The organism is Corynebacterium silvaticum (genome assembly GCF_004382825.2).
GTDB lineage: Bacteria > Actinomycetota > Actinomycetes > Mycobacteriales > Mycobacteriaceae > Corynebacterium > Corynebacterium silvaticum.
Map to the genome: position 1 here is coordinate 229,186 of NZ_SDQO02000001.1, position 57,500 is coordinate 286,685.

Sequence of the window (57,500 nt, forward strand, 5' to 3'; positions counted from 1 at the left end):
GGCGTGAGCGTTTCGGAATTTTCTGCTGGCGAGTTGGCCGTGATCGAGGCGCGGGTTCAGCAAGGGCTGCTGCTTGTGGAAGCGGGGCGGGTGCGGGTGACGTCGAAAAGCAGGCTATTGGCGGACGGGATTATCGCCGACATCTTGGTTGCTGACTGATACCGCCGGGGCAACGGTTAAGCTGGTGTGCGGTAATGGCGAGTCGAGGCATCCACGAGGAGGGACACCACCATGGCGGGATCTACTGAAAAACGCAGACGTGAAGTACTTCGCGCGATAGTGGCAGGCTACATCCAGTCCCAGGAACCTGTGGGGTCAAAGGCTCTTCTAGAGCGGCATAACTTAAACGTCAGCTCGGCGACCATCCGCAACGATATGGCGGTTCTGGAGTCCGAGGGGTTTATCATGCAACAGCATGCAAGCTCCGGGCGGATCCCCACGGAAAAGGCATACCGTGCGTTCGTGGATTCTTTGAGCGACATCAAGCCCATGTCGGCGGCGGAGCGTCGTGCGATTTTGCAATTCCTTGAAGGCGGAGTGGATCTTGAGGATGTTTTGCGCCGCTCTGTGCAATTGCTGAGCCAGTTGACTCGCCAAGCGTCGGTGATTCAGCTGCCTAATCTTAAAGTTTCGCGGGTTAAACACTGTGAAGTTGTGTTGTTGAGCCCGGTGCGACTTTTGCTTGTGCTCATCACTGATAACGGGCGAGTAGAGCAGCGCAATGTGGAACTAGACCAGGTATGCGAGCAGGAGCACGTGCTAAAGCTTCGCGACGTCCTCAACCGGGCCTTAGACGGTAAAACCCTCAGCGATGCCTCTGTTTCTTTAGCAGAACTTGTAGACCCCACGAACACGGACATTTTAGTGTCACCGGAAATCCAACCGATGGTGCTCAGATGCGCGACCGTGCTCATTGAGACCCTGGTGGAACAACCGAATGATCGTCTCATCCTTGCTGGCGCATCCAACCTCACCCGGATCGCCCGCGACCTGCCCGTGGCGTTGCCGTCCATGCTGGAAGCGTTGGAAGAACAAGTAGTGGTGCTGAAGCTGCTCACCAATGTCCAAGACCTAGGCCACGTGAGCGTTTTGATCGGCCGGGAGAACGAAGACGAACAATTACGAGGCACATCGGTCGTGACGACCGGCTACGGTGCACAGGGAGAGACCCTAGGCGGCTTGGGGGTAGTGGGCCCCACGTTCATGGATTATTCCGGAACGATGTCCAAGGTCTACGCGGTGGCTCAATATGTGTCGAGGGTCTTGAGCGGGGAGTAAGGCCCCGTGGGGCGGTTTCCCTTTTCAGTACCGTTCGCCGCTAGCGAATTAGGGGCCCTAGTTTTCCCTCCTTAGCATGAGCATCGTTATCATTGTTGTTTCGGTCCTATCAGTTCATATCATGGTGTTTGTGCTATTGCTGTAGATAGCCAGATATGAATGCCAAGAAAAGATTGAGCTTGGCTGGGTTGGATATTTCTCAAAAGATAGCTGAAGGAAGAATTCTTTTACTGTGGCTCGTGACTATTACGCAATCCTTGGCGTCGAACGTGACGCCACTGATAACGAGATTAAGAAGGCATACCGCAAGCTTGCCCGTAAGTACCACCCGGACGTTAACGGGTCGGACGAGGCCGCGGAGAAATTCAGCGAGCTCTCAATCGCCCAAGAGGTGCTGCTAGACCCCGATAAGCGCCGCATCGTGGATATGGGCGGAGACCCCATGGAACAAGGCGGCGGCGGAGGCTATGGCGCCGGCGGCTTTGGCGGTGGTGGCCTGGGCGACATCTTTGAGGCATTCTTTGGCGGTGGCGGTGCCTCGCGTGGCCCTCGGTCGCGCGTTCAGCCCGGAAACGACGCTCTCCTACGCACCTCGCTGACGCTGGAAGAGGCATTTTCTGGGGTAAAAAAGCCCATCACTATCGATACTGCTGTTCTCTGCGATCTGTGCGAGGGAACGGGTTCAAAGACCAAGGCAAAACCCAACGTGTGTGGGCATTGCGGCGGAACGGGTGAAATTCAGCAGGTCCAGCGTTCCTTCTTGGGCAACGTGATGACGTCCACCCCCTGCCCGGTGTGCCAAGGAACCGGCGAAGTTATCCCTGATCCCTGTGATAAATGTGCAGGCGATGGTCGCGTGAAAGCACAGCGTGATCTGGTCGTCAATGTTCCGGCTGGCATCTCAGAAGGCATGCGTATCCGCATGGCGGGCCAAGGCGAGGTAGGCCACGGTGGCGGACCCGCCGGCGATCTCTACGTGGAGATCCACATCCGACCGCATGCGGTATTCCAGCGAGAAGGAAACGACCTGCACTTGAAGGTTCATGTGCCCATGGTCGATGCCGCATTGGGTGTTGAGGTCAACGTGGACTCCCTGGACGGGGAAACCGTTGCGTTCACGATCCCTGCAGGTACTCAGCCCGCCGAGCGTATTGTGGTGGAAGGCAAAGGCATGCCACAGCTACGCAATACCGGCAATGGCAATATGATCGCTCACGTTGACGTGATGGTTCCGACGGCGTTGGATGAGACGTCGAGAAGCCTGCTCACCCAGTTGCGTGAACACCGCGATGAGGCCGCAAAGGTTTCGCAGGCCGAGGACGGCGAGGAATCGCTGTTTGGGCGCATACGTAACAAGTTCCGTAGATAATGTGAGGACTCCATCTGATGTCGTTGCCTACCTTTGTGTACGACCTTGACGCTGTTCTCCACGGCCAGCGCCCTCACCTTCCCGAGGTGGGGGAGACCGCTCGTCTGGATGGGGCTGAGGGGCGCCATGCTGTGAGCGTGAAACGCATCGTGGTCGGGGAACGCAACGCATCAAGCTTATCGACGCCCACGGGGCTCACGTTGAAGCGCTCGTAACGGAAACTTCTGGGAAAGACAGGCTCGCAGCGCGCGTTGAATCTAGCGGAATGCAAGAGTCTGCGACCCCGTCCGTCACTGTTTTCCAGGCGATTCCTAAATCGGAGCGCTCGGAACTGGCTGTTGACCTGCTCACCCAAGGTGGGGTGGATGCGATAGTCCCGTGGGAAGCCCAGCGGTGCGTCGCCAAATGGACGGGAGCTAAACGCGAAAAGAGTGTGCACAAGTGGCGGGCGGCGGCGGTCGCGGCGTTCTGCTATACCGACGATTGACTCTCCTGTGACTACACCGGAGTTGGCGCGGCGGCTGGCAACAGAGGGCTTTGACCTGGTGTTAATGCTGCATGAGGATGCACAGCAGGCTTTTGCGACTCTTCCCCTGCGCGAGGCAACCTCGATTGCCTTGATTATTGGCCCTGAGGGCGGCATCGGACAAGAGGAAGCGGCCGAGTTGCAGGCCGCGGGGGCGCGATTGGCCAAGCTAGGACCTGAAGTTCTGCGAACCGCCTCGGCTGGAATCGTCGCGCTCGCGGCAATCGGCGCACTGACTTCACGCTGGTAGAATCCAGTACAGACAGACAACAACTAGAGATAGGTTGAATCAGCATAGTGGCTAGTGAGCAACAAACCGTGCGTGTCCGCAGAGGTGCTGGCATCATCACCAAAACTGTTGAACTAGATGAGCAGCACTCCCAGACGGTGCTCGGGGTCACCGACGAGAACCTGAAAATACTAGAGAATCAACTCGAATGCTCTATCTTTGTTCGTGGTACTCAAGTCACGCTCACAGGTCCTGATTATGAGGTCGCTCGTGCAGTCAAAGTGCTCAAGGAGCTGCAATCTATCGCTAGGAGGGGGCACGTGATTAGCCCGGCCTCCGTGAAACATGCCATAGGAATTGTGACGGTCGAGGCGCCGCAGTCCGTGTCACAGGTACTTGCAAGCGACATCATCGCGCGCCGCGGAAAAGTGATTCGGGCAAAGACACTAGGCCAGAAGCACTACGTCGACGCTATAGATGAGAACACTATTGTGTTTGGCCTGGGTCCTGCGGGTTCTGGAAAGACCTACCTCGCCATGGCCAAAGCGGTCCAAGCGCTGCAAACCAAACAGGTCAGCCGCATCATCCTCACGCGTCCGGCAGTGGAAGCGGGGGAGAAACTTGGATTCCTTCCCGGAACCCTCAACGAGAAGATCGACCCTTATCTGCGCCCGCTCCATGACGCGCTAAGGGACATGGTTGATCCAGAGATCATTCCCAAGCTCATGGAGGCCGGTATCGTCGAAGTCGCCCCGCTTGCGTACATGCGAGGTCGCACCCTCAACGATGCCTTTGTGATTCTCGACGAGGCGCAGAATACGACTGCGGCTCAGATGAAGATGTTCCTGACTCGTCTGGGTTTTGGGTCAAAGATGGTGGTCACTGGAGACATTACTCAGGTGGACCTGCTGGGAGGCCAAAAATCTGGTCTTAGACTGGTGCGCGATATCCTTCGCGGCGTGGAAGACGTGGATTTCTGCGAGCTTACGTCAGCGGATGTGGTCAGGCATCAGCTCGTGGGGCGCATCGTGGAAGCCTACGACGTCTATGAAGAAAACCTGGAGCGCGCGGCGCGGGCGCGTCGACAAGCAGAAAGCGAGAGCTAAGTTGAGCATCGAAGTCGTTAATGAATCAGGTTTTGACGGGGTGAACGAGGAAGCTCTTATCGACGTAGCCACGTTTGTTCTGGGCGAGATGGATGTGCACCCGGATGCGGAGGCCACCATCTCAGTCGTCGATATTCCCACCATGAGCGATCTTCACGTGCGGTGGATGGACATTGAAGGCCCCACGGACGTGATGAGTTTTCCCATGGACGAGCTCACCCCCGGGATGGGACGCCCCGACGCCGGCGCCCCAGGACCTGCCCTGCTCGGAGACATTATTCTCTGCCCGGATTTTGCGATGAAGCAAGCAGAGAAAGCCGGGCATGACCTCGGGCATGAGCTTGCACTGCTCACCACCCACGGATGCTTGCATCTTCTGGGCTATGACCACATTGAACCGGCGGATGAGCAGACGATGTTTTCGCTGCAAAATGAGTTGCTATCCGACTGGTATGCGTTCTGCGAAAAGCGCGGTGTGGAGTTTCAGCCAAAGCCTTCCAACGCTGGGGCGTTTCCCACGGCCGCAGAACGGGCGGAGCTCGATAAACACGTGCCCGGTGGCGGAATCCCCGATATCGGGGAGCCACGATGACCCCTCTCATATGCGGGATCGCGACGCTAGGCGCGCTTCTTCTCTCTGGTTTTTTGGGGGCAGTGGAAGCCGCCGTCAGCTCGATTTCCGTGGCACGGGTCGAGCAGATCAACAAAGACACGGAGTCACGTGCTTCGCGCACATTACTGCACGTGCTGGAAAACCGTGCCGAACACATCAACCTCTTGGTTTTATTGCGCACGCTTCTCGATGTCACCGCGGCTGCCTTTGCAGCACTGCTAGCGATTGACCTTATTGAATCCAGTGCTTGGGCACTGACCGCAGCGATTGTTGGGGTATCGCTCATCACGTTTACTGTCATCGGGGTGTTCTCCCGGACCGTAGGCCGAAAGAACCCCTATACCGTCTCTTTATCCTCCGCATGGTTGCTCAGAACGCTATCCGCAGTCCTGGGCCCGATCCCACGGTTGCTCATCAAGATCGGCAATATCATTGCGCCCGGCCCGGGGTTTCAAGACGGGCCGTATTCCACCGAGGTGGAGTTGCGCGAAATGGTCGACATAGCTCAGGAACACGGGGTTGTGGAGGTTGAAGAGCGGCGGATGATCCAATCCGTTTTCGACCTTGCTTCTACCACAGCCCGCTCAGTGATGGTTCCGCGCACGGACATGGTGTGGATTGAGTCCGGAAAGACCGCAGGACAAGCGACGAGCCTGTGCGTGAGATCGGGGTTCTCCCGAATCCCAGTGATCGGCGATACCGTCGATGACATCATTGGCGTGGTCTTTCTCAAAGACCTCGTGCAGCGAACGTACTATTCCACCGACGGCGGGCGCAGCGTTACCGTCGACGAGGTCATGCGTCCCGCGACCTTTGTCCCAGACTCTAAAAATCTTGACACGTTGCTACACGAGATGCAGCGCGATCGTAACCACATCGCCATGCTTGTCGACGAATTCGGCGGGATCGCTGGACTCGTATCCATTGAAGACATTCTGGAAGAAATCGTCGGTGAAATTGCGGATGAATACGACGATCGAGAAATCGCCCCCATTGAGCGCCTTGATAACGAGTCCCTTCCTACTTATCGCGTCGTCTCACGTCTTTCCCTCGAAGACCTGACAGAAACCATCGAGGAAGACCTTGACCGGGAGATCGAGTTCTCCGAAGACATCCGGGACCAGGTGGACACAGTAGGTGGTCTCATAGCTTATGAAATGGGTCGTGTGCCCCTTCCTGGGTCTGTGGTCAGTACTAGCGAAATACAGCTGCGAGCCGAGGGCGGTCGGGATCGCCGCGGACGGATTCAAGTAAGGTCCGTGGTCGTCTCAGTCTTGCCGGAAGAACCAGACGCGGAATAACGCGCCACGCGGGGTACAACAAGTTTGTAATCTGTTGCGTAACGCGCATGATTAAACACATGAATATCCTCTCCATCCAGTCGCATGTCTCGTACGGTCACGTGGGAAATTCCGCCGCCGTTTTCCCGCTGCAGCGCATCGGCCACGAAGTCTGGCCTGTCCACACGGTGAACTTTTCCAATCACACCGGTTACGGCGAATGGGGAGGCGAACTGATCCCCGCGTCCCGGGCGAAAAGCGTGATCGACGGTGTTGCCGCCCGTGGGGCGTTTCCCCACATCGATGCAGTGCTCTCTGGGTACCAAGGCGGCTCAGATATCGCAGACGTGATTATTGACACCGTTGCGCAGATCAAAGCCGCAAACCCCAACGCTCTCTACGCGTGTGATCCAGTGATGGGAAACGCTAAATCGGGTTGCTTTGTTTCAGAGCTCATCCCCCCACTCCTACGCGACCGCGTCGTGCCCGTCGCCGACATCATTACCCCCAACCAATTCGAGTTGGAGTACCTGACCAAGGTTCCCGCACATGACCTGGATTCCACGCTGGAGGCCGTGGCCGCCGCTCGCGCTATGGGGCCAAACACCGTCTTGGTCACTTCGGTGCGCAGGCCAGAGACTCCCGCCGACGCCATCGAAATGCTCGCCGTCGACGATAAAGGCGCATGGCTCGTCCAGACCCCATTCCTGGACTTTAAACGCAACGGTTCAGGCGACGTCACCGCCGCCCTGTTCACGGGGCACTACATCCGAGACCATGATGCCGCATCAGCATTAGCCCGCACTGCCTCGTCTGTCTTCGACCTTATTCAGACCACCTATCACTCAGGCTCGCGCGAGCTGCAATTGATTGAGGCTCAAGAGGCTTATGCGAACCCTCGGATGCAGTTCACCGTGGAGCAAGTCGGATAACCCGTGGGGAATTACGCCACGTAGTGTAAGAAGGCGTGCCCCATGGCTTACTATGGGAAGAGATTAACTTTGGATTTCCCCACGTAGAAGGAGACAGGTGAGTTTCACCGAGACCCCCGAAGGATTCCGTTCGGGATTCATCAGCTTTGTTGGCCGACCTAACACAGGCAAGTCGACGTTGACCAACGCTCTGGTCGGCGAGAAAATCGCGATTACGGCTAACCAGCCAGAGACCACCCGCCATCCTATCCGCGGCATTGTGCATCGACCCGACGCACAGATCATCGTGGTGGATACTCCCGGTCTGCACCGCCCCAGGACTCTCCTTGGTGAGCGCCTTAATGAGGTGGTCAAGGACACCTATGCCGATATGGACCTCATTGGCCTGACCATTCCGGCCGATGAGAAGATCGGCCCGGGTGATTGTTGGATCCTTGATGCCGTAAAGAAGGTCGCCCCCAAGACTCCGATTTTGGGCATTGTTACAAAAGCAGACAAAGTGTCTCGTGATCAGGTCGCGGTGCAGCTGATGGCGCTTCACGAGCTGCTGGGAGGGGAGAGCGAGGTCGTCCCAGTCTCGGCCGTCACAGGCGAGCAACGCGATGTGCTTCTCGACGTCATCACCGGGCTGCTCCCTGAGGGTCCAAAGTTCTATCCAGATAATCACGTGACTGATGACGACACGGAGACCCGCATTGCGGAGCTTATCCGCGAAGCGGCTCTTGCAGGCCTCAAAGACGAGCTTCCGCACTCTGTTGCCGTTCAGATAGATGAAATTCTGCCCAATGAGGAACGCGAGGATGTCTTGGATGTCCACGCAGTGATCTATGTGGAAAGGCCAGGGCAAAAATCGATCATCATCGGCAAAGATGGACGACGGCTTGGACGCATTATCCACAACGCTCGACCGGAAGTCATCAAGATTCTGGGCCAGAACGTCTTCCTTGATCTGCGCATCAAGGTCTTGAAGAATTGGCAGCAAGATCCTAAGCAGTTGGGACGACTAGGCTTCTAGTGCGCCGAGACAGCTACCGAGAACGGGCCTTGGTGGTTCGTACTTACGATTTTGGGGAGGCCGACCGCATCGTCGTCCTCCTCACCCGTGGTCGAGGCATTGTCCGCACTGTAGCCAAAGGCGTGCGACGGGCGAAAAGCCGTTTCGGTTCGCGCTTACAACCTTTTGTCGAGCTTGACGTTCAACTCTATGTCGGAAGAACCCTCGACTCGATTACCTCAGCGGATACAGTGGCATATTTTGGCTCGCAGCTTATCGACGACCCCACCCGCTACGCCGCCGCCTGCGTCGTCTTAGAATCCGTGGAAAAGATGTCCATCGGGGCAGAACCCCAACTCTTTGACCTTGCTGTGGAAGCGTTGCGGGGTCTGCAAACCACAGAACAACCCCTGTATGACCTAGATGCCTTCTTGCTGCAGGCCATGAACTTTGCCGGATGGGCACCGAGCCTTTTCGACTGCGCCCAGTGCGGTGCCTCCGGTCCCCATCATGCTTTTCACCCCGTCGCCGGGGGAGCGGTATGCGTGCACTGTAGGCCGCCGGGGGCTGTGGAAGTTGATCCTGAGACGCTGCATATGATGTGGCTGATGGCTGGGGGATTCCGGGAAGCAGCTCTCTCCGTGGGGAATCAGGACAGATTTCTCCAGGCGCATCGGCTTGTGCGTTCGTATCTCTATTTTCACCTTGAGAGAGGGCTGGCAAGTCTCAATGTTTTGGATCAGGTGTGATGATGGCAGAATATAGGCCGTGAATCAGCTACCTGCGCCGCCAAATATTCCTGCGGAATTTCTTCCTCGTCACATTGCCCTTGTCATGGATGGCAATGGGCGCTGGGCCACTGAGCGGGGTTTGAAACGAACTGAGGGGCATAAGCGGGGTGAGGCCGTCTTGCTGGAGATGGTTGAGGCCTGCCTTACCATGGGGGTGCCCTACTTATCGGCGTACGCATTTTCTACAGAGAATTGGCGTCGATCCACAGATGAAGTTCGCTTCCTCATGGGATTTAACCGGGATGTGCTGCAGCGACAAAAAGAACGGTTGCATGAGCTTGGGGTGCGGATCCGATGGGCGGGGCGTCGTCCGCGTCTGTGGCGCAGCGTGATCAAAGAGCTGGAATCGGCAGAAGAGCTGACCAAGAACAACACAAATATGACACTCGTGATGTGCGTTAATTATGGTGGTCGTGCGGAAATCGTGGATGCAGCTAGGGAGATTGCGCGGCTCGCTGCCCACGGGGAGTTGCGTCCGCAAGACATCACGGAAGCGTCGTTTTCGCAGTTTCTCGACGAGCCAGATATGCCCGACGTCGATCTTTTCTTGCGACCCTCCGGAGAAAAACGCACCTCGAATTTCCTGCTTTGGCAGTCGGCTTATGCCGAGATGATTTATCAAAATAAGTTATTCCCGGACTACACGGCGCATGACCTGTATTGTGCTGTGGAGGAATATGCCCGCAGGGACCGTCGGTTTGGAGGAACCAAGTGACAATCGACTCCACGCAGCCTACGGCTAAGCAGCTGAGAAAATGGCGCCAATATTTGGCCAATGAGCGCGCCGAAGCAGCCGTGTATCGGGAACTCGCCAAGCGAAAAGACGGCGAGGAACGAGAGATTCTTCTTTCTATCGCTGAAGCAGAGGCACGCCATGAGCAGCATTGGCGTGATTTGTTGGGCGATGACGTCGGCATGCCGCAGCGTCCAGATCGCTCGACACGGACTTTGGCCTTTCTTGCGGAGCATTTTGGTTCGGTATTCACGCTTGCGTTGATGCAATCTGCAGAGCAGCGGAGCCCCTACGCTGACGACGAGGACGCCACGGCGCAGATGAAAGCCGATGAGGCTATTCACGCTGAGATTGTGCGTGGTTTGGCAGCACGTGGCCGGGAGCAGATGAGCGGAAATTTCCGCGCCGCAATTTTTGGTGCCAACGACGGCCTTGTCTCTAACCTGGCGCTCGTTCTCGGTGTGATGGCTTCAGGGGTGAGCTCACATATCGTGCTGCTTACTGGAATATCTGGTCTCTTGTCTGGTGCTTTGTCGATGGGCGCCGGCGAATACATTTCAGTAAAGAGCCAAAACGAGCTTCTCGACGCCTCCTCGCCGCATCCCAGCACCAAATCCGTTATCCCGCAGCTCGACGTGGACGCCAACGAATTAGCTCTCGTTTATAGAGCGCGTGGCATGAACCATGAAGAAGCGGAAAATAAGGCTGCCGAAGTATTCCGGGTGCTCGAATCCCAAGGGAACGCAGGAAGCGTGCCAGAAAAATATTTTGGTGAGCTGCATGACTCGAAAGACCTCTCCAACAATGGGGCATGGTCTGCAGCGGTATCGAGTTTCCTGTGCTTTGGGGCAGGCGCCTTGGTGCCGATTGTCCCATTTTTCTTTGGATTATCCAGCGCTGCAGCGGGCATAATCGCCTTGGTACTCGTGGGGATTGCCCTGATGGCAACCGGTGGTATCACAGGGATTCTGTCTGGAAAGCCGCCGTTGAAGCGGGCTTTGAGGCAACTAGCTGTTGGCTTTATCGCAGCAGCTGTTACCTATGCATTAGGAAAGCTTTTCGGGGTGGCCTTAGGCTAAAACGCTACAAAAGGGGGCGGCAGGTTATGCCGCCCCTTGTCGTATTATGCGCTGAGCTTGCATTTCTGGCAGAGCCCGTAGATTTCTGCGTCATGTCCGGTGAGCTCAAATCCGTGAGTGGCCGCAACTTCCTTGGCCCATTTCTCCACGGGGCCGCCGTCGATTTCTACGGTTTTGCCGCAATGCGCACACACCAGGTGATGGTGGTGGTCGTTGCTGAGGCAATGGCGGTATAAGGTCTCGCCATTGGACATATGGAGAACGTCGACAGCTTCAATGTCTGAAAGCGATTGGAGCGTGCGGTAGACAGTGGTGAGACCAACTTTGAGGTCTCGCTTTGTCAGTTCTTGGTGGATGGCCTTGGCCGAAGCAAAGTAGTCAAGGTCTTTGAGGACGCTCACAACGGCGGTCCGCTGGCGAGTACTACGTACCCCTAGCTTTGGCACATTTCGGTCGATAGTGCGATTCATGTCTTGTCTTCCTTTCTCGGCAAACGCCGAGAGCGAAAAGCGGAATGCTTTGGGCATGCACCCGCGGGTGGTGTGGCAGTGTGGGAGGACAGCCAGAGGCACATATTAAGGACTGGTCATGCCTGTTGACTGCACTAGCGTTGTCAATAAGCTGTGAATTTTTCCTCCTAATGACAATATAGTCCATATGGAGGATCTTTCCCATTCCGTCCGCTAATGAAAAAGGCCAGTCTAGGGCCCTTAAAGAAGGACCTTAGACTGGTCTTGGGTGTCGGCTCCCTACGCCGACTGCTTATCAATGGCTATTTTTTCAAAGAGCCTAAGCGTTTTTTCCACAATGAGCATGGCTTCTGGCTGAAGCAAGCGATAGATGATCTGACGACCACGGCGCTCGCTAGTAATCAACCCTGATTTCTTCAACACCCGTAAGTGTTGACTGATCAAGGGCTGACTGCACTTAAGTGCATCCACAAGTTCGAATACAAAATGATCGCGCTCCGCCAAGAGTCCAAGAATCTGGAGACGAAGAGGTGAATCAAATGACCCAAACAACGATGCCACTCCCACGTAGTCGAGGGATGGATCGAACGGTTGACCTACGCCAATGGCGCGGTGAGTCTGCGCGTTGATCTGATCCGACGACGAAGCCATGAAAGTGGAAAGGCGCGGGCTACTGTCCATTTCCGCCTAACCTTCCTAATGTTCCAATTCTGATTTTTTCGTTTCATCTTGAGGGGATTGCAATGAACGAAACCTCAGAAAAAACCTATGTAGCAGTTATGCGACCTATGGTTCAACTATGCCACATTGTTTTTCCAACCTAAATTGCTTCACCCTAATTGGGTAGTGCAGTTGATTGACCAAATCGATTTTTTGCTGCATGGGGAGGTGCTAAATTAGAAGGAAACAATATGAATTAAATAGGCTGGACTGGCGGAAACTTAAAAAAGAGACGCAGATTTGCAGCCCGCCGTTTCTCTGCAAACCGTATTGCGGGAGCGGGGGAGGCTACGGTGTTGCATAGAGAGTTTTTTTCGGGGTTTACTAGTGGAGTATCGATACTTTTAAGCGTCGATAAGCCATGCCGGCTAGCCGTACTGGGTACAAAGCCATTGTGCTTAGGATCTATTTAAAGGAGTTGTTCAACCTCGTGGCTCAGAACAATGTCATCGACACCGTCGTCAATCTGTGTAAGCGACGTGGACTCGTCTACCCCTGTGGTGAGATTTACGGTGGAACGCGATCTGCATGGGACTACGGTCCGTTGGGCACAGAGCTCAAGGAGAACATTAAGAAGCAATGGTGGCGCACCTTTGTTCAGGGGCGTGCGGATGTGGTCGGCCTAGACTCATCCATCATTCTTCCGCGTCAGGTATGGAATGCATCTGGACACGTTGCAACCTTTACTGACCCTCTAGTGGAGTCTCTGCACACTCACAAGCGCTACCGCGCAGACCACTTGCTTGAGGCCTATGAGGCAAAGCATGGACATGCGCCGGAGAATGGTCTGGCAGACGTACCGGATCCTGAGACCGGACAGCCAGGCAACTGGACTGAGCCGCAAATGTTCTCTGGTTTGATGAAGACCTTCCTGGGGCCTGTGGACAACGAGCAGGGGTTGCACTACCTGCGCCCTGAGACCGCACAGGGCATCTTTGTTAACTTCAAGAATGTGATGACTACCGCGCGCATGAAGCCGCCATTCGGCATCGCGCAGGTGGGCAAGTCCTTCCGTAACGAGATCACCCCGGGCAACTTCATCTTCCGTACTCGTGAGTTTGAGCAGATGGAGATCGAGTATTTCGTCCCAGAGGATCAAGCAGACGAGAAGTTCCGTGAGTGGGTTGACGCTTGTTGGAATTGGTTTGTGGACCTGGGCATTAACCCGGAGAATATGTGCCAGTTTGACGTGCCGGAAGAAGAGCGTGCGCACTACTCCAAGGGCACCATCGACATGGAGTATAAGTTTGGCTTCCAGGGCAACCCTTGGGGCGAGCTCATGGGTGTGGCAAACCGCACAGATTACGATCTCGGCTGCCACATCAAGGAGTCTGGCGAGGACCTAAGCTACTTCGACCAAGCTACCGGCGAGCGCTATGTTCCATGGGTTATCGAGCCGTCCTTTGGCCTAACCCGTGCTTTGATGGCTTTCTTGGTGGATGCGTATTGCGAGGATGAGGCTCCCAACGCTAAGGGTGGCGTCGATAAGCGCGTAGTGCTCAAGCTGGATCCTCGTCTGTCTCCGGTGAAGGTAGCGGTTCTTCCGCTGTCCAAGAAAGACACGCTAACGCCTGTGGCAGAAGAAGTTGCCGCCAAGCTGCGTAAGTTCTGGAATGTTGATTATGACACGTCCGGGGCGATCGGACGCCGCTACCGCCGTCAGGACGAGATCGGTACCCCGTTCTGCGTTACCGTCGATTTTGACACTCTTGAGGACAATGCGGTGACCGTCCGTGAGCGTGACACGATGTCTCAAGAGCGGGTAGCACTCGATCAGCTTGAGTCCTACCTCGCAGCTCGTCTGCTGGGCTGCTAGCCTCATCTCTTAGATTCCCAGTTCACTACCGCTTAAAGGATTGAGTTCAATGGATTACACAGCTTGGGGAAACCGGGCTAAAGGCACCGTAGAGCTTCTCGACGACGCCAATAACACTCTAGCCACCTTCCCCGCAGACCACTGTGATTCTGAGCATGTGAACGTCCGCGGTGTGGACTGGGTCGTGAGTCGATCCAAGCAGCAGATCACAGCTCAGTTGCCTGACGGGAGCGCCTTTGTGGCGGATGCCTCACCGAAAGGCTTCGGCCGCGCCAAGGCCATCGATATTGATGTTGCTGGTCGTAAAATGCGTGCGATCAATGAGGATAAAAACGACTGGGTTTATGTAGACGCAGATCCAGAGGAGACCAAGCTAGGGCAGTTCTCTGGGGGCAATAACGGTGTCCGGAAGAGCTACACCGAGTTCGAGCCAGACAACGCCCTGAGCAACGATCAGAAAGCCTTTCTCTCCCTCGTCACTCGGACGGTTCTGGAGTCAAAGTTAAGCAGCTTTACCTTGATGCTTATTGCTTTCCTGATCCTGCTGATTCCAGTGGTCATACTCGCGCTTCTCTAATCAGCTAAAAGCGCCTCCCCATGTACACAGCGTTATGGAAGAACGACGTTCTTTTCGACGACACCGGGGAGGCGCTTGCGCATATATGCAAAGATCGCGTGGGTACTTGCGCATTCCCAGATTCGGGTGAGCATAGAGCGAACATTCCCCACGGGGATAGTGGTGCGCGGGGAGTCGTCATCTGGCCAAAGGCACATGCTTACAACCTCAGGACTGAACGTGCATCGGCTAAAAGCACGCTGCGGCGAATCGTTATATCACCTTGAGCGATCGTCAGTGCTGCGGACTCATCGGCAGATAGTCCGCGCGGGCGAGGTGATCGGGACACTCGCTTTTTCGCGTACCGGGACAGGCCAGATTGTCTTGGAACAGCCCATCCCTACTGAAAGCCTTGCCTTTTTAAGTTACGCGTGCAGGCTTATCGACGCCCCACACGAGGTGCGAAGCTAAGGCCCACCCGTGATAAAAATCACGAGTGGGCCTTAGACGTAGCCTGCTTAGAAGGAACCTCCACGGAAGCCTCCGCCGGAGAAACCACCACCTCCGCCACTAAAACCTCCGAAACCGCCGCCGAAGCCGCCTCGGCGTCCGTTGGAAAGAATCTCATTAAGCACCATTCCTGCGACGAGAGCGCCGGTGCCTCCCGAGCTGTTGTTGTTGCGCTGCTGGTAGCGGTCTACGTCGCGTTGAGCTTTGTCTAGAGAGGCCCTCGCAGAGGCGCCAGCCTGTCGGGCATGGGTCGTGGCTGTGCGAAGATCCTGTCCCTGTGCTTGCTGCGCGAGCGCGATGAGCCGTTGGGCGTCGGCAAGCTTTGTGCGGGCTTCTGCGCCGATTACTCGGCCGCGGGTGCTAATGAAGTCTTGCGCGGCCTGAACACTTGCAGAAGCCGCACTGAACTGCTGATTAAACAGCTGTAGTTGCCGTGCATGATCTGTCGTGGTCTTGCGGACAATATCAAGCTGGTCATCAAGATGGGTGTCTGCATCGGTGAGCGCGGACCACGTACCAAGGAGATCAACGGTGCCTTGAGATTGCGCTTGACGCACTGCTTCACGCGCATGTGTCACGGCGTTGTCCAAAGAATCCCAGTCTAATTGGGTGCCCTGCTGCATTCCTTGTTCGCGCAGCTGGGTGGCTTCAGCGATCTCAGCGTCGATTTCTGCGATCAGCGCGGGGATCCCAGTTTGGGCGGTCATGATGGTGGACTCTGCGTGTTCGATTGCGACGATCAACTTCTCAGCATTAGTGAGGGCATTTTCGGCGCCTCGGATTGCATCCGCCATGCCGCTTTGTTCGCCGGCGGGGCGGTTTTGTATCTCACCTGCGGTATCCAGGCATCGTTCTGCCTCGGCGACGCTGACTTTAGCCATCTCGGCGTTGTGCTCGATCGAAGCGATCATCGTGGGGGAATACTTCGCTTTTAGCTCGCTCAGGGTCTGCTCTGCGACGGGGATGCGGGCACTCACATCAACGGTTGATTGCGTGAGCTTAAGGATCTGTTGGGGAGCGTTGACCAAGAGGTTGCGCAGCTCTGCAAAGTTAGCTGCCTCGGCATCAAGAGCGGCATCGGCGGTGCCGCAGCTAGAGATGATCTCGATCAAAAGGGAGCGCCGTTCGAGCTGATCCATGGAAGACGTAGTGTCTAGCTGGTGCTTGAGCTGGAAAGCACGTTGCAGCGTGGTGGTGGACTCATTCATGGCGCGGTTAAAGCTTCTCGTGCGCTCTGCGCTGAATTCAGCCACCGCAATGCTGAGTTCCTCTTTGCCCCTTTGGATCGACTCATCGGTGCTTACCAGCTCTTCTTGCGCAAGCGTCTCAAGAGCCGGGGTGGGAAGCTGAGCCAGGCTAGTGGCATCCCCTGGTTCGATGGCGCGTCCTTGTTCGAGCACCGCTTGGTCGTCAGCCTTGCGTTTACGCCGTGACCACACCCAGAGTCCGCCTCCCACGCCGGCAATGCCCACTGCTCCGGCGCCCAGCCACGCCGCTGATTGCCCATCGGCCTGTGTAGATGCAGAGGATCCACCGGCAGGACTTGCGCTGGATGTATTGTCTGCGTTGGCTACAAGCGCCAGCGCGGAGCCCGCCCAATCTTGTTGCTGAAGCTTGTCGTAGACAGCGTTATACATATTGTCGAGCGAGTCTGGCCACTGCGCTCCAGCATCGATGCCAAACTCGTGGCTATCGAGGGCCAACGCATAGACAGCGACGTTTGCTCCGCCGTTGGACTCCACTGCTTTTTTAGTCCAGGCTTCAGGTGTTAAGCCATCAAAGGTATGGACAAAGACGACCCTAATCTGCCTGCGATGGGCTTTTTGGAATTCGGAGATAGCGGTAGAAATTTCTTCGATCTGCGCCTTTGTCAGCGTTCCCGTGGCATCTGTGACCGGTTTGGTATATTTTTGCGGCGCTTCAGCCTGCACGTGGACGTGTTCCGCGGTTGCTAGCGGCGGAATGAACGCTAGCGGTGCTATTCCCAGTAGTGGCGTTAAAAGTAGAGCGCTGCCGCAGACGGTAGCAGCGGAACGTCGGACTGATGGAACCCATGTGGTTTTCACGCGCGTGTGCATGGGAGCTAGTTTAGTCGTCTTAGCTCACAGCGTGTTCTGAGCAGCGTGGTCTGCGAGTGCGGAAACCCACGAGGTGGGGATACGAGGAGAGACATGGAAAGGCCTAGTGGTAGGCACATATTTTTATTTTTTGGCGTGGATCTGTTGGTCATCCCAAGGTTTTTGGCAGACTAGGTCCTATGAAAACCAGACTTCCGGGAAAGCGTTTCCTGCACCGCATCAATGGTGACAGCAAGACACAGCATCTTCGGTTTCCTCATTCGCGGAAAAATGCGTTGTGTTCGGCGGGATTTCTTCTTGGCGTAGCGGCGTTGCCGTCGGTTGTGATGGTGATCCGTGGTCAGATTCGCCCAAAGAATAAGCGGGGGCGCTTTGGCTCAATCGTGGTTCTCGGGACAGCACAATATGATGGTGTGCCATCACGGCAATTTGCGGCTCGCTTGCAGTGGGCAGCAGAGCAATGGCAGACAGCGCGAGTACAAAAGGTGATTACGGTGGGTGGGAATCTACCCGGCGACCGTTTTACAGAAGCTCACGTCGGGCGAGAGTATCTGTTAAAGGCCCACGTCGATTCAGACCTTGTGGTCGAAATTTCCCACGGTAATGACACCTGGAGTTCCCTCAAAGCCGTTCAGGGAGCTGTCAAAGAACCCGTGATCATCGTGACAGACCCCAACCATGCGTTGCGATCTGAACTTATTGCTCGGTTGCAGGGGATGAAGGCGGTCGCATCGCCGACTCCCTACAGTCCCACCCGCTTTCCTTCTAAACCGTGGTGGCTTACCGTTCTTCATGAAACCGGAGGGCTGTTTGTGGTAACAGTGTCTGCGGTGTGTGGTCGTTCTGCAGCAGTTGAAGTGGAGACTAGATTGCGAGACCTCCAGGCCAAAGCACGGCCGTCGAGACGCGCCAGGATTCGATTTTTAAAAGAAACGCGGAAGCGATAAAGCAACTATCCGCTTTAAGCCCTGAGGAAAAGACATAAAGATGTATGAGTATTCGCTGGAGGACGTTGCTCGTCGGTGCGTAGAGCCTGGCAAGAAAAGCCAGATGCTGCACCACGACGATGAGCGCGGGCCGTTTGCCCGAGACCGCGCACGGGTGCTGCATTCGGCTGCGCTGCGTCGCCTGGCGGATAAAACCCAGGTGGTGGGGCCGCGTGATGGGGATACTCCGCGCACTCGCCTGACCCACTCTTTGGAGGTCGCTCAGATCGCGCGGGGGATAGGGGCTGGTCTGGGGCTTAACCCCGATCTCTGCGAGATGGCGGGGCTTACCCATGACATCGGGCACCCGCCCTATGGGCATAACGGAGAGACAGCGCTTAATGAGATAGCCACGGAGTGCGGTGGGTTTGAGGGAAACGCCCAGACGCTGAGAATTCTGACCAAGCTTGAACCCAAAATTTTGTCTCCCCACGGAGAGTCTTTCGGCTTAAACCTCACTCGTGCGTCTTTGGATGCAGCATGCAAATATCCGCGCACAAAAACCAACCCTGACGGCAGCGTTAATCGGAAATACGGATGCTACGACGAAGACCGTGAGATCCTTCATTGGATCAGGCAGGGACACAGCGACCAGGCCCCTCCCGCGGAGGCACAAGCCATGGATTTTTCCGATGACATAGCTTATTCGGTGCATGACGTGGAAGACGGGATCGTCTCCGGGCGCGTCAACCTCAGCGTGCTGTGGGACTTTGTGGAACTGGCTGAGCTTGCGGAAAAAGGCGCGCGCGCATTTGGCGGTGACCCCGCTGCGCTTATCGACGCCGCCGACCGCCTGCGCGATCTCCCCGTCGTCGCTGCCGCTGCGGATTTCACCGGCACGCTCAAGAGCTTTACCACGCTCAAGTCCATGACCTCGGAGCTGGTGGGACGCTATATCGGAGCAGTCATTGAAGCATCCCGTAGCGGCAATACCGAGCAACAGCCCTTAGGACGCGGCACCGGGAGAATCGTGATACCCGCCGATGTCATGGCGGAGGTGACCCTGCTTAAAACAATCGCTGTTTTATACGTGATGGATACCCCCACGCATGTGAGTCGGCAAGACCGGCAACGCGAGCGCATCTATCGGGTGTTTGAGTATTTAACCGCTGGTGGGTGCGGAGCCTTGGACCCTATGTTCCGGACCTGGTGGGAGGAAGCCAATACCCCAGCCGAGCAACAGCGTGTGATTATTGATCAGATTGCTTCGATGACCGAGTCCAGATTGGAGCGGGTGGCTAAACAATCTGCTGATCTTGCAGGATTTTTTGGCTAGTCCTCCAGGGTGATGGCCAAGGTAACGCGCTCAGAAGTCAAAGCTGCGAGGAGCGAGGCCGCCTCATGGGCCGGTATGTGCCATCCAGCGCAGTGGATTCGGGTGACGTGGAATTCGCGCAGCATATCCACAAACGCGTCGATAGTGCGAGGCGGCTTACGATCAGGCGTGTACAGCTGTGATGCAGCCTGCTCGTAGAGTGCCTTCCGGCAGTGAACGTTATGAACACGAATGGTGTTGTGGTTATTCGGCATCAGGGATCTCACAGAAGCTTTCGTAGTGATCGTCGGTGTAGTACCACGTGTCTGGGTCGCGTTGGGAACCACCGCCGGTGATAACGCGGCGCTCGCCACGGTGACGTAACCCAGGTGTGTCCACTGTGTATTCGCGGTAATAATTACGGGATTGGTGGGGGAGGATGCCCTCATAATTGCCAAACCTCACGCCGTCGTTATCTGGGTGGGGGAAAGGCCCACCCGCAAGAATCGTGTTGATGGTCTTCTCGGCTTCCTTGGGCAGTGAGTCCACAGTACAAGAGCGCAGACCGGAGGTCGGCGCGGCAGTGCTTTGAGCAGAGGCGGTTTTAGCAGGGGCAGCTGTGTGCTTTTGAGTCTGAGAAGCCGCCACAGCAGACGTGGAGGCTGGAGCGTGACTACTGTCAGTTTTCCCCACGGAGGAATCGTGCGAGGACAAATTTAATCCCAGCGCCCCCGCAACAATCGCGATGAGCACCCCTGCGATCGCGGTGGGGAGAGCTTTTTTAGGGGACGGTGAAGAAGCAGGCATGGACTTATTCTGTCATGTTGCTGGGTGGGATTGCGGGAGGCGTCGGCAAGCTTTTATGCGCTTTTGCGTTATCAGCGTAGAGAGCTGGGAAAAATTGTTGTGAACAGTGCAAACGTCGCTACCAGCGACGATGCGGTAGCATGAGGCGCATGTGTGGAATCGTAGGATTTGTTGGCACTCCCAGTGCGTCTGGGCGTGAATATTATGCTCTTGAAGTGGTTCTTGAAGGGATGCGGCGGCTCGAATATCGTGGGTACGATTCTGCGGGAGTAGCGGTCCTTGCAAACGGGGAGATCAATTTCCGCAAGAAAGCGGGCAAGGTCACGGCCCTGGAACAGGAACTGGACAAGAGCCCAATGCCTGATTCTGTGCTCGGTATTGGACACACTCGTTGGGCGACCCACGGCGGTCCAACAGACGCGAACGCGCACCCGCACGTGGTGGACAACGGTCGGTTGGCAGTGGTTCACAATGGCATCATCGAGAATTTCGCTGAGTTGAAAAGGGAGCTCGTAGCGCAAGGCCACAACTTTGTTTCCGATACGGACACCGAGGTAGCCGCGGCTCTGCTAGGAAGCATCCTGGCAGGAGAAGCACAGGGCGACCTAACCCGGGCGATGCAGCTGACCTGCACACGCTTGGAAGGCGCGTTCACGCTTTTGGCTATCCACGCTGATAGCCCTGATCGCATTGTGGCTGCGCGTCGTAACTCGCCACTGGTCATCGGACTGGGCGAAGGCGAGAATTTCTTGGGGTCGGATGTCTCCGGTTTCATCGACTACACCAAGAACGCCGTGGAGATGGACAACGATCAGATCGTAACCATCACGCCGAACTCCTACGCGATCACTGACTTCAACGGCACCCCAGCAGAGGGCAAGCCGTTTACCGTGGAGTGGGACGCGGCCGCAGCGGAAAAAGGCGGCTACCAGTTCTTCATGGAGAAAGAGATTCACGAGCAGCCGGCAGCTATCCGCAATACCCTCATGGGGCGTTTCGACGAAAACGGCAAGCTCACCCTCGACGAAGTGCGCATCGAGGAGTCGCTGTTGCGCAGCGTAGACAAGATTATCGTTATCGCTTGTGGCTCCGCCGCATACGCGGGACACGTGGCACGCTACGCAATCGAGCATTGGTGCCGCATTCCTACCGAGGTGGAATTGGCTCATGAATTCCGCTACCGGGACCCGATTGTCAACGAAAAGACACTGGTTGTGGCCCTATCCCAGTCTGGCGAGACAATGGATACGCTCATGGCCGTACGTCACGCGCGGGAACAAGGAGCCAAGGTTATCGCCATCTGTAACACCCACGGCTCATCCATCCCTCGGGAATCGGATGCCTCGCTGTACACCCACGCGGGCCCCGAAATAGCAGTGGCTTCCACAAAGGCCTTCCTCGCTCAGATCACCGCTACCTACCTCCTAGGGCTGTACCTAGCGCAGCTGCGGGGCAACATGTTTGCGGATGAAGTTAACGCAGTGGTGGCTGAGCTGCGTGCAATCCCAGAGAAGGTCGAGGAGGTGCTGAAGAAGGAAGACGACGTTAAAGCCTTGGCACAAGACCTGAAAGACGTGAAGTCGGTGCTCTTCCTTGGCCGTCATGTGGGCTTCCCCGTAGCTTTGGAAGGCGCGCTCAAGCTGAAGGAACTCGCATACCTTCATGCAGAGGGATTCGCTGCCGGCGAGCTCAAACATGGGCCTATCGCGCTTATCGAGGAAGGTCAGCCCGTTTTTGTGGTTGTTCCTTCCCCACGGGGACGCGACTCCCTGCACGCGAAGATCGTGTCTAATATCCAGGAGATTCGCGCACGCGGCGCAATCACAATTGTTATCGCCGAGGAAGGTGATAACGCCGTGGAGGCCTACGCCAACCACATTATCCGCGTCCCTCAGTCGCCGACGTTGATGCAGCCGCTGCTAGCCACGGTGCCGCTGCAGATTTTTGCTTGTGCAGTTGCCGCAGCAAAGGGATTTGACGTGGATCAGCCGCGAAACCTGGCCAAGTCAGTGACCGTGGAATAAGCCGGAGGGATAACCCACCGGAATACTCTGCGTGGGATATTCCGGCTGCACGTCGTCTGCGCGTCGTCAGCCTTATAGCACCTGTGCTCAGCTCTGCCCAGCTACGAAATTCTTTTTCGAGCTGGGCATTGTGCTGCTCAGATGGTTTCCCGTTTGGATAGACCGCTAATGTAGTGCCTATGGCAAAGGGACGGATACCGGACAGTGATATTCAGGCGATCAGGGAGCGCACACCCATCGAGGGGATCGTGGGGGAATACGTACAGCTCAAGCCAGCCGGAGCGGATTCCTTGAAAGGTCTGTCCCCCTTTAAGGAGGAGAAAACTCCGTCGTTCCACGTCCGCCCCAACCATGGGTACTTCCACTGCTTTTCCACCGGCAAGGGAGGCGATGTTTTTAGCTTTCTCATGGAGATGGAGCACCTCACTTTCCCCGAGGCCGTAGAAGCCTGTGCAGAGAAGATCCACTATCAGATCAACTATCAAGGCGGAACCACCGGTGCGCGCCGGGAGGAGCCAGGAACACGCCGTCGTCTCATTGAGTCGAATAAGGCGGCTCATGCCTTTTATCGGGAGCAATTAGAGACCCCTGAAGCCGCTACTGCGCGTCAGTTCCTGCTGGACCGAGGGTTTTCGCAGCAGCATATTTATGCGTTTGAATGCGGATATGCGCCCGATGGCTGGGACATCCTTACAAAACATTTGCTGCGCAAGGGCTTTGATTTTAAGGAGCTTGAAGCCGCGGGGTTATCCACAATGGGGCGGCGTGGGCCAATCGATAGGTTCCATCGTCGTTTGCTATGGCCGATCAAGAGTGTTTCTGGCGACGTCATTGGGTTCGGGGCGCGCAAGCTTTTCGACGACGACAAGCTGGGCAAATACATGAACACCCCCGAAACCTTGCTGTATAAAAAATCCAAGGTTCTTTTCGGCTTGGATAACGCTAAGAAAGACATCGCGCAGAATCACCAAGCCGTGGTGGTGGAAGGCTATACCGATGTTATGGCCATGCACGCGGCTGGCATCACTACGGCTGTCGCCGCATGTGGTACAGCCTTTGGCGAGGAACATCTCCAAATCTTGCGGCGCTACATGCTTGACGACTCCTACTTTGCTGGCTCCCTCATCTACACCTTTGACGGCGATGAAGCCGGGCAGAAGGCCGCTATGAGGGCGTTTGAGGGCGATCAGAAGTTCACGGGTCAGTCCTATGTGGCGGTGGCCCCTGATGGCATGGACCCGTGCGATCTGCGCCTGAGCAAAGGTGATGCTGCCGTCCGTGACCTGGTTGCGCAGCGAGTCCCCATGTTCGAGTTCATTATTCGGACGCTCATCGCCGGATACTCCCTCGACTCCGTTGAAGGGCGGCTCCAAGCCTTAAGGCGCGCAGTGCCTATTGTCGCGGACATTAAAGACCAGGCGCTCAAAACCGAATATGCTCGCTTGCTCTCTGGTTGGGTAGGTTGGCCCGACCCCAACGAGGTTATCCAGCAGGTGCGTGTTGCAGAACGTCGCCCAAGGAATGCCCCGAAGCCAAAGCGTGCCACCCGATTTGATGCGAACAACGATCTGGCTGCGGGTGTAGCCACCACACTCATGGTGCTGCCAGACCGTAAAGACCCGCGGCTATGGCCACAGCGAGAAGCCTTGAAACTGGCACTTCAGTATCCGCAGGTGGCCGGTCAGCACTTTGACGACCTCCCAGATGATGCGTTTAGCAATGAGGCGTATGCGGCGCTCAATTCCGCTATTGCTCAAGCCGGTGGATGTGCGCACACAGATGAGGGGCCAGCGTGGCTTGCTGCGGTATCCGATCGCGTTCATGACCTCGTAGGGAAATCGCTGGTGTCGGAGCTGGCCGTGGAACCGGTTCACATAGAAACCGAAGAAGAAGTGGAAAACGGTTTACTCACGCACATAGACAAGACTCTTTCCAGGCTGCAAGAGCAACGCGTAGGAAACCAGATCGCCTTGCTGAAAGGGAAGCTCCAGCGGATGCGCCCCAGCGACGATGAGGTGGCGTATAACTCGATGTTCGCTGAACTGGTGGCTTTAGAACAGTCGCGTCGCGAGTTGCTCAGACGGGTCTTCCAATAAAAGAAAAACCACGACGTAAGCGCTTAACGACGCCTCTGTCGTGGTTTTTACCAGGAGGATTTAGGAAGCAAACGTGACGGGAACCTCGGCCACGTCGCGGAATCCCTCAGTGTGGTCGCCAAAGACCTTCAACACGCATTTATCTGTCTTGCAATCTACGCCTTGGCCAGTAGAAGCTGCGTGGAGAGTCACGGTGGCTGTTCCGTCTGCATTCAGCGGGGTCGTGCCCATTCCGCCGGATTTAATCCATGCCTGTGCGGTTGTATCGGAGTGCTGTCCGGTGCACAGTGGGGCAGGGGCGCCGTGAGGGGTGGCTGTGCTGCAGATGGCGGCATAATAGCCGGATTGCGGATTAAGTCCACTGACATTGAGGGTGATCTCTTGTCCCTCGACGAGGCTCTGGGTAGCAGAAGCCACGATAGTGGCTTCCTTGTCGGAGCCGGTAGCTTGAGCAGACGTAGATGCTGCAGCGCTTTCCGTGGAGGGATCGTGAGCGTGCGACTTCGGGGCAGCCGCTGACGTTGCCGTGTCGACTTTCTTCGCTGAATCGTTCTCGTTTGGTGGCGAGCAGGCGGCAAGAGCAGTGCCAAGCACCAAGACGCCGGCTGCTGCGGTGAGGGAACGTCGGAAGTTGCGAGTCATAGGGCTTTTAACCTTTCGGTTTCGATTATGAGCGGGCTTCAAGTACCGCAGTCTATATCAAGGATAGGCTAAACTTCTATGAGTGAGGTGGTTAGTCGCGATCCGGCTCCAGGACGGTTGATCCGTCTGCTTGCTTTAAGTTCTTTACTTCCTTCATACGAGGTTGCGGGTCTAGCTTATTTGCGATGGCCTTGCGGGTTACCTCCACGGCTTTTTGGGTCACGGGCGAGGAAACTGCCGCTTGGTAACCCTTTTTGATTTGCTCATAACGCCTACGACCGGCTTTTGTGCCAAAGACGTATCCGGCAGCAGCGCCAACCACAAATTGGATCATTGATTTTCTTCCTACTCACTTCGTCTTAGTGCGAACACTGATCACCTGTAATGCTTGGTGTCCACCCTACCTAAGAACTCTGAGAGTAAACGCCAACTATCTCCGTGGGGAACGCTGGGGATGGGAAGATGTCGTTTTTGAGAACGCTAGAAATGACGACCTGGGGTTTTGCTGGGCATGCCGGGCCTAGCGTTCTCAAAAACGACAATGAGGTGAGACTGACGGCAAAAAGCCGGATGGAGTAGCTTCTTAGCTACTCCATCCGGCTTATCTTGCTCCTCCAACTGGACTCGAACCAGTAACCCTTCGATTAACAGTCGAATGCTCTGCCAATTGAGCTATGGAGGATTATCTATCCTCAAGGTCTCCCTTGCGACATGAAAAGACTATATAGGGGTTTAAAGATTGGGACAAATCCCCAGGTAGATGCCCGTTAGGGGAGGTGCTAAAAGTCTTAAATAGACGTCGATGGTGTGCCAGAGTTTTGTGGGTGCTGATTGGGGCGGGGGCCGATTCGACTTTTCTATGCATCATCCGCTTATAATGGTCGCGGCCAAGAAAGACGCGGCCGGTTGGGGCTATAGCTCAGTCGGTTAGAGCTACGGACTCATAATCCGTTGGTCCGGGGTTCGAGCCCCCGTGGCCCCACAAAATTGCAGGTCAGATATTGATTTATTCAATGTCTGACCTGTTTTTGTTATGCCCATGTTTAAGGCCCATGTGTCCAAAGCGCAGATGAGGTGAGCTGGCGCTAAAGCAGTTTTCATTAGTGTTTGCCTGCCTGCTTCGCTTTTCTTACTGATGCTTGCGCTCGTTATGATTGTCCGAGTGAATACGGTTGACCCCCACATCTTGACGATGTACGCCACGTTTGACCTGATCGGTGTCGTGCTCAACGGGATTATCGGCGGCACGATTGCTCGCCAGCGCGACTATGATGCTGTTGGTTTTGTCTTTCTAGCGCTATTTTCTGCCCTCGGCGGCGGCATGCTTCGCGACGTCCTCATGCAGCGGGGAACAGCCGCAGCCATCGCGGACTCGCGTTATCTGCTATTGGCCATCGCAGGGGCGCTGCTGGCTTTAGTGATTAATTTCAAGGGGCAGGCTTGGGAAATTTTCAAGGCTAATGGTGATGCAATCGTCCTAGGGGTGTGGTCGGTTACTGGTGCGGTCAAGGCTCTTAATTTTGATATGCCGCTTAGCAGTGCGGTTTTCATGGGTGTTCTGACGGCTGTGGGTGGCGGAATGATTAGGGACATCTGTACGGGGCAGGTGCCGGGGATTTTCGGTGGTGGCCCGCTGTATGCGGTGCCGGCTTTGGTGGCGTCGATAAGCATGGTGACCTTTAGCAACTTTGGTTTTTATGCGTTGGGGATGGTGGTTTCTCCGATCTTGGGCGCCGGTCTGGCAATCGTGGCGTATTGGCGCGGATGGGTTTTGTTCCGAAATTCTGAGTGGGCACCGGTTAATATGACTGCTGCCCAGGTGGCTGCTCTGGTGCGGCGTAGCGAGCGCCGTGGGTTTATTCGCGGCCGAGGCTCAAAGCAAAAAATCGAGGGCGACTTCGACTTAGGATAGGGCGTATGGAACTAGAACAGCTGGTAGCCACATGGCCGATGGATAACGTTGCGAGTGCGGCGATTTCGGGGGATCGCCTGGTTACAGCAGGGGACTGCGATCGCATGTTTGAGCTGGCCAGCGTGACAAAGCTGCTGGCTGCCTATGGGTTCCTTATCGCTGTGGAAGGGGGGGTCTTTGACCTGGATCAAGAGCTGGGACCCGAGGGGGCGACGGTGCGCCATATGCTGGCGCATGCGTCCGGTGTGGGTTTTAAGGCTGGTGATCCGGTGAAGCCGGTGGGGAGCCGTCGTATCTATTCGTCTTATGGTTTTGAGCTTTTGGCTCAGGCTGTGGAAGAGGAAGCCGGAATGTCGTTCGCGGGCTACCTCGACGAAGTCGTTTTTCAGCCCTTAGGTATGCACTCAACGCAGCTGTGGGGGTCTGCCGGGCACGAGGGGAGGTCGTCGGTATCAGACCTCGTCTCTTTTGCCCGTGAGCTTCTTAATCCCCGATTGCTGGCCCCCGAGACCCTTTCCGAGGCCTTTAGTGTTCAATTCCCGGAGCTCAATGGCATTGTTCCGGGGTATGGCATGTATAAACCGTGTCCGTGGGGGCTGGGGTTTGAGATTAAAGGAACGAAGGACCCGCATTGGACGGGGGGTCAGATGCCGGCGACTACGGTGGGGCACTTTGGTCAGTCGGGGACGTATCTGTGGCTGGTTCCTGGATCCGGTGTGGCGATGATCGCATTAACGGATCGTCCCTTTGGTCCGTGGGCTAAAGAGTCCTGGGCACAGGCTAACGATGCCGTGTGGCGCATGGTTCAACCTTAACTTTATGTTGAACAAATGGGGCTGTGTGCTGGGGGATAAACCAGTTATTGAGAGTTGAGCATGGGGCGTGTGATGCATAAAAATCGCGGTATCGAGCAGCATCACACGGGGTCGTTGGGGAAGGCGAAACCCGTCTTACGCTGATACGCATATCGGCGTTGAGTTGTGAAACGGTGCTCATGCAAGAACAGGTTTTTGCGGTTCTCCGCGTGGAAGGAATGCCAAAAAAATGGCGGCTGACCGTGGAATCTGCGATGGTAGAAAATATTGCGACGGAACCGCTTGATGCGTTACCCGGCGTGGACGAGCTCAACGCGGCTTGGTGCACGACCTGGCGGCGCAACGCGTTGCGTCCGCGTGCGGTCGACTGCAGGGAGGTACTCAACGGCACGGCTGAAGAATTTGAGAAACTTCGTGACACCCTGGTGCAGCTATCCACGGACGAGGGCTTCTATGCCGATGTCGAGATTTTTATGCCAACGGGGCACGAAGCTTTGCGACGCACCCCCGGACACCAGTACGGGCCGGGGAATACGTTTAAATCAGTCCTCTGCGCTAGGGACGTAATATCCGTCGCCGAAGGGGTCAAGGAATGACTCGGTTAGATCTGCAATCGAGTCTATGACCTTGGTGGGGCGGAACGGATACTTAGAGATCTCTGCATCGTCGGAGATGCCTGTGCGGACGAGGACTGTGCGCATGCCTGCCTCAAGTCCACAGCGCACGTCTGTGTCCATCCTGTCGCCGATCATCACTGTGTTCTCGGAGTGAGCACCGATGTTATTCAACGCAGAACGCATCATGACGGGGTTCGGTTTCCCCACGAAGTAAGGCTCCTTGCCCGTTGCAGCCGTAATCAGCTGCGCCACCGCGCCGGTAGCCGGCAAAATTCCTTGAGGTGCGGGGCCCGTGACATCTGGATTAGTGCAGATGAATCGCGCGCCCTCCAAAATCAGATTGATTGCGGTGGTGATGGCCTCAAAAGAATAGGTTCGGGTTTCTCCCAAAACAACAAAATCTGGATGTGAATTGGTCAGTATCCAGCCATTATCGTGCAGCTCAGTGGTCAAACCGGATTCACCCACAACATAGGCAGTTCTTTCCTTGTCATGTCCGCCAGCCTGACTGCTCAGGAACGTGGCAGTTGCCTTGGCAGAAGTCCAGATGCGCTCAGGCGGGATCGTAAGCCCGATATGGCGCAGCCGTGCGGAAAGATCCCGAGGAGTGTGGATCGAATTATTGGTGAGGACCATGAAATTAATATCGTTGTCCATGAGGTTGTTAAGAAAACGATCAGCCCCGGGGATGATCTCGCCTTCCCTGATGAGGACTCCATCCATGTCCGTGAGGTAGGAAATGGTCATTTCTGCTGCTCTCCTTTGCGTTCCGCATAATCGATGAGATCTTGTACCGTTTCAAGCGCAAAAATCGCAGTATCCGTCGTACGGAACCCACAGTGTTCCTCTACCCGAATAGTAAGTTCGATGCGGTCGAGAGATGTTATTCCAAGGGAATCAAGGCGAGCGGAAGGAACTGCGTTTTCTTTTTCTACCCCTAAGAGAGCGAGTACCGCGATGACTTTTTCCCTGGTCGAAGCATCCGCACTCGGTTGAGAAGAATCGGAGGTGCTGTCTTGCAGCTTGAGAAGCTGGTCTTGAAGCGAGGACACAGGTAGAACTCCTTGAGATGAGGGAGGGGCTAAGAACAATTCCGACTTTACGCAGGCGTAGGCTCAAACGCATGCGACTGCCTCGATTGACGCGCAAGGGCCGGCGTCGACAAGCTCTTGCCCGCGCAAAGAAACACAGCACAGCACATGACAGGTTTTATAGCGAGTCCCGCACAACCGGCAGAATCCGTTATTACCTGGACGGGCCTGAGGATGCTGACGTTACCGTCGTCTTTATCCATGGCTTTACGTTGGCGGCTTCAGCGTGGCACCTACAAGTAGCCCACGTTGCGCATGAAGCCCGCTGCGTTCTCATGGATTTACGCGGACACGGGAACACAGGGGAGTATTCCGTAGAAGACTGCACTCTCGACGGCGCTGCCGATGACGTAGCGCGCGTTTTAGAAGCGGTGAAGCCCAATGGCCCCCTCGTCATAGTTGGACACTCCCTCGGCGGAATGGTGGCAATTAATTTCTTACGTCGATACCCCGAATTCCGGGCGCGTACTGCCGGGCTCGTTTTGGTAGCCACCGCAGTGGACTCCTTTGCCAGCCAAGGCGTTCCTCAGGTCCTAGCCCTACCCGTAGCAGAGAAAATCCGTAACGCAGCGGAAGCATCCCCAGCAGAGACCGCCACACTCAGAGAAGCTATAGCTGCTTTGGTAGCTCCCACCCTGGCAGTCACTGTCTTCCAGACTCCCATGCCTCCCAGCGTCATTGATTTCCACGCTCAGCTGATTAATGAAACCCCTCTTTCCACCTATGTGGGATTCCTCGACGATTTGCAAGAACACGAGGAAGCCGAAGACGCGAAACTTCTCAACGGAATAGAGGGCGTAGTGATCGTGGGAGAAAAAGATTCGGTCACCCCGCTCAGCCAGGCGCAAAGGATTGTCAGCCTGTGGCCAGATGCCGGCTTACAAGTCGCGCCTCATGCCGGGCATATGATCATTTTGGAACAGCCTGCGATAGTGAATAAGGCGATTGATCAGATGATCGAGCATGCTCACTCCGTGGGGAAATTGCCCACAGCCTGATCCTAACGCTCTCGTTTGAGAAACACCTTTGAACAACACCGAAGGCCGGTGCCCATGCACATACTGTGCGGGGCACCGGCCTTAGCGCGATGAGGACGTGTGATTACGCCTTAGTCGGGTCGGTGAGGTGGAAACGCTGTGCGGCCTCAGCAGCAACAGAACGATCAACCTTGCCCTCGTGCACGAGCGCGTTGAGGGTAGCCACAACAACAGACTCTGCGTCGATGTTGAAGAAACGACGGGCAGCAGGACGGGTATCGGAGAAACCGAAACCGTCTGCACCCAACGTGGTGTAGTGGCCTGGGACAAAGCGGCGGATCTGCTCCTGGAGGTCCGTAGCAAAGTCGGAGACTGCTACGTAAGGGCCGTTGCCCTTCTTCAGCTGGGTTGTTGCGAAGGCCTCGCCTGGATCCGTTTCTGGGTGGCGCAGAGCCTGGCGGTTCTTCTCCTGGCCTTCTCGTGCCAGCTCAACCCATGAGGTGACGGAGAAGATATTCGCACCAATGTTGAACTCATCGCGCAGAATATCCCGAGCACGGAGCGCCTGCTGCATTCCGATGCCGGAAGCAAGCAAGGAAACCTCGTGCTCGCCACCCTGAGCCTTCTCGTACAGGTAGATGCCCTTGTGGAGGCCCTCTACATCGAGATCCTCAGGCTCGGCAGGCTGAGAGATAGGCTCGTTGTAGATGGTCAGGTAGTACATGATGTTCTCGCCGCGGCCTGGGCCGTACATGCGGTCGATGCCCTCGCGCAGCAGGTGCGCGATCTCGTAGGAGAATGCCGGATCATAGGAGACCACGCTGGGGTTGGTCGACGCGATGATCTGGGAATGACCATCCATGTGCTGGAGGCCCTCACCGGTGAGCGTGGTGCGGCCAGCGGTAGCGCCGAGGATAAATCCGCGGGCCATCTGGTCGCCGGCAGCCCAGAAAGAATCGCCAGTGCGCTGGAAACCGAACATCGAGTAGAAGATGTACAGCGGGATCATGACCTGGCCATGGGTGGCATAAGAGGTCGCCGCTGCGATAAACGCTGCGGTAGAACCGGCCTCGTTGATGCCTTCGTGCAGGATCTGTCCGTCTGCTGCCTCGCGGTAGGAGAGCATGAGATCGTGGTCAACCGGCACGTAGTTCTGATCATGTGGGTTGTAGATCTTCATGGTGGGGAACCACGAGTCCATACCAAAGGTGCGGGCCTCGTCAGGGATAATCGGGACGATGCGTTTTCCTAGCTCAGGATCACGCATGAGCTCCTTGAAGGCACGAACCACAGCCATAGTGGTGGCCACCTGCTGCTTGCCAGAACCCTTACGCAGGCTGCGAAGCTTGTCGAGCGGTGGGACCTCCACGGGGGTGTAGGACTCACGACGCTCAGGGACAAAGCCTCCAAGTTTCTTGCGCTGTTCAAGCATGTACTTGATTTCCGGAGCATCCTCACCGGGGTGGTAGTACGGCGGGAGGTACGGATCCTTTTCCAGCTGCTCGTCGGTGATCGGAACGCCCTGCTTATCGCGGAACTTCTTCAGATCGTCGAGGGTGAGCTTCTTCATCTGGTGGGTCGCGTTGCGGCCCTCGAAGTTGTGTCCAAGACCGTAGCCCTTAATCGTGTGGGCCAGGATGACCGTTGGGCGATCCTTGGTCTCCAGCGCGCGCTTATAAGCAGCGTAAATCTTGCGGTAATCGTGGCCGCCGCGGCGGAGGTTCCAGATTTCCTCATCTGTCCAGTCTTCGACAAGCTTGGCGGTGCGAGGATCGCGGTTGAAGAAGTGCTCGCGGACGTATGCGCCGTCGTTAGCCTTGAAGGTCTGGAAATCGCCGTCGGAGGTGGTGTTCATCAGATCGACGAGAGCACCCTCTTTGTCAGCTTCGAAAAGCTGGTCCCATTCGCGAGCCCAGACAACCTTGATCACTGACCAGCCAGCGCCGCGGAAGAAGGACTCGAGCTCCTGGATGATCTTGGTGTTGCCGCGGACGGGGCCGTCGAGACGCTGCAAGTTGCAGTTGATAACAAACGTGAGGTTATCCAGGTTGTTCAGCGCAGCCATTTGGATGAGGCCACGAGACTCCGGCTCGTCCATCTCGCCGTCGCCGAGGAATGCCCAGACGTGTTGTTCAGAAGTGTCTTTGATGCCGCGGTTATGCAAGTAGCGGTTGAAGCGCGCTTGGTAGATGGCATCCATAGGGCCGAGGCCCATCGACACGGTGGGGAACTCCCAGAAGTCTTCCATCCCGTGTGGGTGGGGGTAGGAAGGTAGTCCCCCCTGTGGGCGGGAAACTTCTTGGCGGAAGCCATCGAGGTCGTCTTCGGTGAGGCGTCCTTCCATGAATGCGCGGGCGTAGATACCCGGTGACGCATGTCCCTGGAAGAAGATGTGGTCGCCTCCGCCGGGGTGATCTTTACCACGGAAGAAGTGGTTCATGCCCACTTCGTAGAGTGGTGCAGCGCCAGCGTAGGTGGAAATGTGTCCACCTACTCCGATCCCTGGGCGCTGTGCGCGGTGCACCATGATCGCAGCGTTCCATCGAATCCAACGACGGTAGCGCTTCTCGATTTCCTCATCACCCGGGAACTCTGACTCCATGGTGGTAGGAATCGTGTTGACGTAATCAGTCGAGGTCATTGGGGGTAATGGCACGCGACGAGCAGATGCTCGCTCAAGCAAACGGAGCATTAGGAAGCGGGCACGCTCAAGGCTGGATCCTTCCAGCATCCCGTCGAGGGACTCGAGCCACTCGCGGGTTTCCTCGGGATCCGAGTCGTTCAGATAAGAAGCCACGCCATCGCGAATCAACGCGAAGTTAGTGTCCTCAGGACGCTTCCCAATGGTTGTGTCAGGCATTCGCCACCTCCAAGTAGAGAGAAATCCGCCGATGCGCGGGTCATGCATCGACACACGGTTTGATCTACAGGATACGTGTTAGGGGGAATTACTGCTTACCGATCAGGTTTTTCCTGAAAAACCAGCATGAAAAGAAGAGAAAACGGGCGTATGGCTGTAGAGTTTATTGTCGATGAACGCTCAAGATTTCAAGGAGAAGAATTCTGAGGCCGTAGGCGTAAACCACGCTCTCCGCCTTGGTGTCACCGCCGACATGACAGTGCAAGAAGTCGGCTGGGACGAAGATTGCGATAGCTCCATAAGTGAAGCACTAGAAGATATTATCGGCGAGGAGCTTCTCGACGAAGACACGGACGAAGCATGCGACGTTGTCTTGTTGTGGTGGCGCGAAGACGACGGAGACTTAGTCGATGGACTAGTCGACGCCGTTCGACCTCTTGCTGAAAACGGCCGCATTTGGTTGCTCAGTCCGGGGGCCGGTAAATCCGGTGCTCTCGATCCGGGTGAGATTTCCGACTCCGCTCAACTCGCGGGGCTCGTACAAACAAAAGCCGAAAGACTTGGTTCCTGGCAAGGTTCTTGCTTGGTACAAAAGGGCAATAAGCAGTGACTTTGCATTACTAGTACCTCTTCGTGTTAGTATTCTTTCCGATGCCTCAGCAGGTCTGATGTATCGGAAGTATGCGCCTTTAGCTCAGCTGGAAGAGCAGCTGGTTTACACCCAGCAGGTCGGCGGTTCGATCCCGTCAGGGCGCACAAAGACAAGCGGCGGCTCCTTAAAACAAGGAGTCGCCGCTTTTTCATGATCATCGTTGGGGAGCCACTTGGTAGCTCCACTCCTTTTCAACGTAAAAAAGGGAGAGTGCAATAACGTGTCCGAGCTAGTCCCACAGTCCAAGCCGTATCCCAAAAAATCATTGGCACTGGGAGTAATCGCCGGAGTGGCCCTCGACAGGATGTTGGGGGACCCCGGTGGCCGGTGGCACCCTGTGGCGCTTTTTGGTCGGTATGCGCACTACGTGGAAAAGCGGGTGTATCGCCCTAGCAAGAAAGCCGGTGCGGTTTTTGTTGCTGTCACCGTCTTGCCTCCGGTTATCCTTAGCGCTGTGGCGGCGCGACGCATTCCCAGGTTTATGCTTGCTGCTTCTCTTTTGGGTGCGTTGGGTGGAACCACCTTGGAAAAAACCGGAACGCGGATGGCCCGTGCATTAGCCCACGGCGATATCGCCACGGCGCGTGCCCTCGTGCCGTGGCTGTGTTCCCGGGACCCGGAGCAGCTCGATGAACAAGGGATTGTGCGCGCGACAGTGGAATCGCTGGCGGAAAATACATCGGATGCCACTATCGCGCCCTTGGTCTGGTCTGTTTTTGGTGCTCCGGCAGTAGTGGGGCATCGGTGTGTGAACACCCTGGACGCGATGGTGGGCTATAAAAATGAGCGTTATAGCGAGTTTGGGTGGGCTGCAGCAAAGCTTGACGACGTCCTCGCATACGTGCCTGCGCGCGTCACCGCTGTAGCTCATGTGGGTGCCGCAGCAGCCATGGGACGCGGGTGCAGTGCATTGCGTGCTTGGCGTGAAGACGCTCCGCAGCACCCCAGCCCGAACGCTGGGCCGGTAGAAGCCACAGCGGCGGCCGCTATGGGCGTGCAACTCGGAGGGGCTACGCATTACCCTCACGGCGTAGAAATGCGACCGGTGTTGGGGCGTGGGCCGGCCCCTACAACAGAGACGATTACAACTGCCGTCTCATTGTCTCGGTGGACTCAGGCGCTGGTGGCCTTGACTGTGGTGGCTTTCCAACAAAGAGTGTCACGAGCACAGCGAGGCCGTCACTGAACGAGAACAGCGGGCCTCTAGAAGTTATCTCGACGGTGATCGCGCTTCCGTGGGGCAGTAGTCCGGGTACTGCCATATCTGCTGCGCATCGTTGCGGCAACGCGATCTGTCTTTGCTTCCGGCTCCTGAATGGCGGCAGCTGCGTTGACCTCTGTGTCGTTTTCGGTAGTGGTATCTGAGTCAGCCTCCTGCATCTGGGCTTCCTCTTCCTTAGCCCGCCGGCGTTCTTTGATCTCAGCCCAGACAAAGTAGATCACTGCTAGTGGGGCCATGACGCCGAAGGCGATCCACTGGAACCCATAGGAGAGGTGGTTTCCACGATCGAGCTTAGGAATCGGCATGGCATGGACTTCACCGGGTTGGTCGCTTGTTAGTTGGAGATAGTCGACCCCCAAGGTGGCGTCGATAAGCGTGCTGATCTGTTCCGTGCTAATTCCGTTTACCTGCGTGTAGCCGTCTGCGGTGAGTGGCGGTGTGGCAGGGATCCCCTCATTATGGCGTGCATGCCCCACGATGGTCACGACACCTGAGGGGGCCTTATCTAAACGAGGAGGTTTTCCGGCTTCGAGCGGGATGAAGCCTCTGTTGACCAGGAGCGTTTGCCCGTTCTCGGATTGGAAGGGAACCAGCGACTGATAAGCGGGCGAGCCGTCAACAGGGCGCATCCGCAGCAAAACTTCTTTATCAGCGAGATAACGCCCCGTGAGCGTTGCTCGCATCCACTCGTTATCACCTTTGATATTGCCCGCGCTATCAAAGAGATCGGTGATGGGGGAGGGATCGGTGTCAAAAGCCTGCTCGATATGGGTGTTACGGGCAACAATGTCATGATCTTTGTTTAGCTGCCAAGGGGAGAGCACCGTGATGGCAAAGTAAGAAAACGCAATCGCTAAAACTGCGGTGATGACCCAACCTGGTTTGAGAAAAATCCGCCACCCTGACGCTCGCCTTGTAGACCTAGACACGGTTGATCACCTTTTCTCCTGGAGCTCGTGTTTAATCCACTCTAGGAGCTGTGGCATCGCGGACTCAATCTGTATGCGGGCAGTCTCAAAATCTTGAGCATCACCGTAGTAGGGATCCTCTACGTCATACGTGTGCGCAGCCGGATCGAATGTGCGTAGTAACCGGACTTTGTCAGGGGAGAATCCATAACGAAGCAGCGCATTGCGGTGCCCGCTGTCGAGCGCAATAAACAAGTCCGCATCCTCGTGTTTTTCGCCGAGTTGTGCCGCCCGGTGGCTGTCGCCATCGTAGCCGGCACGGCGGAGCTCAGCCAGCGCACGTTTGTCTGCCTTTTGCCCGATATGCCATCCGCCCGTGCCGCACGAGCTTACTGTGACGTATGGTGCTAGTCCTTCGTCTTCTATGACACTACGCAAAATCACATCTCCCATCGGCGAGCGGCAGATATTACCGGTGCAGACAAACACAATGTGGAGGGAAGTACGGGGATTGTACTCAGAAGTCGAAGAAGTCACGGACAATTCCTTTCACATCCGCCATATCAGAAGCATAGAAGTGTGCGCTTTCCCACTCGCTGGGGCAACCATGGCCCCAGCCCACGAGAACCGTGGGTATCCCGTATTCTTGGGCGCCCTCAACGTCGTGGAAGCGATCTCCGATCATGAGGATATCTGAGTTCCCAGTCTCCATGTTCATGGACTGCAACACATGGGCGATGACGTCTGATTTTGTTTTTCTTCCCGCTGCCGCATCAGCGCCACCGATGAAGTCAAAATGGTGAGCCACTCCTAGCTCCGTTAAGACCTCGCGGGCTAGACTCTCCGATTTACTTGTTGCCGTGCAGATGCGAAGACCTTGTGCTTTCCATTCGGGTAGTGCGTCGGCCCAACCGGCAAAAAGCTCGCAATCACGCCAGCCGCCGTCGTCGTAGTGGCGTCGAAAAGCAGCGAGAGCCGCAGACGTTGTGTCCGGATCCAGGTTGAGGGAACGCATAGTCTCATCCATGGGAGGTCCGGGGATGCGATGGAGCCAATCCTCATCGGGAACGGGGTGCCCAATGTGATTCATCGCCTCGATAAAACTTGTTCGGATGCCGGGGTAGGACCGAACGATAGTGCCATCAACGTCAATCAGAAGAGTGCTCATACTTTGTAGTTTCCCACTAAACTCGGATCAGTGTTACACCGTTCTCCCCACGCCTTAGCTACGGCTGCCACCAACCAGACGCCAAGCACTCCTACCGTCCCACCATTGTCGCGACTGCACGGCGATATTGATGCCCGAGGAGCGCGACTGGATTTTGCGGTCAACGTTGCAGATCCGACGCCACCGGAGTGGCTTGTGGCAGATCTGGCCGCTGAGCTCTCTCATCTTGCCGGATACCCCCACGCTGAGCAGGATGCGTCTGCGCGACAACAGATCGCTCAATACCACGGAATTTCACCCGATCACGTGCTCATCCTGTGTGGCGCTTCTGAGGGCTTTGCCATGCTTCCTCAGCTTAAACCCACTAAAGCGGCGCTTATTCACCCGAGCTTCAGCGAGCCAGACCTTGTGCTTTTCGACGCCGGCGTGGAACTCCAGCGCATCATTCTCCCCGAGCCTTTCATATTGGACGGCGCCCTTTCCCTGGGGTCAGTGGAAGAAACGGAACCAGACATGGTGGTCATCGGCAACCCCACCAACCCCACGGGAGTGCTCCACAGCGTTGATCAGCTCTGTGGGCTTCGGTCTCCTGGTCGCCACCTTGTTGTGGACGAGGCATTCATGGACATCGTGGGGGAAACCGAATCGATGATAGGGCCAGGAAAAGCGGGAGATCCACACTCCGGGTTTGATGACGTGATAGTCCTGAGGAGCCTGACCAAGACATGGTCGATCGCAGGCTTGCGGGTGGGATACCTGGTGGCGAGCCCCACCGTGATTCGCACGCTCACTCACGGAAGAGCTCACTGGCCGGTGGGAAGCCTGGCGTTTCGGGCTATCCAATCCATCATGACTACGGGCGTTGGTCAGCTGGAGGCCTTGAGAAGCGCTGTAGCCCGGCATCGAGAAGACATGGTGGAACAGCTAGACCACGCTGGTTTTAGCCTGGTAGCCCCGTCAGTGGCTCCTTTTATCCTTGTCCAGCCGCCAGCTGAGATGCGTGGGGATGCCGAACACGTGCGTAGGGAGCTGTTGAGCTTGGGCATCGCTGTGAGGCGCTGCGACACTTTCCCTGGCCTAGACTCAACCTATTGGCGCTTAGCAGTTCGCCCTGGCGAATACGTTGGTGAGCTGTTAGAAAAGCTACAGCAGATTGGAGTAGACCCGAAGTGACTCAGAATACCCGGACCACAGTCGCAGATGTACGTTCCGTCATGGAGGATGCTTATCCGCCGTACCTTGCGGAAAAATGGGATGCAGTGGGTCTCATCTGCGGCGATCCTCAGCAAGAGGTACGCACAATTGTCTTAGCACTTGACTGCACCCAAGAAGTTGCGGAAGCCGCGGTTCAAGCAGGAGCCGACATGCTTATCGTGCATCACCCATTGTTGTTGCGCGGCGTGACCTCTGTGGCTGCGGATACTCCCAAGGGCAAGGTCATACACACCCTGATCCGTGGGGGAGTCGCGCTCTTTGCTGCCCACACCAACGCGGATTCCGCGCGCCCTGGAGTCAACGACAAGCTTGCTGAACTCGTTGGCATCGTGCCAGGGCGCCCCGTGCAACCCAAACCACAAGGAATAGACAAGTGGGGAGTGCAGGTGCCCGCGGAAGCAGTGGAAGCCGTCAAGCGTTCGCTTTTCGACGCCGGCGCGGGGCAGATCGGTAAGTATTCGGAATGCAGTTTCGACATCACGGGAACAGGCCAATTCCTGCCTGACAACGATGCCACTCCACACACAGGAGTTCCTGGGGACCTTCACACAGGCCCCGAGATAAGGGTCGAATTCGTCGCACCGCGCGCTATGCGCAGCGCGATTATGACGGCGCTGCGCGCCACCCATCCTTATGAGGAACCAGCTTTTGACGTGGTGAGCATGGAAGACACACAGGATCTTTCTCGTGCCTACGGACTCGGCCGGATAGGAACGCTGCCAGAACCTATGCGTTTTGCCGATTTTGTCCAACAAGTCGCTAACGCACTCCCAGAAACAAGCTGGGGCGTGCGTGCTGCGGGAGACCCCGAAGCACTAGTACAGACGATTGCCGTGTCATCTGGCTCAGGGGACTCCTTCCTGGACGCCGTGGCACGGCTAGGCGTTGACGTGTACGTGACATCTGATCTGCGCCATCACCCAGCCGACGAGTCGCGCCGGGCACACGGACCATTCCTGGTGGACACAGCGCATTGGGCTAGCGAATATCCGTGGACGGAACAGGCCTCGGAGATTCTGGCACGTGCGTTGCCAGACGTGACGGTGGATATTGTGCCTATCAGAACTGATCCGTGGACGCTGTCGGCGCATCCGCAGTCGGTTGGGGAAAAGTCGTTATAAGGTGGGCGTCGAGAAGCCTAAGGCGATGGTCGTGGCTGTTTCTTCCTTTGCCCTGAAAAGGCTATGATTAGGGGCTTGCTTGCGCTCGTCGCCGACCGGCACGCAGCCTGTGATAACTCGACAAAGACTACAGAAACCTGAAGGTAAGGACTCTCATGAAGCTTGATCGCACACTACAACCGCTGCTGCTGGAGTTGTCCACCATCACCCGCGCGGCATCCACGAGTGTGGCGCCAAAGGTCAGCGAAGAACAAGAAGAACTTGATCGTCTGATGAGTGAGCAGTCTCGTAACCGCGAGGCCGCAGCTGCCGCGCATATGGCCGTCGATGATATGGAACTAGAGATTCGTCGTATCCAGGAAGACGAGCGCAAACTGCGCCGCCGTGAGCAAGACGGTAAACGTCAGCTCACCGCAGAGACGGACATTGAGAGGCGGCGTGACATTAAACACGACATATATTCCGCCAAGTCTCGCATCGCAGACCTTATGAGCGAGCTGCAAGAAGCCCATAACGAGATCCACGCCTTGCGCAACAACCTTGAGGTTAATCAAGCGCGAGTCGTGGACACAGACACCAAAATCGAGGCAGCCCGCAGGGCCCTGGAAGCTCTTCCCGTAGACACCACCGCAGCAACTCAAGAGGAAAGAATCACCCAGTTGCGGGACCTGCTGCCAGAGGACATCATCGTGGAGTTTGATTCGCAGCGCGACATCAACGACGTAGGAGTGGCTGCTTTTAACGGGCGCAGCTGTGGCGGCTGCTTTATTATCCTTCCGCCCGCCGATATTTCTATGATCCGCAATACCCCCATGAATATTCTTCCCCAGTGCCCTGACTGCGGCAGCTATCTTGTGAGGCAGGCAAGCTGATGAAGGTCATCATCGAAGCAGACGGAGGCTCTCGCGGAAATCCAGGCGTTGCCGGATCCGGGATCGTGCTTTTCGACGCCACCCATACCACCATTCTGCGTCGCCTGGCCTACATCGTGGGCACTGCGACAAATAATGTTGCGGAATACCACGCGCTCTTAAACGGGTTGACCGCCGCGCGCGAGCTGGGCGCAACAGAAGTGGACGTCCTGATGGACTCCAAACTTGTGGTGGAACAGATGTCGGGACGCTGGAAAATCAAACACCCTGACATGAAAGAGCTTGCCCGCACATGCAGGGATATTGCCTCCGGATTTGCTTCGATCACGTACACGTGGATTCCGCGTAAACAGAATGCGCGAGCAGACGAATTGGCCAATAAAGCCATGGATGCCTTAGCTCAAGGAGCTCAGCCGGGGTTCCTAGACCTAGGCGGCGATTCCCCCTCTGCGACAAGTCACACCGAGCCGACAGCGAAAAAAGATGCTTGCGCTGGAGACCAGCACGCTACTGCACCAAAAACATGGAATGGTGCGACCACAGACGCCACCCGATTCCTTCTGTTGCGTCACGGGCAAACCCCGATGTCTGCGGCACGCCAGTACAGCGGGCTCAGCAACCCGAGTCTTTCCGAGCTGGGGCGCTATCAAGCAGAGCGCGCCGCGCAGTACCTCGCCTCCCGTGGAGGAATTGACGTGATTGTGTCGTCTCCGCTCAAACGTTGCCAAGAAACGGCGACGGCAGCTGCGCGAGCACTCGGGATGAACGATATCCGGACCGTAGATGATCTGAAAGAGATGGACTTTGGGCAATGGGACGGCCTGACGTTTAGCCAAGCCCATGACTCAGACCCCGAGTTACACCAGCAATGGCTTGCAGATCCCAAGATTGCTCCTCCCGGCGGAGAAGCGCTTGTGCAGGCTCATCGGCGGATAAAACGGGTCAGAGAAGAGCTGCAGCGCGAATACGGGGAGGCCACCATCCTCGTGGTGAGCCATGTGACCCCCATCAAATCCATCCTGCGTCAGGCGCTGGAGGCCCCCGCCGGGATGTTCCATCGGATGCATCTTGATCTAGCGTCGTTATCCATTGCCGAGTTTTACTCGGATGGTCCCACGTGCGTTCGACTGGTCAACGACACGTCGTATCTGCGCTAGATCTTTGTGAGAACCGCTAGCGCTATTCCTGCAGAATTAGCAGCTTGGGGCGCATAGTAGTAGAGTCACAACAGCGAATGAGCCGACTGGGCGATCGCGACTACAGGTACCGCCGCTTTCATAGCGTGCGGCCTGAGGTCGAGGAAAGTCCGGACTCCACAGAGCACGGTGATTGTTAACAACAACCCAGGGTGACCTGCGGGCAAGTGCAACAGAAAGTAGACCGCCCAGATTTTTCTGGGTAAGGGTGAAACGGTGCGGTAAGAGCGCACCAGCAGGCTAGGTGACTAGTCTGGCTGGGTAAACCCCACTGGGAGCAAGGCATTAGTGCGTACCTTCGGGTATGTCTGCGCGGATGTTTGAGGGCTGCTCGCCTGAGTCCGCGGGTAGCTGCTTGAGGCGGCCAGCGATGGTGCGTCCAGATGGATGATCGCCGCCCCTTTGCTTAAAAAAAGGGGTACAGAATCCGGCTTATAGGTTGGCTCATTCGCCCTATTTTTCTGCGCACAAAACCCCGTTGAAGAATTGGACAGGCAGAGTTCCCCAGAATATGCCATGATCGGAAAGCATGAAGCTCTACGCTGCCTTCCGTGATTTTGGTGCGATCGCAGATGAATATGGTGTGACCACGCGTTTTCCTCAAGAAGTAGAAAACCAGGCGCATCAGCTTATCGACGCCCTCCCGGACCGCCGAATAGATCGGCGCGATATTGAGCTATTAACGATTGACCCGGCTGGCTCACAAGACCTCGATCAAGCGGTATGCATTGAGAAAACCCCCGAGGGGTTTCGCATCTTTTATGCCATCGCCGATGTTGCCGCTTTTTTGAATTATGGCGGGGGCGACCTTGTATCACAGGAGTCTTTACTCAGAGGACAAACGATCTACCTCCCGGACGAGCCAGCACGGCTGCACCCGGCCGCGCTTTCTGAGGGGGCAGCGAGCCTTTTACCTGCTGTGGAGAGACCAGCTGTGCTGTGGACTATCGATATTGATTCCGTGGGGGAAGTGACCGATTTCAGGCTGGATAGAGCATTGGTGCGCAGCCGAGCTCGGTTTGATTATGAGCGCGTCCAACAGGACTACACAGATGGCTCGCTGCATCCCTCACTTCTTTACTTATTTGAGGTCGGGCGTGTGCGTCGGCACAGCAAGCTGCGGTCAACCGCAATAAATCTGCGTATGCCCAGCCAAAGCGTAGAAAAAGAACCAGATGGGGAGATCCACCTGGTGATCGAACCTCGTTATGAATCTATGGATGCTAACTCAGAGATTTCTCTGCTTGCTGGAATGTGCGCCGGAAACCTTATGGCTCAGCACGGGGTGGGCGTGCTGCGCACTCTTGCACCCGCTAGCAAAAGTGCGTTGGAAGCCTTCACTCAAGAAGCCATAGCGTTGGGCTTTCCAGCAGACGTAGATCTTGACAGCATTTCTCTGGACGAACCACGGTCGATGGTGTTGATGCGAGCAGCGCAGAAGTTACTGAGAGGTGCCGAGTACCGAGTCTTAGGGGAAGAGGAGGCAGAAGTTCACGCAGGCGTGGGCGGTTATTATTCGCATGTCACCGCGCCATTGCGTCGCCTCATAGACCGCTATGCCACAGAAATATGCCTGTCTCTGTATCACGAGCAGCCGATTCCCTCATGGGTTAGCGACACTCTTCCGGGGGCCGTAGCTGCGATGAAGCACAGTAGTGTGACAGCGAGCGCAGTGGATAAGGCATGCCTTGATCTCACAGAGGCCACAGTGCTTGCTCCTTGGGTCGGGCATAATTTTAAAGCTGTGGTCCTGAGCAATAACACAGCTAGCGCGAGCTCTAGGATCTTTGTAGAAGATCCACCGGTTATTGCGGAGTGCTTGGGACTACCCGCCATTGGAGAACAAACCACTGTGACGTTGGTTAGTACAGACGTGGAGAAACGCGAGATACGCTTCGCCTGGCCTGCGGATTAAGACGTGTTAAGACCCTGAGGTGGCCACGTGGCCGTCGAGAAGCTCTACAACGGTAAGGCCGTCTGCCGAGGCATCAGCGGCAAAGTTTTCCACGCGAGAACGCTCCACCAACACAACAACTGCATCTGATAAACCGGCTGCGGCACTGCGGGCGCTGAAAGCGCCTCGGACCATGCACAGCTGGGCTAGCGCAGAGTCTGCTCCCGTGACGCCATAGAGCTTTTCTGTATTCGCCTGCGAATTACACAGCAGGGGAAACATGTCGGCATGCCTCCGTGAACGAACCGCCTGCGTCAGTTCTAAGGCCGCCGAGGTTTCCGTGGTCAAAAATTCTAGCCACTGGGTTGCCTCCTCGATATGGGGGACATCATCCGGCCCCTTAATCTCATGCACAGCGCGCAACCAGTCGATGACCCTGCTTTCCGCATCCGGGAGCATCCTTAAGCTCTCTGCAGCGAAGGCTTTGGTGGCCTCCGCGATGAACTTTTCTCGGCGCAGCACTTCCTGGGCCCGATCTGAATGCGTGGGGGGAGCGATAACCAGTGCGACAGTGCGGGTGGGGTCGCCAATCGGATGCGCAGCCTGCGTGATTGATCCATCGGCATAGTCGATAATGTTGAGCTGTCCCGTGGCTCCCCGTAAGGCAGTAGTAAAACGCGCACGCAATACTGGGTGGTCACCCATGGCTATAGCCGCTTGGAAGCAGACCTCAGCAAACTTTGCTCGCACAGGGGCAGAATCAATCTCCTCATAATCACCGGCGAGAGACAACGCAGCAGCGACCAGCATCGACTCGTTTTCTCCTAAACCGGCATGCGGCGGAATCTGGTTGATGACAGTGACGTCGAATCCGCGTGAATCTCGACTAAGCATTTGGCGATGAACCATGGTGTAGACCAAAACAGCAAGTCGTGAGGCTTCAGTGTTTTCCGGCGCACCCGAAACATCGTGCGCAGGTCCATCTGTGGAACTAAGAGAAGACTGCCAGTGCGTCACAGCATCGAGTGAGACCGTGGTTGGGGGCAACTCCGATAGCTCGCCGGTGTGGGTGAGCTGGTAGGAGGTCACGTTTATTTGATCATCCCCCCGTGGGGAAACTGAAACGGCGGTGCGCAGGTCTGACAAGCTTGTTAAGACCACACCACCCGCATGGTCTGTGTGGTCTCCTATCAACGACCACGTTGCCGGTGCTGATGCCGCAGAAATCAGATCAGATTCGCATCCGACACGACGAGAATGCAGCTGTAGTGCATGATCGACAACGCTGACCTCGGGGTGGGGCCACACTGGCATACGAAGCTCCTCTACATAAAACGATCGACGGCGCGGTGATTCGCGCGACGCTTCATTTACTTTAGTGGTTTTGCAAAGACGAGGAGGCTACTACGGTGACGCTCATAATCGCGTGGCAGATCTTTGCTCCCATGGACATCTTCACTGAGTTGGTGGCATTCTTGCAGTAGGGGCCTTGCTCTAAGAAGTTTGGCTCGAAAGCCTGATACAAGGAGTTTTAGCATGCACCATGAAGATGAAAAGTGGTTCTACAACCAAGCTACTGGGCAAGTGGAGCAGGGGAAAGCCTCAAGTTTTGAAAACAGGATGGGACCCTATGATACGAGGGAAGAAGCAGAACACGCCCTCGACAAAGTAAAAGAGCGCAATGAGGCAGCAGACGCTGCCGATGAAGAGTGGGAGGACTAATCCTGTGCGCTTAGTGGACAAAGAGACGGCCTATAGGGGCCGCTCTTTGTCTCTATAGTCAGCGATTAGGAACGCTTCCGTGCCTTCTCAGCTGCCTTCTTCTGGAACTTTTCTACGTTTTTAGAGAACTTTCGGTATGCCTTGGTCACCTTGTAGAAAGCCTCGGGATAGTCTTCGAGGGCTCTCACACCGTTCTGGTGCTCTTGCTGGTACAAGACTCCGTATCCAAAGGCGGAGTGTCCCTTACGCTCTGCGCGTAGTGCCTTTTCATATAAGCGATCGCGAGACGTGACGGCATCTTGGAAATCGCCCAGCACTGTCTGGAGATGTTTACACGCGGCATACAATTTATCGGTCTTTAAAGACGTGGAATCGCCGATAGCCTCAGCCGAGTAGCGGAGTTTCTTTGCTGCTTTGCGGGCATCGTGAAAATTTGCTTCTCGACGTTCCAGCGGGATCGTTACATCCTGATGTTCTTGGCGTGCTTTCCGGTCCTGCGTGTATAAACGCTGCATAGTTTTTTCTAGGTGGCGGAAAAGTACGGCTTCAGAATGCGCGTCGTGCGGAGCCGGTTGTTCAGAGCCCTTAGTTCCGCTCCCAGTCTCACTGAGAATCGGAGGCTCGGCTAAGAGTGAATCTAGTGAATCTAAAAAGGCAAGATGGCGCTGGTTGTTCAGCGTAGAAACAACTCTGCGGTGTGCCAAGGAATAATCGCGGTGTATATCTTTGAGCAAGAATTCCGATGTTGCAGGATCTAACAGACCATCACTGTTCTGGTTGAGAAGATTCTCAAACCTAGCTGCTAGCACCTCGGCGTCTCTGGCTGTACCAAGGATGTGTGCAAAGACCTTGAGGTCTTTTTCAATCTGTGTGTAGTTTTCTCCGCCGAGAAGCCCATCAAATGTCTGCATATGGCTGCGCAGTTCACGGGTGGCTACTCGCATTTGATGAATCGAATCGGGTGCGTCTTGCCTGGCTAGCGGGTCTAAAGCTACGAGTTTGTCGCGGTTGCGCTTTAACGCAGCTACCAGTGCGTATTCAGGAGACTGCGGGTCGAGTTGTGCTACCTGTGGGGGAAGCGGCACATTATTGGCAGATTCCCCCAAAGCCTGCGCAATCTTAGAAGACGATTGCGCAGAGTGTGCTCCTTGCTCAACCAATACGGCTTCAGCAGACTCGATAATCTCTGCCCCTAGACCTTGATCTTGGGCATAAGCGGTTATCTCTATTTCCCATTCCCGCCACTGCGACTCGGTTCCACCGGGCAGATATGACCAGGCGCGGACATGGTCGTCGCAAAATTCTGCGAGACATTCCCCTTCGGCGTTTGCGAGCAGGGATTAGTGGCGTTTGTTATCGATTCTGGCGATGGGAGCGAGGGGCTGATTCCGGATAATAGAACGGACAAAAGCGAGTAGCTCTTCAGGAACGATTGGCGTCTCAGAGGAATCATTGCCGAGCGGCGCATGAGTTTCTACTCGTCCTTCAGGCGTGGAGATTTTGAGATGCCACCCGGAGTCTTTGCCTCCTGTTCTGCGTCTTAAAGCGATTTTTGCGCGGGACAGTCTGAGGTCTGGAGTATCAAAATACAGTGCGGACAACGAGTGAACTGTTGATTCAGCAACCTTAGACACACGGGTGATATCTACGAGCTGCGGGGCAGGTTGATCGTCTGCGACTGAAAATTTTCTTTCTACCTCAAGCTGTTGCGTTATTCCCATGCTTTGAGTTCTACCAGTTCTTATACAAGCGTGTCAGTATATTTTGAGAGAAAGTGCATCGGTATGAGACCCAGTGCGAAGAGATCACGTGTCTTGTAGACCAGTCGTGCACGTGAGACCGTCGCACCACATGAGGGCGTCGGCAAGGCATACAATTTCTGCTGCCGTATGTCCGTCTGTGGTGCCGGACGAATCACGCGCGATGGTCCTATGCGGGTGAGCTAACACGTAAAAGTCTTCCAAGGCTTTGGGAAAAGTTGGATCATGGCTAAGCCAATTCCATATAGATAGCCGACACCGTAGTTGGTCGAAGGCCAAGGGGAGAGAAATTCTCTGATGGATTCCTAGCGCAAAAGCAGTATGAAAGCTTTTCATATAGGTTTGATTGCTGGTTGAGGGCTCGAAACGGCTCAACAACCGGCGGCTTTTGTCGCAGAGCACGGTGAATGCACGCACCGTGCGGAAAATATTAGACGCTGTTCCAAAGACGGAAACTATTCCTTGCGGGTGTATAAGAGCGCAGCAGCAACCATAACTGAGCGTAAGTACTTGCAACAACGTAAAACTATCGGACACCTGCGGACGAGGAAGCAGAAGTCGATGTATTGCGGGAGCTTCTTCTTGGGTGAGTTCTTGGTGCATGCTAGGTGCGCGGAAAAAAGATAGGTGGTGCAGTCTCTTTGTTTGGACATTCATAGAGCTGATTGCTGGTGTAGCGCAGTAACGGCAACTCTGCTGTGTAAGGGAGAACCTCTAAAGTGTTGCGGATGCTGCGGAGCGTGCTCGGAAGGCTTTCAGCTGCCGTGAGAACTTGGCGGAGACTGTATTTTAGCCACGCGTTGTAGATAGGGAATGGTGCTGATGCGGCAATGGTGTTCAACCCGGCGGTGCACCGAGAAATAGCGGGGAGCAGTTGTGTGAAATTCGGGCAGATGAGTTCCATATCTTCTGGCGTGTAGCCTTTTGCTGCCGCATCCGTCATGAGTGCAGTGACGTCTTGGTCTAAAACAAAATTTTTCTGTGGCATGGTAAGGCCCATCTTTTTAAATCGAACGTATTGGCGATTTTATTGGATCATGGAGCTGTGACACGCTTACCCCTGGTGCCTCCCCCAAAGGGCTGATGTGGACATGCTTCGGCCTTTCGGGGGAGAGCTTTTCCCCCGATGTTGAAGGCAGAAAGTATCGTGAGAACCATGAACTCACAGCAAGAATTTGTACTACGCACAATCGAAGAGCGAGATATTAAATTTGTGCGTCTTTGGTTTACGGATATCTTGGGATACCTGAAATCAGTTGCGGTGGCACCTGCAGAGCTCGAAGGGGCTTTTGAAGAAGGCATTGGCTTTGATGGCTCTGCTATTGAAGGATTTTCTCGTGTGTCGGAGGCAGATACAATCGCTATGCCGGATCCTTCTACATTCCAGTTATTACCTTTTGACGGCGACGATACAGACTCCTGCACGGCCCGGATGTTCTGCGATATTTTAAATCCTGATGGAAATCCTTCTTATTCGGACCCTCGGCAGGTTCTAAGAAAACAGCTTCAGCGTGCTTCTGATGAAGGCTTCACCTGTATGGTGTCACCCGAGATTGAGTTTTATCTGGTTCAGAGCCTTCGGACGGACGGGCTTCCTCCTATCCCCACAGACAACGGCAGCTATTTTGATCAAGCTAGCCAAAACGATGCACCCCTGTTCAGACGGCAGGCCATGTTGGCTTTGGAATCTATGGGGATACCCGTGGAATTTTCGCATCATGAGACTGGCCCTGGTCAGCAAGAAATAGACCTACGGCATGCTGATGCCCTAACCATGGCAGATTCCATTATGACGTTTAGATATGTGATGAAGCGGGTTGCGATACAAAACAACATCGGTGCGACCTTTATGCCAAAGCCTTTTAGAGACCATGCGGGATCTGCCATGCATACCCATATGTCGCTTTTTGAAGGCGACATCAATGCCTTCCATGACCCGGATGATGAATACGGTTTGTCTCGTACGGCTAAACAATTTATTGCGGGTATTTTGCGCCACGCTAATGAGATTTCCGCCATTACAAATCAATGGACTAACTCGTATAAACGAATTCTCTTTGGCAATGAGGCACCTACTGCCGCAACGTGGGGAGCTTCCAACCGCTCGGCACTGGTGAGGGTTCCCACATATCGCTTAGCTAAGGCGGATTCTCGCAGGGTAGAGGTGCGTTCCCCGGATTCTGCATGCAATCCCTATCTAGCATTAGCGGTCTTGATCGGGGCAGGGCTGAAAGGCATCACGGAAGGCTATGAGATACCGGACGCAGCGGAAGAGGATATCGCGCGTTTGACTCGTCGGGAGCGGTTGGCCATGGGATATGCGGACTTGCCGACGAGTTTGGATCAAGCTTTGAGGGAGATGGAACACTCGGAGCTAGTGGCGGATGTACTAGGCGAGCATGTGTTTGAGTATTTCTTGCGCAATAAGTGGCGCGAATGGCACGACTATCAGCAACAGATTACGGCGTGGGAACTGCGTACCAACCTAGAAAACTAATCACTGTTGAAACTCTCACGTGGCTTTTAATGCATAGTTAGCGTATGGCTAGGATATAGCTGGGCTTAGCCACGGGAGAAAAGCGATTGTGCTGTACACCAAGGAAGAAGAAAAGAGCAATGACTACTCCTGCTGCGCGGAATGTGGTGCCGTCGTTAAGCTCTCTGGGGCTTAATGGTAGAAATGCCAAGGCTGATCTTGAATCCTTAGGCTGGCTGCAGCCTGATTCCGTGGAGTTGCTGTGGTCATTGGCTGGCGCAGCAGACCCTGACTTAGCCCTCAACACATTAATGCGGATAGTGGATTCGATGGGGGAGTATGCCCGGGCCGATTTTTTGCTTGAGTTGCGTCAGAATGTGGTGTTGAGAGTTCGACTTTTCTCCTTGATAGGGGCGTCTTCGACTCTCGGGGACCACCTTGTGGCCTGTGAGGACCAATGGCGTGCGTTGCAGTGGGGGTTTCCTACGCGTCAAGAGATGATGAAGGGGATGCTATCTGCTGTTGCTGCACAGCCAGCGGTGTTTAGCCCGGAATCGCAAGATCCGGGGAATCACAATGATGCTTCTGACCATGAGTTTTCTTTTGACGTAGATCTCTCAGAACCTGATACTGCGGAGGAATCGTTGGAAACCCCCGGTACCTACGTCGCGGGAACCTCTGGAGTGGAGGCAGAAAAAGAGCTGAAGAAAGCTTACCGAACCTTCCTCCTCAGAATCGCTGCGAGCGATGTGGCAGGTAGCTACCCCAAAGACTCTCGGCGACTAGGGCAACCTGAAGTGCCGTTTACAGTTGTCACACAGGCGCTAGCGGATTTGGCGGATGCCGGGCTTACCGCAGCCCTTGCGGTGGCAGCCCGCAACGTTTACGGAGAAGAGCCGGTAGATACTCGCCTCGCGGTTGTAGCAATGGGAAAGTGCGGGGCTCAAGAGCTTAATTACATTTCAGATGTCGACGTTATTTTTGTGGCGGAGCCAGTAACACCGCGGGCGCAGCGACTAGCTGGGGAGTTTATTCGGATCGGGTGTTCTACCTTTTTTGAGGTAGACGCTGCGCTGCGCCCTGAGGGAAAGCACGGGGCGCTGGTTAGGACTCTTGATTCGCACGTCACGTATTACAAACGGTGGGCGCACACCTGGGAGTTTCAGGCATTGCTCAAGCATCGGCCGATGACCGGATATATTCCTTTGGCCACGCGCTATAGCCGCACGCTGTCACCGATGGTGTGGGCTGCTGCTAGTCAGCGGGAATCCTTTGTTACTGACGTGCAAAGTATGCGTCGGCGCGTGCTAGAGAATGTTCCAGAAAAGCTCAAAAATCGAGAGCTAAAGCTCGGTCCAGGTGGCCTGCGCGACGTGGAGTTCGCAGTCCAATTGCTGCAACTTGTGCATGGTAGATCAGACGAGTCCCTGCGAGTTTTATCCACTATCCAAGCTTTAAAAGCTCTTATTGAGGGCGGATATGTTGGGCGAGAAGATGGTGCGGAACTCATCGAGTCCTATGCATTTTTGCGGTTGTTGGAACACCGATTGCAGCTGCAAAAACTCAAAAGAACGCACACTATGCCGGATCCTCATAAGGAGAAGGTTCTGCGCTGGCTAGCGCGTTCCTCAGGGTTTAGAAGCACGCATGATGCGGGCGAGACCCAGATTATGATGCAGCAACTAAAGAAAGTTCGTCTGCAGATTTCTAGCTTGCATCGGAAATTATTTTATCGTCCTCTTCTTAACTCTGTGGCCAATATTTCCGTTGGGGCGCTTAAGCTAACGCCAGAGGCCGCTAAGCTGCAGCTGGCGGCTTTGGGCTATAAGTTCCCCGATAGAGCATTTGACCATTTGAATGCCCTTGCCGCGAAGGCGGGGAGAAAAGCAAAGATTCAAGCGATGCTGCTGCCCACGCATATGGAGTGGCTAGCGCAGACTGCTGATCCTGATGCCGGACTTCTGAACTATCGGAAACTCTCGGACGCCGCCAATGATCGCGCCTGGTTCTTGAGAATGCTGCGCGACGAGGGAATTGTGGGTCAGCGGTTGATGAAGATTCTCGGTAATTCTCCCTATACCGCCGATCTCATCATTTCTGCTCCTGACTTGGTAAAACAGCTCGCTGATGGAGCGAGCGGTCCAAAATTATTGGATACAACCGCCGGCCGATTAGCGCGGTCTTTGGTGGCGGCATCGGTGCGACAGGAAAACCCGGAAAAGGCAATCGCAGTGGCCCGTTCGCTTCGGCGCGCAGAACTTGCACGAATTGCTAGCGCTGACCTGTTGGGGATGCTGGAAGTGAAAGAAGTTTGCCACAGCTTATCGTCGGTGTGGGACGCTGTTTTAGAAGCTGCGCTGCGTGCTGAGATAGCGGCCAGCATGACTGAGCTAGAGAGTACGACGCCACCGGCCAAGATTGCTGTTATCGGTATGGGACGTCTCGGAGGGGCGGAGCTGGGGTATGGCTCAGATGCGGATGTGCTGTTTGTCTGCGACCCAGCCGAGGGCGAAGACGAAAATGAAGCCGTGCGGTGGGCGATCACTGTGTGCGATCGCATGCGCGCGAGACTAGCCAAGCCCAGTGGCGATCCGCCGCTGGAAGTAGACCTAGGTTTGCGCCCTGAGGGACGTTCTGGGGCTGTTGTTCGTACTTTGGATTCCTATGCTCGATATTACGAGCAGTGGGGGGAGGTCTGGGAGATACAGGCTTTGTTGCGTGCCGAGTGGGTCGCAGGCGATGAGGAACTTGGAAAGCGATTCCTGCAGATGATCGAGAGGATTCGGTATCCGCAAATAGGTACTTCGGACAAGGTGATGCGAGAGGTTCGCCGGATGAAAGCGCGGGTGGATGAAGAACGTCTGCCACGGGGGGCGGACCGCAACACGCATACCAAATTGGGTCGTGGTGCGCTCACAGATATTGAATGGACTGTGCAGTTGTTGACGCTTATGCATGCGCATCAGTGCGAGGATCTGCATACCCCTTCAACGCTGCTTGCTTTAGATGCCTTGGAAAGGCATGCGATTATCTCGCCTAAGAAGGTGGAGATATTACGTGCTGCGTGGTTAGCCGCAACACAGGCGCGGAATGCGATTGTGCTTGTGCGCGGTAAGCGTGTTGATCAATTGCCACAGCCTGGTCCTCAATTGGCGGCAATCGCGGGCGCTGCGGGATGGGATCCCAGCGATAACCAGGAGTTTCTAGACCATTATCTCAAGGTAACTCGTCGCGCTCGTGCTGTGGTCGATGAGGTTTTTTGGGGAGAAATAAGCCCTGGGTATAACTAGCGTGTCGGCTTACGCTTCCCCATGGGGCAGCGGCGGTTGGCTACGAGGGTGAGCGGAGAATCAACCAGACGGTTGATGTAAGGCGAGCCTTTCCTAAATAATCTGATTTTTCTAGTTATCAAAAAGAGTATTAGGGAAAGGTTACTTATAATGACAACCGCAACTAAGGGGCTGGCTGCCGAGCTCAAGGAATCGACCGCTAAGGCGCACGCCGAGGCAGAGCATTCCTCTTTTATGAGTGACTTAATTGAGGGACGCCTGGACGCTGGGGCGTTCATCCGACTGCAAGAGCAGGCATGGCTTTTCTATAGCGCTCTGGAAGAAGCCACCGATGTGGTGCGAGCGCAAGGATTTGCCACCGAGCTACTAGATCCGAAACTTAATCGCTCAGATATCCTGGCCGAGGATATTGATAATTTCCACGGGAACGATCAATGGCGGAATAACATTATTGCGCTGCCTGCTGTTCGTGACTATGTCGCGCGGCTTAATCAGATCCGCGATGAAGCTCATGGCCCCGCCCTTGTTGCACACCACTATGTGCGTTACCTAGGGGATCTTTCTGGTGGACAGGTCATCGCGCGGATGATGAGTCGGCATTATGGAGTAGAGGAGAAATCGCTCAAGTTCTATTCCTTTGAGGGGATCGACAAGCTCAAAGTGTACAAAGATAACTATCGTCAACATCTTGATGACCTACTTCTGTCTGCCGATGAAGTCGATCAGATGCTTGAAGAGGCCAGCGCTGCTTTTAGCTATAACCAACGAGTTTTTGCAGAGCTTGCCTAGAAAAATCGGGGTTTTCCCCGATGCATGGAGCAACGACGGCTCGATATGGTGGAAAAGGCAACTACAAATAACAAGTAATGAAGGAGCGTTGCCATGTCTATTGTTGTGAGCCTTGATCTTGATGGTGCCACGGTTGGCGACCTGCAAACTTTTGTCCGTGCACTTGAATCGACGGGGACGAAAACCCGCACAGCTATCACAGTGGAAGGCACCGTGCTTAAAGTTCATGCGGATACCCAGCCAGGCCCTGTGAACACTACCCGGGAAACGCCGTACGCAGATGCGAAGCAATTTGGGGATCAAGCGTTGAATTCGCTTATCGACGCCCTCGTCTCTCGTCGCGGTAGCCACTAAACGTTTCGTAGATCCCGCACACGCTCGTTGTACCTGCGCGTGCGGGATACGCATAGGCAGAGCATCACCATGCCAAAAGCCCATGTTCCTAGCACCGCTAGCCAAGCGAAACGGAAATCGCTCCAGGTGTAGGTGCCTACGTTGTGGACGTCGAGAAGCAGCCCCAAGAGCTGGGCTGAGATCATCGTGGCAGTAAAACCTCCCATGTTGGCCAGGCCAGTCGCAGTGCTGACCACAGCGAGAGGCGCTTCTTCTCGGACAGTGTCAAAGCCATAATTAGCGGCCGGCATGATGAGTACCATTGCTAATACTAAAAATGCGATGGCTCGAAACCCGCGCGGTTCGGCGGAAGAGAAGAACCATATGTGGATTACCGCAATGATGAGTGCGGTGCCAAGAGCTGCGGCGTCGCGACGCCTACCTAATCCCGCAGAAATCACTCCGTGTAGGGGACCTGCGCTGATGGAACCCACAGTGGCGAGCGTAAGGACAAGCGCCACGTGCGAGCTATCTAGCTCCATGCCTAGCGTCATGAGCGGAACGCCCCAAAGCAAAAGGAACACATTCAGGGGCGCCATATTAACCCAATGAATAAAAACCGCCTGCCATGCGATGGGATTCCTGATCACGGTAGAAAGCAGAAACGAAAGGCTGGGACGCGGGCCATAGTGGAGTGGCGGCGACGCTTCTTCGTGGGGGAATAACCGACCTGGTGCGGATCGTCGGCTATCACCAGTGACGCTGCTAACGCGATGATGATGCCGACCGCACCAAGGGTCACAAAGGCTGTCTCCCAGCCGTGGGCATTGAGCAGCGCTAGGAAGGGGACTGCTGATACAAACTGCCCGACTTGCCCCAGTGCGCCGCTCAACTGCGCAAATAAGGGTGCTCTGCGCAGCGGGAACCACGCAGGTATAAGCCGCATGACGGAGAGAAAACCAGTGGCGTCACCAGCGCCGATAAGAACACGTGCGCCGACAGCGAGGGGGAGTGAGGTGCTTAGCGCCAAAACTACTTGGCCGGTTGCCATCAGCAACGCGCCGGCGAGCAGCGCCTTTCTGGGGCCATAACGGTCTATGAGCAGGCCCATCGGAATCTGTGCCATCCTACCTGCACGGAGGTGAATAAAGCCAATTGACTGGCGTCGATATTGAACCGGTCGATCGCCGCAACGCCGGCCACGCCAAAAGAAGTCCGGCCAGTAATCGCGATGATATAGACCAAGCATGCGCATGACCAGACGAGAACTGCCCGACGGAAGCCAGTCGGCTCGGCGCTACCAAAACGAGAGGATGGGGATGCGTTCACGGAAAAACATTAGGCAAGGTGCCCGGTTGCGATTACGTTGTAGTTGAGGTCAACGGCGCCGTCTACAGAACAGGCGATGAGTACGATACGGCCGGGGATGGAGGCGTCGACAAGCTCGGTGTCATCGATGGCATCGTACTTGTCCACGAGATAAGCATTATCAATCACCCACCGGCGCGAGTTTCCCTCTGCATCCGTCATCGTGACGACGTCGCCGTTGAGCACATCTGTTTGATAGCGCGTGACCATATCGCCGGATTCACCGCGAACAGCGGTGGGGCGGTTGAAGTCCACGTGCTGAGTGACTATCTCGGAGATGGGGTTGAACACGAGTCGCTGCTGGCCCCACGCATGGCCTAAGACATAGGTTGTGCCGTGCTCTGCGGTGGCAGGTGATTGGCCCCAGCCATCGACCCAGCGCACCATCGTTGCTTGAGGGCCGGCAGGATTGAGCGGCAACTCGTAGGGCATCGAATCATAGGTGGCACCGGTGATGCTGGCTGTGCCTGTCATGGTGAAAGAACCTACACGCGTGGGAGGGGGAGGGGGACCAGCGTTAACGTTTGACTCAGGTTCTGGTGAGTGTGATGTGGTGCTTTCATGCGACTCTGGGTTTTCCGTGGACTCCGACTGGCTCGTCGCCGATTTAGAACTAGACGCATTATGTGTGGAATCGGAGTCGCGGAGGCTTGTCGTTAACTTCCAAGCCGCCAGCATTGCCACCAGAGCCACCGCCAAGCACAGCGAGAAGACAATGAGGAAGCGTTTTTTCAAGTCTCTAGGTTCCACGGAAGTCCTATCGGGTGGGTCTGTGTGCAGTAGCAGATTCTATTATCCACCACTGTTTGCGCAATCGATCTGTGCGGGGAGCGCCGGGCTGGCAAGAAAAGAGGGGGAGCATATGTCTAGCGAGCCCTCGAACCATGCAACATAAACATCGATGCAATTGGTGGGGGTAGCGATAGAAAATGTCTATCCGTTTTCTTCAGCGCTGGGGCCGTCGACGCTAGTGTAGTAGCCGTGCACTACATTTCGACAAGAGACACCTCCCAGACCCCCGTAGCGTTTACTGACATCCTCTTGGGCGGTCTTGCCCCAGACGGCGGTTTGTATCTTCCTGAGTATTTTCCGCGTCTCGACGCTGACACCTTAGACACCTGGCGCGGTATTCTCGCCCAGCAAGGTTATGCAGCACTAGCCGCGGAAGTACTTAAGCTCTTTGTCGACGACATCCCGGCAGCGGATCTAGAAGCCATTACTGCGCGCGCTTATACAACGCCCAAATTTTCCGACGAGGAAATCGTCCCAGTGACCAAGCTTGAGGATGGCATTTACATAGGCCACCTATCTGAGGGACCGACCGCTGCGTTCAAGGATATGGCCATGCAGCTTCTGGGCGAGCTTTTTGAATATGAGCTACGCCGGCGGAAAGAAACCTTAAACATCCTGGGTGCTACCTCTGGCGACACCGGTTCTTCTGCCGAATACGCCATGCGTGGCCGTGCAGGAATCCGCGTGTTCATGCTCACCCCTAAAGACCGCATGACGCCGTTCCAGCAGGCCCAGATGTTTGGGCTGGACGATCCCAACATCTTTAATATCGCGTTAGACGGCGTTTTTGATGATTGCCAAGATGTGGTCAAAGCTGTGTCTTCCGACGCGGAATTTAAAGCGAACAACCACATTGGTGCAGTGAATTCAATTAACTGGGCCCGTTTGATGGCGCAAGTGGTGTACTACATCTCCTCGTGGCTCAAAGTAACGGAGAGCAACGATCAAAAAGTTAGTTTCTGCGTTCCCACCGGAAACTTTGGCGATAGCTGTGCGGGACATATTGCTAAACAAATGGGTTTGCCGATCGACAGGCTCATCGTTGCCACCAATGAAAACGATGTCCTTGATGAGTTCTTTAAAACCGGCGAGTACCGCGTGCGTTCTGCAGCTGAGACTCATGAGACCTCCTCGCCCTCAATGGATATTTCTAGAGCATCCAATTTTGAGCGTTTTATTTTTGACCTGCTAGGAAGAGATGCCGAACGCTGCGCAGAACTCTTTGGGGAACAGGTAAAAGCCGGCGGTTTCTCCCTTGCCAACGACGACTCATTTGAGCACGCTGCCACGCATTATGGTTTTGCGTCGGGTAGTTCTACCCATGCAGACCGTATAGCAACCATCGCTGATTGCTATACGCGCCGGGGTCTGATGCTGGATCCACACACCGCTGATGGCGTGAAAGTCGCGCGCGAGTGGGCCAGCCAGATTGAAAGCCCCATTGTGTGCTTGGAGACCGCTTTACCAGTGAAATTCACGGATACCATCGTTGAAGCAGTAGGACGCGGTCCTGAGGTTCCGGAGCGCTTTACTGGAATTTTGGATGCGCAACGCCATGTC

The 57,500-nt window shown here is 55.5% G+C and carries 52 protein-coding genes, 3 tRNA genes, 1 other RNA gene and 4 pseudogenes (2 of these 60 only partly in view); 39 read left to right on the plus strand and 21 right to left on the minus strand.

Annotated elements, in window-relative coordinates:
* From hemW to ET810_RS01165, 12 genes and pseudogenes are all read left to right on the plus strand, one after another.
* On the plus strand, positions 1–159 hold the final stretch of the coding sequence (gene hemW / locus ET810_RS01110; RefSeq protein WP_087454356.1) for a radical SAM family heme chaperone HemW. The gene continues 996 nt to the left of window position 1, outside the view; only the last 159 of its 1,155 coding nucleotides appear in the window; its start codon lies beyond the left edge, outside the window; its stop codon occupies positions 157–159.
* Between the two features lie 72 nt (positions 160–231).
* Positions 232–1,278 (plus strand): heat-inducible transcriptional repressor HrcA, encoded by a 1,047-nt coding sequence (hrcA, locus tag ET810_RS01115; RefSeq protein ID WP_087454355.1) that lies wholly within the window; start codon positions 232–234, stop codon positions 1,276–1,278.
* 232 nt (positions 1,279–1,510) lie between these two features.
* Entirely contained in the window at positions 1,511–2,647 is a 1,137-nt protein-coding gene (gene dnaJ / locus ET810_RS01120; RefSeq protein ID WP_134315977.1) for a molecular chaperone DnaJ, read from the plus strand.
* 17 nt (positions 2,648–2,664) lie between these two features.
* Positions 2,665–3,423 (plus strand): annotated as a pseudogene (locus tag ET810_RS01125) (16S rRNA (uracil(1498)-N(3))-methyltransferase).
* A gap of 47 nt (positions 3,424–3,470) precedes the next feature.
* On the plus strand, positions 3,471–4,508 hold the full coding sequence (locus ET810_RS01130) for a PhoH family protein (RefSeq protein ID WP_087454353.1): 1,038 nt from the start codon (positions 3,471–3,473) through the stop codon (positions 4,506–4,508).
* A 1-nt stretch (position 4,509) separates the two neighbouring features.
* Positions 4,510–5,100, plus strand: a complete 591-nt coding sequence (gene ybeY, locus ET810_RS01135; protein ID WP_087454352.1) for an rRNA maturation RNase YbeY — start codon at positions 4,510–4,512, stop codon at positions 5,098–5,100.
* Complete coding sequence (locus tag ET810_RS01140; protein ID WP_134315976.1) at positions 5,097–6,422, plus strand: hemolysin family protein; 1,326 nt, start codon at positions 5,097–5,099, stop codon at positions 6,420–6,422. The genes ybeY and ET810_RS01140 overlap by 4 nt, the downstream gene beginning before the upstream one ends.
* A gap of 59 nt (positions 6,423–6,481) precedes the next feature.
* A complete protein-coding gene (gene pdxY, locus ET810_RS01145; protein WP_087454921.1) occupies positions 6,482–7,333 on the plus strand; it encodes a pyridoxal kinase PdxY in 852 nt (283 codons plus the stop codon).
* 97 nt (positions 7,334–7,430) lie between these two features.
* On the plus strand, positions 7,431–8,348 hold the full coding sequence (gene era, locus ET810_RS01150; RefSeq protein WP_087454350.1) for a GTPase Era: 918 nt from the start codon (positions 7,431–7,433) through the stop codon (positions 8,346–8,348).
* Complete coding sequence (gene recO, locus ET810_RS01155) at positions 8,348–9,076, plus strand: DNA repair protein RecO (RefSeq protein ID WP_087454349.1); 729 nt, start codon at positions 8,348–8,350, stop codon at positions 9,074–9,076. The genes era and recO overlap by 1 nt, the downstream gene beginning before the upstream one ends.
* 85 nt (positions 9,077–9,161) lie before the next feature.
* Positions 9,162–9,833: an isoprenyl transferase gene (locus ET810_RS01160; RefSeq protein WP_225870412.1), complete on the plus strand. Its 672-nt coding sequence runs from the start codon at positions 9,162–9,164 to the stop codon at positions 9,831–9,833.
* Entirely contained in the window at positions 9,830–10,930 is a 1,101-nt protein-coding gene (locus ET810_RS01165; protein WP_087454347.1) for a VIT1/CCC1 transporter family protein, read from the plus strand. Before ET810_RS01160 ends, ET810_RS01165 begins: the two co-directional genes overlap by 4 nt.
* Before the next feature lie 44 nt (positions 10,931–10,974).
* Here ET810_RS01165 and ET810_RS01170 read toward each other — a convergent pair whose 3' ends face one another.
* On the minus strand, positions 10,975–11,400 hold the full coding sequence (locus tag ET810_RS01170) for a Fur family transcriptional regulator (protein ID WP_087454346.1): 426 nt from the start codon (positions 11,398–11,400) through the stop codon (positions 10,975–10,977).
* Positions 11,401–11,679: 279 nt separating this feature from the next.
* Positions 11,680–12,081, minus strand: a complete 402-nt coding sequence (locus ET810_RS01175; protein WP_087454345.1) for an ArsR/SmtB family transcription factor — start codon at positions 12,079–12,081, stop codon at positions 11,680–11,682.
* A gap of 469 nt (positions 12,082–12,550) precedes the next feature.
* On the opposite strand from ET810_RS01175, the gene ET810_RS01185 reads away from it, so the two are divergent.
* Together ET810_RS01185 and ET810_RS01190 are read left to right on the plus strand one after the other, a co-directional pair.
* Positions 12,551–13,936 carry a glycine--tRNA ligase gene (locus ET810_RS01185; RefSeq protein WP_087454344.1) on the plus strand — a complete coding sequence of 462 codons (1,386 nt, stop codon included), beginning with the start codon at positions 12,551–12,553 and terminating at the stop codon, positions 13,934–13,936.
* A gap of 49 nt (positions 13,937–13,985) precedes the next feature.
* Entirely contained in the window at positions 13,986–14,513 is a 528-nt protein-coding gene (locus ET810_RS01190) for a hypothetical protein (protein WP_087454343.1), read from the plus strand.
* Between the two features lie 32 nt (positions 14,514–14,545).
* Here ET810_RS01190 and ET810_RS12240 read toward each other — a convergent pair whose 3' ends face one another.
* Positions 14,546–14,710, minus strand: a complete 165-nt coding sequence (locus ET810_RS12240) for a hypothetical protein (protein ID WP_225870050.1) — start codon at positions 14,708–14,710, stop codon at positions 14,546–14,548.
* On the opposite strand from ET810_RS12240, the gene ET810_RS12245 reads away from it, so the two are divergent.
* Positions 14,709–14,963: a hypothetical protein gene (locus ET810_RS12245; protein ID WP_225870051.1), complete on the plus strand. Its 255-nt coding sequence runs from the start codon at positions 14,709–14,711 to the stop codon at positions 14,961–14,963. The two genes, ET810_RS12240 and ET810_RS12245, sit on opposite strands and share 2 nt — an antisense overlap.
* A 47-nt stretch (positions 14,964–15,010) precedes the next feature.
* Here ET810_RS12245 and ET810_RS01200 read toward each other — a convergent pair whose 3' ends face one another.
* Positions 15,011–17,080, minus strand: a complete 2,070-nt coding sequence (locus ET810_RS01200) for a TPM domain-containing protein (protein ID WP_134315975.1) — start codon at positions 17,078–17,080, stop codon at positions 15,011–15,013.
* A gap of 179 nt (positions 17,081–17,259) precedes the next feature.
* Between ET810_RS01200 and ET810_RS01205 the strand changes: the two genes are divergently transcribed.
* Both ET810_RS01205 and ET810_RS01210 read left to right on the plus strand, forming a co-directional pair.
* Complete coding sequence (locus tag ET810_RS01205) at positions 17,260–18,027, plus strand: YdcF family protein (protein ID WP_087454341.1); 768 nt, start codon at positions 17,260–17,262, stop codon at positions 18,025–18,027.
* A gap of 40 nt (positions 18,028–18,067) precedes the next feature.
* Positions 18,068–19,342 carry a deoxyguanosinetriphosphate triphosphohydrolase gene (locus tag ET810_RS01210; protein ID WP_087454340.1) on the plus strand — a complete coding sequence of 425 codons (1,275 nt, stop codon included), beginning with the start codon at positions 18,068–18,070 and terminating at the stop codon, positions 19,340–19,342.
* Here ET810_RS01210 and ET810_RS01215 read toward each other — a convergent pair.
* Together ET810_RS01215 and ET810_RS01220 are read right to left on the minus strand one after the other, a co-directional pair.
* A complete protein-coding gene (locus tag ET810_RS01215) occupies positions 19,339–19,596 on the minus strand; it encodes a hypothetical protein (protein ID WP_087454339.1) in 258 nt (85 codons plus the stop codon). The genes ET810_RS01210 and ET810_RS01215 overlap by 4 nt on opposite strands.
* The gene (locus tag ET810_RS01220; protein WP_087454338.1) at positions 19,586–20,128 is read right to left on the minus strand and encodes a guanyl-specific ribonuclease; all 543 of its coding nucleotides are present in this window, start codon (positions 20,126–20,128) and stop codon (positions 19,586–19,588) included. The genes ET810_RS01215 and ET810_RS01220 overlap by 11 nt, the downstream gene beginning before the upstream one ends.
* Positions 20,129–20,277: 149 nt before the next feature.
* On the opposite strand from ET810_RS01220, the gene glmS reads away from it, so the two are divergent.
* Together glmS and dnaG are read left to right on the plus strand one after the other, a co-directional pair.
* Positions 20,278–22,152: a glutamine--fructose-6-phosphate transaminase (isomerizing) gene (gene glmS / locus ET810_RS01225; RefSeq protein ID WP_134315974.1), complete on the plus strand. Its 1,875-nt coding sequence runs from the start codon at positions 20,278–20,280 to the stop codon at positions 22,150–22,152.
* A gap of 179 nt (positions 22,153–22,331) precedes the next feature.
* Entirely contained in the window at positions 22,332–24,248 is a 1,917-nt protein-coding gene (dnaG, locus tag ET810_RS01230) for a DNA primase (protein ID WP_134315973.1), read from the plus strand.
* A gap of 60 nt (positions 24,249–24,308) precedes the next feature.
* On the opposite strand, the gene ET810_RS01235 is transcribed toward dnaG, so the two are convergent.
* From ET810_RS01235 to ET810_RS01245, 3 genes are all read right to left on the minus strand, one after another.
* A complete protein-coding gene (locus tag ET810_RS01235; RefSeq protein WP_134315972.1) occupies positions 24,309–24,890 on the minus strand; it encodes a thiamine biosynthesis protein in 582 nt (193 codons plus the stop codon).
* 91 nt (positions 24,891–24,981) lie between these two features.
* Positions 24,982–25,224, minus strand: coding sequence for a hypothetical protein (locus ET810_RS01240; RefSeq protein ID WP_013911960.1), 243 nt, complete (start codon positions 25,222–25,224; stop codon positions 24,982–24,984).
* Between the two features lie 275 nt (positions 25,225–25,499).
* A tRNA-Asn gene (locus tag ET810_RS01245) sits at positions 25,500–25,572 on the minus strand.
* 226 nt (positions 25,573–25,798) lie between these two features.
* On the opposite strand from ET810_RS01245, the gene ET810_RS01250 reads away from it, so the two are divergent.
* From ET810_RS01250 to ET810_RS01265, 4 genes and pseudogenes are all read left to right on the plus strand, one after another.
* Positions 25,799–25,872, plus strand: a tRNA-Ile gene (locus ET810_RS01250).
* A gap of 168 nt (positions 25,873–26,040) precedes the next feature.
* Positions 26,041–26,802, plus strand: a complete 762-nt coding sequence (locus ET810_RS01255; protein ID WP_087454920.1) for a trimeric intracellular cation channel family protein — start codon at positions 26,041–26,043, stop codon at positions 26,800–26,802.
* Positions 26,803–26,807: 5 nt separating this feature from the next.
* Positions 26,808–27,617, plus strand: a complete 810-nt coding sequence (locus ET810_RS01260; protein ID WP_134315971.1) for a serine hydrolase domain-containing protein — start codon at positions 26,808–26,810, stop codon at positions 27,615–27,617.
* A gap of 179 nt (positions 27,618–27,796) precedes the next feature.
* A pseudogene (locus ET810_RS01265) lies at positions 27,797–28,158 on the plus strand (hypothetical protein).
* A gap of 1 nt (position 28,159) precedes the next feature.
* Here the strand turns inward: ET810_RS01265 and ET810_RS01270 are convergent.
* Both ET810_RS01270 and ET810_RS01275 read right to left on the minus strand, forming a co-directional pair.
* On the minus strand, positions 28,160–28,981 hold the full coding sequence (locus tag ET810_RS01270; protein ID WP_087454333.1) for an HAD-IIA family hydrolase: 822 nt from the start codon (positions 28,979–28,981) through the stop codon (positions 28,160–28,162).
* A complete protein-coding gene (locus ET810_RS01275; protein ID WP_087454332.1) occupies positions 28,978–29,286 on the minus strand; it encodes an acyl carrier protein in 309 nt (102 codons plus the stop codon). The genes ET810_RS01270 and ET810_RS01275 overlap by 4 nt, the downstream gene beginning before the upstream one ends.
* Before the next feature lie 71 nt (positions 29,287–29,357).
* Between ET810_RS01275 and ET810_RS01280 the strand changes: the two genes are divergently transcribed.
* Entirely contained in the window at positions 29,358–30,323 is a 966-nt protein-coding gene (locus tag ET810_RS01280) for an alpha/beta fold hydrolase (RefSeq protein WP_087454331.1), read from the plus strand.
* 103 nt (positions 30,324–30,426) lie between these two features.
* On the opposite strand, the gene aceE is transcribed toward ET810_RS01280, so the two are convergent.
* The gene (gene aceE, locus ET810_RS01285; RefSeq protein ID WP_087454330.1) at positions 30,427–33,162 is read right to left on the minus strand and encodes a pyruvate dehydrogenase (acetyl-transferring), homodimeric type; all 2,736 of its coding nucleotides are present in this window, start codon (positions 33,160–33,162) and stop codon (positions 30,427–30,429) included.
* A 172-nt stretch (positions 33,163–33,334) separates the two neighbouring features.
* Here aceE and ET810_RS01290 point away from each other — a divergent pair, with 172 nt between their 5' ends.
* From ET810_RS01290 to cbiB, 3 genes are all read left to right on the plus strand, one after another.
* Positions 33,335–33,772, plus strand: coding sequence for a DUF3052 domain-containing protein (locus tag ET810_RS01290; RefSeq protein WP_087454329.1), 438 nt, complete (start codon positions 33,335–33,337; stop codon positions 33,770–33,772).
* A gap of 73 nt (positions 33,773–33,845) precedes the next feature.
* Positions 33,846–33,918, plus strand: a tRNA-Val gene (locus ET810_RS01295).
* 116 nt (positions 33,919–34,034) lie between these two features.
* Positions 34,035–35,000: an adenosylcobinamide-phosphate synthase CbiB gene (cbiB, locus tag ET810_RS01300; RefSeq protein WP_134315970.1), complete on the plus strand. Its 966-nt coding sequence runs from the start codon at positions 34,035–34,037 to the stop codon at positions 34,998–35,000.
* Between the two features lie 17 nt (positions 35,001–35,017).
* On the opposite strand, the gene ET810_RS01305 is transcribed toward cbiB, so the two are convergent.
* The 3 genes from ET810_RS01305 to ET810_RS01315 are packed head-to-tail and all read right to left on the minus strand — an operon-like array spanning position 35,018 to position 37,112.
* Entirely contained in the window at positions 35,018–35,965 is a 948-nt protein-coding gene (locus ET810_RS01305) for an SURF1 family cytochrome oxidase biogenesis protein (RefSeq protein ID WP_087454327.1), read from the minus strand.
* Positions 35,966–35,971: 6 nt separating this feature from the next.
* Positions 35,972–36,481, minus strand: coding sequence for a low molecular weight protein-tyrosine-phosphatase (locus ET810_RS01310; RefSeq protein WP_225870054.1), 510 nt, complete (start codon positions 36,479–36,481; stop codon positions 35,972–35,974).
* Positions 36,462–37,112, minus strand: coding sequence for an HAD-IA family hydrolase (locus ET810_RS01315; protein ID WP_087454326.1), 651 nt, complete (start codon positions 37,110–37,112; stop codon positions 36,462–36,464). The genes ET810_RS01310 and ET810_RS01315 overlap by 20 nt, the downstream gene beginning before the upstream one ends.
* A gap of 30 nt (positions 37,113–37,142) precedes the next feature.
* Between ET810_RS01315 and cobC the strand changes: the two genes are divergently transcribed.
* From cobC to ET810_RS01345, 6 genes are all read left to right on the plus strand, one after another.
* On the plus strand, positions 37,143–38,285 hold the full coding sequence (cobC, locus tag ET810_RS01320) for an Rv2231c family histidinol phosphate aminotransferase CobC (protein ID WP_087454325.1): 1,143 nt from the start codon (positions 37,143–37,145) through the stop codon (positions 38,283–38,285).
* Positions 38,282–39,448, plus strand: a complete 1,167-nt coding sequence (locus ET810_RS01325; protein WP_087454324.1) for a Nif3-like dinuclear metal center hexameric protein — start codon at positions 38,282–38,284, stop codon at positions 39,446–39,448. The genes cobC and ET810_RS01325 overlap by 4 nt, the downstream gene beginning before the upstream one ends.
* Before the next feature lie 155 nt (positions 39,449–39,603).
* The gene (locus tag ET810_RS01330; RefSeq protein WP_087454323.1) at positions 39,604–40,320 is read left to right on the plus strand and encodes a zinc ribbon domain-containing protein; all 717 of its coding nucleotides are present in this window, start codon (positions 39,604–39,606) and stop codon (positions 40,318–40,320) included.
* Positions 40,320–41,477, plus strand: a complete 1,158-nt coding sequence (locus ET810_RS01335; RefSeq protein WP_134315969.1) for a bifunctional RNase H/acid phosphatase — start codon at positions 40,320–40,322, stop codon at positions 41,475–41,477. The genes ET810_RS01330 and ET810_RS01335 overlap by 1 nt, the downstream gene beginning before the upstream one ends.
* A 78-nt stretch (positions 41,478–41,555) precedes the next feature.
* Positions 41,556–41,967: RNase P RNA component class A (gene rnpB / locus ET810_RS01340), an RNA gene on the plus strand.
* Between the two features lie 78 nt (positions 41,968–42,045).
* Entirely contained in the window at positions 42,046–43,431 is a 1,386-nt protein-coding gene (locus ET810_RS01345) for an RNB domain-containing ribonuclease (RefSeq protein WP_087454321.1), read from the plus strand.
* Between the two features lie 6 nt (positions 43,432–43,437).
* Here the strand turns inward: ET810_RS01345 and ET810_RS01350 are convergent, their stop codons facing one another.
* A complete protein-coding gene (locus ET810_RS01350; RefSeq protein WP_134315968.1) occupies positions 43,438–44,724 on the minus strand; it encodes a galactokinase family protein in 1,287 nt (428 codons plus the stop codon).
* A gap of 222 nt (positions 44,725–44,946) precedes the next feature.
* Between ET810_RS01350 and ET810_RS01355 the strand changes: the two genes are divergently transcribed.
* On the plus strand, positions 44,947–45,132 hold the full coding sequence (locus ET810_RS01355) for a hypothetical protein (RefSeq protein ID WP_087454319.1): 186 nt from the start codon (positions 44,947–44,949) through the stop codon (positions 45,130–45,132).
* A 65-nt stretch (positions 45,133–45,197) separates the two neighbouring features.
* Here ET810_RS01355 and ET810_RS01360 read toward each other — a convergent pair.
* The 3 genes and pseudogenes from ET810_RS01360 to ET810_RS12255 form a co-directional block, all read right to left on the minus strand.
* A pseudogene (locus tag ET810_RS01360) lies at positions 45,198–46,853 on the minus strand (CYTH and CHAD domain-containing protein).
* An 84-nt stretch (positions 46,854–46,937) separates the two neighbouring features.
* Positions 46,938–47,228, minus strand: a complete 291-nt coding sequence (locus ET810_RS12250; RefSeq protein ID WP_225870055.1) for a hypothetical protein — start codon at positions 47,226–47,228, stop codon at positions 46,938–46,940.
* 268 nt (positions 47,229–47,496) lie between these two features.
* Positions 47,497–47,880 carry a hypothetical protein gene (locus tag ET810_RS12255; protein WP_225870056.1) on the minus strand — a complete coding sequence of 128 codons (384 nt, stop codon included), beginning with the start codon at positions 47,878–47,880 and terminating at the stop codon, positions 47,497–47,499.
* Between the two features lie 168 nt (positions 47,881–48,048).
* On the opposite strand from ET810_RS12255, the gene ET810_RS01370 reads away from it, so the two are divergent.
* The 4 genes from ET810_RS01370 to ET810_RS01385 all read left to right on the plus strand — a co-directional run bounded on the left by ET810_RS01370 (position 48,049) and on the right by ET810_RS01385 (position 53,801).
* Positions 48,049–49,389 (plus strand): glutamine synthetase family protein, encoded by a 1,341-nt coding sequence (locus tag ET810_RS01370; RefSeq protein ID WP_087454318.1) that lies wholly within the window; start codon positions 48,049–48,051, stop codon positions 49,387–49,389.
* Positions 49,390–49,508: 119 nt separating this feature from the next.
* Positions 49,509–52,658 (plus strand): bifunctional [glutamine synthetase] adenylyltransferase/[glutamine synthetase]-adenylyl-L-tyrosine phosphorylase, encoded by a 3,150-nt coding sequence (locus tag ET810_RS01375; protein WP_087454317.1) that lies wholly within the window; start codon positions 49,509–49,511, stop codon positions 52,656–52,658.
* A 150-nt stretch (positions 52,659–52,808) separates the two neighbouring features.
* The gene (locus ET810_RS01380) at positions 52,809–53,447 is read left to right on the plus strand and encodes a biliverdin-producing heme oxygenase (protein WP_087454316.1); all 639 of its coding nucleotides are present in this window, start codon (positions 52,809–52,811) and stop codon (positions 53,445–53,447) included.
* A 93-nt stretch (positions 53,448–53,540) separates the two neighbouring features.
* A complete protein-coding gene (locus ET810_RS01385) occupies positions 53,541–53,801 on the plus strand; it encodes a hypothetical protein (RefSeq protein ID WP_087454315.1) in 261 nt (86 codons plus the stop codon).
* On the opposite strand, the pseudogene ET810_RS13260 reads toward ET810_RS01385, so the two are convergent.
* Positions 53,798–55,109 (minus strand): annotated as a pseudogene (locus tag ET810_RS13260) (MFS transporter). The gene ET810_RS01385 and the pseudogene ET810_RS13260 sit on opposite strands and share 4 nt — an antisense overlap.
* Before the next feature lie 9 nt (positions 55,110–55,118).
* Positions 55,119–55,898 (minus strand): sortase family protein, encoded by a 780-nt coding sequence (locus ET810_RS01395; protein ID WP_087454314.1) that lies wholly within the window; start codon positions 55,896–55,898, stop codon positions 55,119–55,121.
* A 231-nt stretch (positions 55,899–56,129) separates the two neighbouring features.
* On the opposite strand from ET810_RS01395, the gene thrC reads away from it, so the two are divergent.
* A protein-coding gene (gene thrC, locus ET810_RS01400) for a threonine synthase (protein WP_087454313.1) crosses the window boundary here: on the plus strand, positions 56,130–57,500 show its 5' portion. The gene runs 78 nt beyond the window's last position; only the first 1,371 of its 1,449 coding nucleotides appear in the window; its start codon is at positions 56,130–56,132; the stop codon falls past the right edge of the window.

Bases quoted from the DNA above. Each gene is read 5' to 3' on its own strand.
- ET810_RS01330 (WP_087454323.1), top strand. From the start codon at position 39,604: ATGAAGCTTGATCGCACACTACAACCGCTGCTGCTGGAGTTGTCCACC.
- ET810_RS01220 (WP_087454338.1), bottom strand. From the start codon at position 20,128: ATGCCTGCTTCTTCACCGTCCCCTAAAAAAGCTCTCCCCACCGCGATC.
- ET810_RS01235 (WP_134315972.1), bottom strand. From the start codon at position 24,890: ATGACTCGCAACTTCCGACGTTCCCTCACCGCAGCAGCCGGCGTCTTG.
- ET810_RS01260 (WP_134315971.1), top strand. From the start codon at position 26,808: ATGGAACTAGAACAGCTGGTAGCCACATGGCCGATGGATAACGTTGCG.
- ET810_RS01350 (WP_134315968.1), bottom strand. From the start codon at position 44,724: ATGCCAGTGTGGCCCCACCCCGAGGTCAGCGTTGTCGATCATGCACTA.
- hrcA (WP_087454355.1), top strand. From the start codon at position 232: ATGGCGGGATCTACTGAAAAACGCAGACGTGAAGTACTTCGCGCGATA.
- aceE (WP_087454330.1), bottom strand. From the start codon at position 33,162: ATGCCTGACACAACCATTGGGAAGCGTCCTGAGGACACTAACTTCGCG.
- ET810_RS01170 (WP_087454346.1), bottom strand. From the start codon at position 11,400: ATGAATCGCACTATCGACCGAAATGTGCCAAAGCTAGGGGTACGTAGT.
- ET810_RS12245 (WP_225870051.1), top strand. From the start codon at position 14,709: ATGCTTACAACCTCAGGACTGAACGTGCATCGGCTAAAAGCACGCTGC.
- ET810_RS12255 (WP_225870056.1), bottom strand. From the start codon at position 47,880: ATGCCACAGAAAAATTTTGTTTTAGACCAAGACGTCACTGCACTCATG.
- ET810_RS01175 (WP_087454345.1), bottom strand. From the start codon at position 12,081: ATGGACAGTAGCCCGCGCCTTTCCACTTTCATGGCTTCGTCGTCGGAT.
- ET810_RS01370 (WP_087454318.1), top strand. From the start codon at position 48,049: ATGAACTCACAGCAAGAATTTGTACTACGCACAATCGAAGAGCGAGAT.
- dnaG (WP_134315973.1), top strand. From the start codon at position 22,332: ATGGCAAAGGGACGGATACCGGACAGTGATATTCAGGCGATCAGGGAG.
- ET810_RS01280 (WP_087454331.1), top strand. From the start codon at position 29,358: ATGCGACTGCCTCGATTGACGCGCAAGGGCCGGCGTCGACAAGCTCTT.
- ET810_RS12250 (WP_225870055.1), bottom strand. From the start codon at position 47,228: ATGAAAAGCTTTCATACTGCTTTTGCGCTAGGAATCCATCAGAGAATT.
- ET810_RS01140 (WP_134315976.1), top strand. From the start codon at position 5,097: ATGACCCCTCTCATATGCGGGATCGCGACGCTAGGCGCGCTTCTTCTC.
- ET810_RS01210 (WP_087454340.1), top strand. From the start codon at position 18,068: ATGTATGAGTATTCGCTGGAGGACGTTGCTCGTCGGTGCGTAGAGCCT.
- ET810_RS01255 (WP_087454920.1), top strand. From the start codon at position 26,041: ATGATTGTCCGAGTGAATACGGTTGACCCCCACATCTTGACGATGTAC.
- ET810_RS01215 (WP_087454339.1), bottom strand. From the start codon at position 19,596: ATGCCGAATAACCACAACACCATTCGTGTTCATAACGTTCACTGCCGG.
- ET810_RS01345 (WP_087454321.1), top strand. From the start codon at position 42,046: ATGAAGCTCTACGCTGCCTTCCGTGATTTTGGTGCGATCGCAGATGAA.
- ET810_RS01290 (WP_087454329.1), top strand. From the start codon at position 33,335: ATGAACGCTCAAGATTTCAAGGAGAAGAATTCTGAGGCCGTAGGCGTA.
- ET810_RS01190 (WP_087454343.1), top strand. From the start codon at position 13,986: ATGGATTACACAGCTTGGGGAAACCGGGCTAAAGGCACCGTAGAGCTT.
- ET810_RS01375 (WP_087454317.1), top strand. From the start codon at position 49,509: ATGACTACTCCTGCTGCGCGGAATGTGGTGCCGTCGTTAAGCTCTCTG.
- ET810_RS01355 (WP_087454319.1), top strand. From the start codon at position 44,947: ATGCACCATGAAGATGAAAAGTGGTTCTACAACCAAGCTACTGGGCAA.
- glmS (WP_134315974.1), top strand. From the start codon at position 20,278: ATGTGTGGAATCGTAGGATTTGTTGGCACTCCCAGTGCGTCTGGGCGT.
- ET810_RS01270 (WP_087454333.1), bottom strand. From the start codon at position 28,981: ATGACCATTTCCTACCTCACGGACATGGATGGAGTCCTCATCAGGGAA.
- ET810_RS01380 (WP_087454316.1), top strand. From the start codon at position 52,809: ATGACAACCGCAACTAAGGGGCTGGCTGCCGAGCTCAAGGAATCGACC.
- pdxY (WP_087454921.1), top strand. From the start codon at position 6,482: ATGAATATCCTCTCCATCCAGTCGCATGTCTCGTACGGTCACGTGGGA.
- ET810_RS01335 (WP_134315969.1), top strand. From the start codon at position 40,320: ATGAAGGTCATCATCGAAGCAGACGGAGGCTCTCGCGGAAATCCAGGC.
- ET810_RS01205 (WP_087454341.1), top strand. From the start codon at position 17,260: ATGAAAACCAGACTTCCGGGAAAGCGTTTCCTGCACCGCATCAATGGT.
- ET810_RS01160 (WP_225870412.1), top strand. From the start codon at position 9,162: ATGGATGGCAATGGGCGCTGGGCCACTGAGCGGGGTTTGAAACGAACT.
- ET810_RS12240 (WP_225870050.1), bottom strand. From the start codon at position 14,710: ATGTGCCTTTGGCCAGATGACGACTCCCCGCGCACCACTATCCCCGTG.
- ET810_RS01315 (WP_087454326.1), bottom strand. From the start codon at position 37,112: ATGAGCACTCTTCTGATTGACGTTGATGGCACTATCGTTCGGTCCTAC.
- ET810_RS01200 (WP_134315975.1), bottom strand. From the start codon at position 17,080: ATGCACACGCGCGTGAAAACCACATGGGTTCCATCAGTCCGACGTTCC.
- ET810_RS01385 (WP_087454315.1), top strand. From the start codon at position 53,541: ATGTCTATTGTTGTGAGCCTTGATCTTGATGGTGCCACGGTTGGCGAC.
- ET810_RS01240 (WP_013911960.1), bottom strand. From the start codon at position 25,224: ATGATCCAATTTGTGGTTGGCGCTGCTGCCGGATACGTCTTTGGCACA.